This is a genomic window from Persicimonas caeni, assembly GCF_006517175.1.
Classification (GTDB): Bacteria; Myxococcota_A; Bradymonadia; order Bradymonadales; family Bradymonadaceae; genus Persicimonas; species Persicimonas caeni.
Genome location: NZ_CP041186.1, coordinates 2,012,401 through 2,069,794 on the forward strand (window position 1 = coordinate 2,012,401; position 57,394 = coordinate 2,069,794).

A 57,394-nucleotide genomic window follows, 5' to 3' on the forward strand; every position below is an offset into this window, starting at 1 on the left:
GCAGCCGCCAGTCGCACTTCGCTCGAATCGTCCGTCAGCGACGCTTTCGTGAGCGCGGCGAGCGAGTGCAGACGCGGCGCCGCCTTCCTGGCCAGACACGCTACGGCGTCCAAGCGCGAGCTGTCGGAAAGAAACCGTTCAAGGCGTCTCAACCGGAACTTCTTCCAAACGGTGCTCCCTTGTCCTCTTGCATCTCATACAGGTGGCACTAATTGAACGCATTTTCACTCAGGCTTGGCGCGATGCAGCTTCAGCATTTCGAATGGTAGCTGCATGAATTTCGCGTTTCCCGCTATCCAGTCTTTCTGGTCTAGGCTCAAGCTATCATTTGAAGATTTTACTTCAACGAACTTGTAATTGTGATCGGAGAAGACGAAGAGATCGGGCCAACCGCAATATCGGCCCCAATAGTCCTCGACAAGATACTTGAGGATAGAGATGAGCTGGGCGTTGGGCAGGACCGCTACCAGTTGACGAGCCGCCTCAACGTCATGGTCCGCGTACGCCCAAAGATACATCCTAAGTCTCGCGCTTACCTCCAACCAGTAATCGAAGAGCCAGAGGATGTCTTGGGCACTCTCGCGAATCTCATCAAAATGTCTATCCAGCCGCTCGCGTCGATTTTCCGCGAACTCCCGCGCGCCGAAATCTTGTGGCAGATACATCTCGATGTAGTGCCGTTCTTCGTCAGGAGCGTCCATCCGAACAGGACGGCTAAAGCCCGCCAGTTGCGCGAGCGGATCGGCCGCTGAGTCGATCTCTAGGCACATAAATGTGCCAAACAGCACATGTATCGGCCGACTTTCGCACAATATGACCTCGAATCCCTGCTCGCGATAGCAACGTGCTGCATACTGCTCGACACTCACTGGGCCATTCGGTGACTGAATCTTGGCACGGCCCCCGCTCTCAACGTACTCGACCTCGCGGTCTACGATCGTTACGTCATGCGCGTCGATGACCTCTTGCTGGGACGGTTCGTCAGAGTAGTCGTACTTCGGAAAGTGTTTGTGTGCGGCTCGATAGAAAGCTTTAACGTCCTCGTGAATCCACTTGTAGGCCGCCGACGTCACCGGATCATGCCGTGCAGCGATCCAGTCATCATAGCCATGCTGTTTGCACCAATATCCAAATCGCAGGACGGTTTGCTTGTATATCTCGCGCCAGTAGTACCGCTGATACTTGGAGGTGCTTCCGGGGAGTTCGGCTTTAGGGTGACCGACGGATTGTAATCCCCGACAGGTTCGACAGACTTCTGCCTGGAAACCGTGTGTGACCGGGACTTCCCGCTTCGTCGCATACTCCTGCCCTTGCGAAAGCTGATGAGGGAGATACTCCTCGCCGAACTCACGGTCGCACGCGCACATCATCACACCATCACAATCCCTGCAGCGGAATTTCCGTACGGGTTCGTACGGGTTCAGGCACTCAACATCGTCATGCGCGCAGCCATCATGCTCAGATTTCGAATTGCATACATTCATCGTAATTCAAGGTAACTGCTTTGGTGAACGCCGCTCCTAGTACAGCCGGCTCTAGTGACTCGCACCTTTAGGCCGCGGACGTCGTGGATACGCAACTCCGCCGCCGCCCGCTTGGAGAGCAATTCGGCGATGAGCCGCACCTGCATGATGCACGTGTTGACGCCACTGCCCAGAGCTAGTCGTGACGGTGCGTGGCAAAGCCCGGCCTCGAAGTGGTCGAGTTCGACCACATCCTCGCCCGCAAACGTACGGGCAATCCGCAACCCGTGGTCGCGGGTAGGGATACTGTCGAGATTATCAGTCAATTCCCTGTTTGACTCGCGTAGTTGCGCTTCGCCATTCCCGTCAGCGCGCGAAAGCCGAGCGGCTCGTAGAACGCCTCGAGTTCCGCGTCGCAGACGAGGTCGACCATGTAGAGGTCGTCGAGTTGCTCGCACAGCACCTCGATGAGGCGCGTGCCGATGCCCTGCCCTTGCCACTCGGGCAGCACCTCGAGCAGCGGGATGTAGGCGCTCAAGACCCCGTCGGAGATAGCGTTGGCGAAGCCGACGACGCGGCCGGTGTCGGCGTCGACGGCCACCGCCACCGCGTAGGCGTTCTCGAGCATGCGCAGGTGCGTGGCGCAGTCAGGGTGCGTCGGCCAGCCGACGAAGAAGCCATCGAGGTCGTCGGCGCTGACGCCGTCGAGGTCGGTGCGGTAGTCGATCATCTCGGTCTCTCCTGGGAGCTTCGACGTTGGGGAGTTCTGAGGGGGCGTCCATGACCCGAACCTACTGTTCGGGCTTCGCGTGCAAGTCAACCACCACCGGGGCGGCCACGAAACGCAGTTCTTGCTTCTCGTCGTTCTGGCAGGCCACCAGTGCGAAGCTGTTGGGTGGAACGTCGCGGCGCCGCTTGCGGGCGACTGACTCGCGCAAAGTCTCGGGGATCCAATCGTCGGGGACAAGTGGCCACTCGAGGAGATGCGCGCCTTCATCGCCGCGTTCCACCGTCACCTCGGCGCGGTGGTGGTCGGTCTCACCCGGTGCCCACAACCGCACCAGGTCGACGGTGCACGCGGTGATGGAGGGCGTTTGCACCGCGACGCTGCAGGTAGCCGACGCCACGTCCTCGCCGCGGCACCGAACCGTGGGCACACCTTCGGATTCGAGCGTGTCTTCTCGTAGGCGCACCGTGGCCCGAGCACTCTTATGCCAGTGTCCGCCGGTCAATATGCTGCCGGATTCGAAGCGTGAAACCGAATCGGTGCACGCCTGGGGGACTTGTGGATCCGTCGTCGGGTCGTAGTGCTCGTTGCGACTGGCGATCTGGGGGCAGATCAGTTGCCACTCGTATCCGGGTCGAAAGACCGCCACCGGATGTTGTGGAGCCTGGTTGAGCCCGGCGATGGTGCCGACGCGATAGAGCGCCTCGTCGTCGGGCTCGACTCGGTCGGACCAGGCGGGTATCCAGCGCGCCTCGTTTCCGTCGTAGTAGTTGAGTCGAGCGGGATACGGCGGCATCGGAACAGCCCACAGCCCTTTGTCCGATTCGACTACATAATCGTAGGACGTGGGGCCGTCGCATGCGGTCGAAAGAGAGAGGAGCGCGCACCCTAGGAGCAGGTACGGGCCGATTCGGCTGATGCGGTTCATCTCGAGCATTCGCGACTCCGCCAACAAGAAAGTATGCGAGCGATGTATCATAACGCACAAAGTCGGCAAGGGATCTAAGACTGCTCCGGAAGGGCACGAGATTCTCCGGCGCGCCCCTCCTAAATTGGTCATACCAGTTGACCTCCAGACGATTGTCGCCATAATGACTGGTGAATCAGTACAGGAGGAATGGATGTTCGAACCGGTTACAAAGAAGTCGTTGGCGGACGCTGTCTTCGAGCAACTCCGCGACCAGATTGTGCGCGGCAAGCTCGATCCGGGGAGCGCTCTGCCGGCCGAGCGGGTGCTCAGCGAGAAGCTCGAGGTCAATCGCGGTGCGGTGCGCGAGGCGCTCAAGCGCCTGGAGCAGGCGAGGCTCGTGTCGCGGCGGCACGGCGGGGCGACGCGGGTGCTCGACTATCGCGAGACGGCCGGCACCGACCTGCTCGCCGCGCTTCTGGTGCGCGCAGACGGCACCATCAACACCAAAGTGGCGCGCAGCGTCATGGAGATGCGCTCGGCGATCGCGGCCGATATGGCGAGGCTGTGCGCCAGGCGCGGCGACGGGCAGACGGTCGACGCCCTCGAAGAGGTGCTCGGCGAGATGGAGGCCGCGGGCGATGATGTGCAGGCGCTGAGCGAGCTCGACCTCGAGTTCTGGGCGACGCTCTTGGAAGGCGCCGACAATATCGCCTACCGACTCGCGTTCAACTCGCTGCGCGAGACCTACGACAAATTTCGCACCATCCTCGCCGGTTATCTGGCCGAGGAATTGAGCGACTTGAACGCGCGTCGAGCGATCGTCGAAGCCGTGCGACAGGGCCGTGAAGAAGAGGCCGAGGCTCGCACCAGAGAGCTGTTGACGATGGGCGAGAAGCTCATCGCAGACTTGATGAACTCGTTGAACGTCGAGGAGACAGGTGATGGCGAGTAGAACCGCAGCAAATCAATCGGCCGAAGACGACGCCCCACGGGGCACCGATGGGCGCCGACTGTTGGAGACCGGCACTCTTCGTGAAGCAGTCGCCAAGTTCTTCAGCTACCCGACGCCCTGGATCATCGGCCTGACCGCACTCGCCGCTTGGGTCGCCAGGCCATTCGTGGGCGGCTTCGGGTGGTGGGATCTGATCTTGCCGGCGGCCATCGTGGCGTTCTGGCCACTGCAGGAGTGGCTCATCCACGTGTTCATCCTGCACCTCAAGCCCGTCAAGATCTTCGGCAAACGCTTCGACCTGCACCTGGCCAAAAAACACCGCGATCACCACGGAGATCCGTGGCGCCTCGAGGACGTCTTCATCCCGCTGCGCTCCCTTCTGCTCGGCTTGCCCGTCGGCGTCGGCATCTGGCTTGTGGTCGCCCCCAACTGGGGCATCGCGCTCACCGGCGTGGGCTTCTACGCCTCGCTGGGGCTCGTCTACGAGTGGACCCACTACCTGGTGCACACGAATTACCGACCCAAGACGAAGCTGTATCGCAGGTTGTGGAAGAATCACCGCCTGCACCACTTCAAGAGCGAGCAACACTGGTACGGCGTGACCATGCTCGGCGGCGATCGGCTGCTCGGCACCGCGCCCGACGTCGGTGAGGTCGAGACCTCCGAGACCTGCAGGACGCTCGGGGTCGGCCAGGAGTAGTGCCATCGAAACTCGTGAAGAAAACCCAGGCTTTCTTTCGCGGTGTGACCAATGCTAAGTTGGCCGGCAACTAACCCCTTTGAAACGCTCTAGGGAGGGGAAAGAGGCTACGAAGCCTCCTTCGTCATGGGGCGTCCTTTGTTGTCAGCTTGCCCGCTGCCATCAAACCAATTTCGCGCGAGAGTGGCCGATGACGCGCTGGATCGAGCACCTGTACTGCATCCTCCTGATTGGTTGCGTTGTTGCGCTTTCGAGCAGTTGCTTTGAGGCGGACGCCCCGGAAGTCGCGCACTCGTCAACCGGAGATCAGCCCGCCGTACAACAACGGGGTCTCTCTGGCTGGACGGAGTCTGAGATACTCGCCGCTTCGGATGCGCGAGCTTATCAGCATTTTGGTCATTCCGTCGCGGCCGATAGAAACCTCGCGATCGTGGGGGCGTATTACGATGACACGAACGGTACTAAGGCCGGTGCCGCCTATATCTTTGAACAAGTAAGAGGGAGCCCCGACCACTGGGCCGAGGTCAAAAAGCTGCTCCCTTCCGATGGTGCGCCGAAAGATGCTTTTGGATTATCAGTCGCGATCGATGGTGATGTCGCGGTGGTCGGCGCCTATTACGTCAACTATGAAGGTGGCGACGACCGTGGGGCAGCGTATGTTTTCGAGCGAAACCATGGCGGCCCAGACAACTGGGGGGAGGTCAAGAAGCTTTTGCCTTCGGATGGCGCGCCTGACGATTATTTCGGCACGGCTCTTGCCGTGAGTGGTGACACCATCGCTGTCGGGGCCAGACGCCGTGATGGGAGCGACTACGACGTGGGCGCCGTCTATATGTTCCAGCGCGATCATGGCGGAGTCAACAACTGGGGAGAGTCCGCCAAACTGTTGGTCTCCGAACCTCAGGGAAGCGATGGGTTCGGTACGGCGGTATCCATCGACGAAGATGTGCTGGTAGTTGGTGCGTCATCGGTTTGGGCCGACTCGAGCGCGGCCTACATCTTCGAGAGAGACGGTGGTTCCAATCAATGGGTGGAGACGAAGAAGCTGACGTATTCGGGAACCAACTCCTATAGGTCGTTCGGCGGTTCAGTTTCGGTCAGCGACGATGTGGTGGTCGTGGGAGCCAACCGGGCATATTCAGGAGGTGCGGGCGCCGCAGTGATATATGAGCGCAATCATGGCGGAGTGGATAACTGGGGCGAGAGCCGCGAGCTCATTCCGTCCGACACCACCGCCGGCCAAAGCTTTGGTTACTCCGTATCAGTCAGCGGAGATGTCGTCGCCGTCGGGGCGGTCGGAGATGAAACTTACGGAAACGAAGCTGGCGCGGCCTATATATTCGAGCGGCATCAAGGAGGGGCCGATCAGTGGGGCGAGGTCATTAAGCTTCTGGCCGCCGGCGGTAAAGAGCGCGACTGGTATGGGGCCAACGTGGCCGCCAACGGCAACGTGGTGATGGTCGGGGCTTCTCGCGGTCGCCCCGAAAGTTGGGGCGCAGTCTATGTGCACACCGCACCGAACGTGGGTCCGGAGGCCCTCGACGATAGCGCCACGCTCGCCGAAGATGACCAGGTAACCGTCGATATCCTCTCCAATGATATCGACGGCGATGGCCATGGCCTCGACGCTCGAGTTTTGACGCAGCCCGAGCATGGCACCGCTTCGGTCAACCCCGATCAGACAATCACGTATCTGCCGAATGCCGATTTCTACGGCCGCGACCAATTGATCTACGAAGTTTGGGGAGGTTTTGGAGGGCTCGACACGGCGACAGTCTCCATCACCGTCGAGCCGGTCAACGACGCTCCGTTCTTCATCGAGCCCACGCCGGATGACGGCGAGCGGCTCTCGGCGGTCGAAGGCGAAGAGATACGTTTGCGACTCGCCGCAGAGGATTTCGATGATGACTCGCTAGCCTTCGATGTCTCCCCACTTCCGCAGGGGGCGAGCCGCGATGTGACGAGCGGAGAATTTACGTGGCCGCTCACTTTCCAAGATATCGGGTCTCACCAGCTTGCGCTCACAGTCAGTGATGGCACTGTCGAAGCGCGTCGCCGTTTGTCTGTCGTCGTAGACTTCCTCGACGAAGACGAAGACGGATTGCCCGACACCTGGGAGCACGAGAACGGTCTAGATCGCTCCACCGCAGATAGCGATGGCGACTTCATCTCCGACTCTGTCGAAGTTGGTGATCGGCTAGATCAACCGCGAGACACCGACGGTGACGGGTTGCTCGACGCACTCGACGAGGACAGCGATGAAGATGGTATGCCGGATGCCGAGGAAGCTGGCGATCAGCGCTTGGAAACACCGCCGATCGACACCAACGGCGACGGCGTGCCGAACTACCGTGACCGTGACAGCGACGGCGATGGAATCGATGACGCCAACGACAACTGCCCTCGCGTCGAGAATCCCGACCAGGCTGATTCGGATGAAGATGGGCAGGGAGACGCGTGTGATGAAGCTACGGTACAGAAGGACACGGGCGCATCTGCCGCCGAGGGCGGATGTACCATTCCGCGAGCCACCACGCCATTGAGCGCAACTCCCTTACTGATGGCAGTGCTGATGCTGTTCTCACTTCGAGTTACAAGCCGCGAACACCGCTGAAAAAGCCGCCGAAGTCCTCGGCGGCGAATCCGTTCGGGGCCACCTAGGCACCGCCAACTGCGCGGCAGGCGCTCGCTTGGAACACGCTACGGCGGAACCTCGCGGCAAGGCCAACAAACGCGAACCAAGCACAAAAAACCGACGTGGATGGGCATGGGGTTTCCAGACGACGCCAAATTCTTCAGCTACCCGACGCCCTGGATCATCGCCCTAACCGCACTCGCCGCCTGGGTGGCCAGGCCATTCGTAGGCGGCTTCGGATGGTGGGACTTGATCTTGCCGGTGGCCATCGTGGCGTTCTGGCCGCTGCAGGAGTGGCTCATCCACGTGTTCATCCTGCACCTCAAGCCCGTCGAGCTCTTCGGCAAACGCTTCGACCTGCACCTTGCCAAAAAACACCGCGATCACCACGGAGATCCGTGGCGCCTCGAAGACGTCTTCATCCCGTTGCGCTCCCTTCTGCTCGGCTTGCCCGTCGGCGTCGGCCTCTGGCTTCTGGTCGCCCCCGACTGGGGCATCGCGCTCACCGGCGTGGGCTTCTACGCCACGCTGGGGCTCGTCTACGAGTGGACCCACTATCTGGTGCACACGAACTACCGCCCCAAGACGAAGCTGTATCGCCGGCTGTGGAAGAACCACCGGCTGCACCACTTCAAGAGCGAGCAGCACTGGTACGGCGTGACCATGCTCGGCGGCGATCGCCTACTCGGCACCGCGCCCGATGTCGGCGAGGTCGAGACCTCTGAGACCTGCAGGACGCTTGGGGTCGGCCAAGACTAGCGGCGTCGAAGTTCGAAGAGGCTGTGTGCGGTGGCCGTGCAGGTCAGTCACCTCAACCCCTCCGCCTCGCTTCGCTTCGGCACCTCCCCTTCGGCGAACTGCGCCGTGGGGAGGGAATGGTTGCTCTTGTGGGAGTAGTCGGTGGTTGATCCCCCCTTCGGCTCGCCTCAACAAGCACTTGTGGTTGTCGAGGCAGCCATTCGCCCCCCACGGCCGCTGTCTCAGGCCGAAGGGGGCAGCCGCCGAGAGGGCTGGAGGCGTTAGCAGGCTATACGGGCGATACGACTTATAACACGCAGCTTTCAGCCGTCGTCGTCACTCGCGCCCTTGGCCTGAGCGACGTGGCTGAAGGTGACGAGGCCGACGCCGCCTACAAGATTGCCCGCGGTAACGAGCCCCATGATCCTAAAGAGGTCGCCGAAGTCGACTGCCGCGTCGAAGAGAATGCCAAAGAAGACGTGCAACACGGTGACGATGACATGATCGAAGGGACCAAACGCCAGAAGAAATCCGACGAGATACGCCATCAAGATGCGGCCAACGACGCTGTTGACCCCCTTCAACATGAAGGAAAGGAGCGACACGAGCGCGCCTCCCACAAAAGCCGACGCCAACACGGTCCACACGCCCCGACCTGCGATCTCCTCGGCCAACGTGGCCAATGCGCTCGCGGCTCCCTTTGGCAGAACGCCGGCCACCCCGAAGACGAGCGCAAAGAGACCGCCGCCGACCAGGTTGAGAAGAAAGGTCAGCCCCCAGAGACGCAAGATCGCGCCTGCCTTTAACTCCCCTTGTTCAAAAGCAGTTGCCACCGGGTCAAAGAAGTTCTCGTTGAACAGCTCGGCACGCCCCACAATCAGAAAAACGAGTCCCACTGCGAAAGCGAGCGCGCCGGCCAGTTGGGAGACCTGCCCCCACTGCGGTTTGACTAGGCTGTGGGCGATACCCAGGGCGACGAGGCCAAAGACGATGGTAAACCCGGCAATGAAGCTGGTCGACACAAGCTCGAGCATCGATTGCCCCAGCCGTCTGTCCCCCTCGTCGGCAGCGCGATGAAAGATCTCGGACGGCTTGGGAGCAACGGACATCGGTCCTCCTTAACTTACGTAGCGTCTTACTTTCGACCTGAGTGAGAAAATCTAGGAGCGAAGTTCGCCTTAGCAAAGGCTCCGCACTCTTCGAGAGATGGGGGCAAGACGTCGTGATCCTCAGATTTTGCGGGTGACGTACACTCCGAGGCCAAGTCCCGGCGCAGCAACCGCAGGCCGTCGCGTTTGGTGTGCGCGCACACAAACCGTCTCTCGGTATCCGTGAGACGTGCGCCGAGTATGCCTTGCCGACGCCGCGCCAATCCGCACGTTCAATGAGAGTCGGACAACTGAGGAGGGCTTCAACGAAGCGGCGCGACAGCGGGGAGACTGATGAACCATAAGATGGCATGCACGTAGGGGCATGGCATTCCCCCACGAAGCCCAGCCCACACGGTTCATCTTGCAGAAGAACCACCCTGCCCGTTAGAGTCGACATCTCGCGTTTCTAAATCGTATGTCGGCGACGAGCTGTCAGGGCAACTCCTGCCCGTAGGCCACGCTGCTCATTGGTGGAGTTGGAATGGAAGAGAGCGTACTGACCTCGGTGGTCTTACCCGCCGCCCTGTTTTTGATCATGCTGGGGATGGGCCTTTCGCTGGTCGTCGACGACTTTAAGCGGGTCGTGGCGTATCCCAAAGCCGCCATCACCGGCCTGTTTTGCCAGTTGATCTTGCTGCCTGCGTGCGGCTTCTTGCTGGCGAAAGCCTTCGGGCTGCGACCCGAGATGGCCGTAGGCCTGATGATCATCGCCGCGTGTCCCGGCGGAGTCACCTCCAACCTGATCACCCACGTCGCCCGCGCCGACACGGCGCTGTCAGTGACCCTGACCGCCATCAACAGCGTGGTCGCGATCTTTACCATCCCGCTCGTCGTGGGCTTCGGCCTCGAGTACTTCTTGGACGCATCGCGGGGTATCGAATTGCCGGTGCTCAAGACCATCGGCCAAGTCTTCGGAATCACGGCGGTGCCGGTGTCCATCGGCATGTTTATCCGGGCGCGCCGTCCTGACTTCGCCGACCGCATGGACCGACCGGCGCGCATCGGCTCGGCCGTGGTCTTCGTACTCATCGTCGCCGGCATCATCGCCGCCAACCTCGACATTCTGCGCGAGCACTTCGCCGCCCTGAGCGGCGTGACCTTCGCGCTGAACCTGCTCACGATGGCCCTGGGAGCGGTCGCCGGCAAGCTCGTGCGCCTGCCGGCGCGCCAGACCCTGACGGTCGCCATCGAAGCAGGCATCCAAAACGGCACGCTCGCCATCGTCATCGCCACATCGATCCTCAAGCAAGGCGACATGGCGCTGCCCGGCGGCTTCTATAGCCTGGTGATGTTCGTCTCCGGCGCGGCCGTGATGTTCTACGGCTCGCGAACGCACGAGGCCGGCGAGGACGAAGCTGCGCCCGCGGGGGCGTGATCGGGGATGGCGGCCTTGCAGGTGCGTGGCCTCACCCCCTCCGCCTCGCTTCGCTTCGGCACCTCCCCTTCGGCGGACTGCGCCGTGGGGAGGGAATGGTTGCTCTGGCATGCGTGGTCGATAGTTGGTGCCCCCTCCGACTCGCCCCAAAAATCACTTGTGGTTGTTAGACCGACCATTCGCCCCCCACGGCCGCAGTTTCAGGCTGAAGGGGGGCAGCTGCCGCAAGCAGCGGGGGGGTTGGGGTTGCTCGCCTGCAAGGCCTACAAAACCAAACTCAAACCAGCCCAAGATGGTCTGGCACCGAAAACAACCACGCAAACGCACCGGCGACGCGTTGCGCGTCCACCCTCGTGGGCCAATGGTGTGTGTCTCGCATCCACTTGTTTCCAGACTCCGACGAAGTCAGCAGGCCTCGGCCGCCCTGCAAATTTGCATGGCAACCATGCCGTCACAACCAATTCCCCAGTCACAGACGCATGGCTATCCTCGAATGGTGGGTGCGAGAGAGCATCACACCATCAATATTGATTTTCATTCGAGGAGAGAAACATGAAGGACATCACACCACGGGTTGCCGCGCTCACCGCCGGCCTTGGAATGCTGCTGATGGCAGTCATTGCCCCGCTCTGTATCTTCGGCGTCATCGAAAAGATGGCCGTCCCTGGCGATGCGTCGGCCACCGCGGCGAACCTCATCGAGTCGGCGAGTCTGGTCCGAAACGCCGGCGTCGGCTTGCTCGCGGTGGTGCTCTTGGACGTGATCGTCGCCTGGGGACTGTACGTGGTGCTGCGCCCGGTCAACGCGAGCCTCTCGTTGCTCGGCGCGTGGCTACGCGTGACCTACTCGGCCATCTTCGCCGTGGCGATCACCAACCTATTCGACGCCACGCGCGCCGCCACGGTGGACCCGGAGCAGGCCCTCTTTCTGTTGGGAGGCTTCGATCAAGCCTGGCAATTCGCCCTGGTGGTCTTCGGCGCGCATCTCGTCGTCGTGGGCTACCTCGCCTGGCGAGCCGACTACATCTCTCGGTGGCTCGGGGCGCTGCTGGTCATCGCGGGCGTCGGCTACGCCCTCGACGGCGTAGGCACCCTCATCGACCCGACCTATCTCCTCGACGTCGGCAGGTTCACGTTCGTCGGCGAGATTCTCTTCCTCTTTTGGCTGCTTATCCGGGGAGCGCGTAAGGGCATGGGGTTCTCGACGACGCCACACAGTAGCGAGGGTTGTTTTCGAGCAAATTGAATCCGGCGCCAGGCCTTCCTTGTCTGTAAATAGGATGCCACCAGAGGTCGGTGGCCCCATCACCTCCGGGTCTCGACCGGCCCGGGAGGAGGTATGGCAACGACATCCTTAAACCAAGAGGAGGTAAGGCGATGGCACTCTTAAACTACCATACTCTGCGGAGACGATTGGTTGTCGCTAGCAAGGTGGTCATGCGGTTCGGGTTGGCACTCGTGCTCATCTGGATCGGCGCCATGAAATACACCGAGTACGAGGCCAGCGGCATTAAGCCGCTAGTCGAAAACAGTCCATTGATGAGCTGGCTCTACGACATTTTCAGTGTAAGCGGCTTTGCTGCCCTTCTCGGGGCGTTCGAAATCACAATCGGGGTGCTCATCGCACTGGGTTTCGCGGCGGGGCGGCTCCCGGTCCTGGGGAAGCTCTCCGCCCTGGGCAGTGCATTGGCGGGGTTGATGTTCTTGGGGACCCTGTCCTTCATCTTCTCCACGCCTGGATGGGAGCCATCCCTGGGGGGATTTCCGGCACTATCGGTGGCGCCAGGCCAATTTCTCCTCAAAGACATCGTCCTGCTCGGAGCGTCGTTATGGACAGCGGCAGACTCGCTAGAGATGGCGCGCTGAGTAGGCCTTGCCGAAGCCGCGCAAATCCGCACGTTCGAAGGGAGTCGGATCACTGTGAAGGATTTCAACGAAGCAGCGCGGCGGCGGGGGAGTGATGGACCAAAAGATGGCAAGAGGCATGGCTTTGCTCGGCGAGTTGCCCGAAGTCCAGGCCGAGGACGCCCCCGGGCGAGTCGCCGAGATTTACGACGATATTCGCGCGACCCTGCGGGTTCCCTTCGTCAACTTCATCTTTCGAGCGCTGGCGAATTTCCCTGATTAACTCGATGCGTTGTGGACCGCCTATCGCCCCGTATTTCGAAGTATGGAGTTCGAGCGCGCGGCCGACGAGCTTCGCGACCGAGCAGCCCCCCAAGGAGATCTCGAGGCCGGCGGGCGCGATTGGAGCCAGCTCGGGGCTCTGGACCAGATTGGCCCCTACACCGATTCGATTCACTACGTTCTGCCCAAGCTGTTGCTCGTCGCGCAGGCGTTTGCGAGCCAACCCGACAATTCGGCCTCGACCGAGAAAAATGACGCCCCAAATGGGCAAGAGTTAGCCTATGGCATCGCCCCGGGGACGAAGCGAGTGGCGATGGTCGACCCGCAAGAGGCGCCTTCGCCGGTCGAGGAGCTCTTCGAGGATATCAAGCAGCACCACCAGCATCCCGGCGTGGCGAGTTATTTTCGCTCGTTGGGCAACTGGCCGGCGTTCCTCGAGGCGATCTGGCACGAGATTCGCCCTCAGGTGGGGACCGACACCTACAACGCCCGCAAGAGTTCTCTGACTGGACAGGCCGAGCAAGCCATCTCGCCTCTGCTGAGACGCGCTGTGGCGAGGCCGACGATCCCCGACGACATCACAGCAATCCTCTGGGTGTTCGAGCGCCGACTCATTCCCGACCTCTTACTCGACGTGACGATGATCGAGGCGCTCCTGGGTAGGACAACGGTAACGGGCGGCTCTTCCTTCAGCGTTGCAAAAGGCGTTTTGTAAGGGAACGGAAGGGCATGGGGTTCCCCGACGACGGGGTTCCCCGACGAAGCCCATTTGGTGCGGGTCTGCGCCACCAAGGCGACCATCGGGAGCCGCGCCGAAGCGTGCGTTGCGGTCGCCTTGCAGGTCAGTCACCTCAACCCCTCCGCCTTCGGCACCTCCCCTTCGGCGAACTGCGCCGTGGGGAGGGAATGGTTGCATCTCTGGGAGTGGTCGAGGGTTGGTGCCCCCTCCGGTTCGCGCTGTACGGCGCGCGAGCCACCTCCCCCACGGGGGAGGAGAACCTCGCCCCAATAACCACTTGTGGTTGTTGGGGCAGCTCTTCGCCTTCGACAAACACATGTGGCTGTTGGACCGACCATTCGCCCCCCACGGCCGCAGTACCAGGCCGAAGGGGGGCAGCCGCCGAGAGGCGGCGGGGGGTTGAGGTAACGAGCCGGCAAGGCGCACGCTTCGCATGCTCCAACCAGGCCAAGATGGCCTGCCTCCAAAAGCACGCCACAACACAAAAAACCCGCCCAGACCTAAGTCTGAGCGGGTATTTTGTTCTTCTCAGTCGGGGCGAGAGGATTTGAACCTCCGACCTCTTGCTCCCGAAGCAGGAAAACTCGCCTTGGCGAGGGCCTGCTTTGGGGGCTGGAGGGGGCTGTCGGTGGGTGGCGGTCGAGTTTAGGTTTCAGCACATTTCAGCGCGTTTGACCGATATTGCAGCGCGTTTCAGGGTGTTCACACCCAAAATCACACCCACGCATGAGCGGCGCAGCGTTGCTTTGGCGCATGGTACAGTTTGAGCGCGGGATTGACCCGACACCAGCTTGGTTATCCCAGCAGCGATCTTAGGATCGTGGCCCTGGAGTGGTGTTTGGAGTGGTTTGGGTGTACTCCAGCCCATTGCAAGTTGATCTTGCTGACGGTTTACTTCGGCTCGTACGGGCTCATCCTCAGCGGTAGCTTGCCGCTGTCGGTGACGTAGGCTTTGTGCCCGGTGATGGGTGTCGGTATGGCCGGCATCGGTTTTTGGATTTCCCACGATGCGCTGCACGGAGCCTGCTCGTAGTATGGCGGTCAACCGCATCCAGCGGTTGCCTTCGGCGCACAGACAGAGTAAGGCTTCATCTTCTACAACACTCCATTTGATGCGGCGTTTCCGATGAAACAGCGCGACTTCAAAGTGCTCGTTCTGGGCTCACTCCCCGAGGCAGACGACCTCTTCGAACGTGGCGTGTTCAAAGACGAATACCCGTGCGAGCCCGTACGCGTCGAAAATCCAGAGGAGTTCGGGAGGGCCGTTCGTGAACCCACCTTCGATCTGATCCTGATCGACGTCGAGCCGCACGGTATCAACGTGCTTCGAAGCGTCCTCGACGAGCGACCGATGCGCCCCATGATCATGGTCGCCGACGCCGCGCAGGGCGACGTCATCTTAGAGGCCAAACGCCTCGGGCTCGAGCGTTACGTGATGCGACTGAGCGACGATGTGCTCAACGCCGACCTGCTCGCCGAGGAGATGGTGTTCATCTTACAGCGCTTGTCCGAGCCGCCGTCGATGGAACACCCCACCGTCGAGGAGTTGTTTCGCTTCGCGCAGTACCACAACGTGCGCCAGCCGTTCTTCGTCATCGATCGAAATCATCGCCTCTTGTACACAAATGCCTCGGGAAAGGCACTCGTGAAGGCCGTTCACGACCACGATCTTCGTGAAGGAGACCAGTACGATCGCTTCCCGTTGACGGGCTCGACGCAGGAATCCACGTCGCATCTCAATGAAGCGCTGGGCGGTTCTGAAGTCGAAATCGAGCACACCTACGAGCGGCTTGTCAAAAACGATCGCCACCGCGAGGTGTTCTACCAACCGGTGCACGACACCACTGGCGCTGTGGTCGCGGTGTCGATCGCCTGCAAGAACATCGGCCTGAGGCTCCAAGCCCAGCAGAAGGTCGAACGCCAGGAACAAGCGCTCTGGTCGTTTTTCGAGCTGGTCCCCCTCCCGCTCAAGGTCGTCGGCCCCGACCTTCGAATTCACCGCGCCAACGCCGCTCTCGCCGACTTTCTGGGCTACGACGATCCCGATGAACTCCAAAGGGTGACCCTCGACAGCCTGCTCCACCCGGACGATCTCGGAGAAGCCCATCTTGCGCTGAATGGTTTGTTCGAAGAGACCTCCTCCTACGCTCACTTCGAGTGCCGCTACCAGCACCTGAATGGTGAGACGGTGTGGGTCAACCAAATTGACTTTCCGTTGCGCGGACTCGGAGACGAGGAGTCGGAGGGCCTGGTGTTGGCCTTGAGCGTCGACATCACTCGGCAAAAGCAGGCCGAGCAGCGCGCGGCGCAGTCGGAGCGCTTGCGGGCAATCGGAGAGCTCGCAGCCGGAGTCGCTCACGACTTCAACAACGTGTTGAGTATCGTAAAGACGTATAGCCAGCTCATCCACGCCAAGCTGGAACAAGAGGGCGACCATGAGTATGTGGGGTTCACCAACAAGATTGTGGGAGCCGTCGACCGTGCCATGGCGCTGACCGGCCAGTTGCTGACCTTCGGCCAGGAAGACGAGGGCGACAAGGCGCGGCTCGACCTCAATACTCGCATCCACGAGATAAGCGCGTTGCTCGAGCGAAACCTGGGCGAAGGCGTCGACCTGAAGCTCGAGCTGGCCGCCGACTTGCCGGCCATCGAGATCGATCCGTCGCAGCTCGATCAGGTGCTCACCAACCTCGTCATCAACGCCCGTGACGCCATGAACGCTGGAGGCTCGCTGGTGTTGAGGACACGGCAGGAGTCTAAGGGCGAAGACCTGCCACCGCATCCGGACCTGCCGACAGGCGACTACGCCCTGCTCGAGGTTGAGGATGAAGGTGAAGGCATGGATGAGCAGACCCAGCGCAAAATCTTCGAGCCGTTTTTCACCACCAAAGGCCGCTCTCGGGGCACAGGCTTGGGTCTGGCGACGGTCTACCGAATTGTCGACCGCAATGGCGGATACATCTACGTCGATAGCGAGCTCGGCTGTGGCACTACATTCACCATCTATTTTCCTGCGTCAGAGACGGGGCCTGACACCGGCAGCGATGATTTGCCCTCCAAAAAGGCGTAGATGCCGGCGCCCGTCATCAGCAACGAGCTCAGTCGTAGCGCAGCCCCCACCCGCTAGTGCACGAGGTGTCGACCGCAGACAGCCATGCCGACAAGCGATCTATAGCTGGTTGGTGCTGCGCTTCTGGAGTTGAGCGTAGGCTCCCCGAACCTACATTGTCACTGGTCGGTTGAGTGCCACGTGCCATGCACGCTTGCACAGGAGGAGACAATGCCTACGACTTCGCACGACCTCAAAACCCAATGGGGATGGATGGCGCTTCGCGGCGCTATCACCATCCTCTTCGGAATTCTCGCATTCATCTGGCCGCAGCAGGCGCTGATGACGCTGGTGATCCTCTTCGGCGTCTTCGCACTGCTCGATGGAGCAGCCACCTTCGCGTTCATGACCCGCGGCGGTCGCGCCAGTGGTGGCCGCGGCTGGCCGCTGTTCATCACCGGCATCGCCGGGTTGACCGCAGGCCTGCTGACACTTTTCTGGCCGGGCGTCACGGCGGTCACGCTGCTCTACATCATCGCCGCATGGGCCGTTGTTCGCGGTATCTTTGAAGTGGTCGCGGCCGTGCAGCTGCGAGAGGTCATGCGCTCCTCGGTGGTCCTGGGCATCGCCGGTGTCCTGTCGGTGGTTTTCGGCATCGCGCTATTCGCCTGGCCGGCCGAGGGACTGTTGGCCCTCGTCTGGCTGGTGGCGCTTTACGCCCTGGCTGCCGGAGCCGCCCTTCTGATCATGGCGTTCGGGCTGCGCGGGGTGACAGAGCAAGGGCGTCTGCGCCAGGAGCCGCCTCGCGACGGTGCCACGCCGGCTTGACCCGGACCGCTCGACAGACTTCGCTTCCGCCAGCCTGAGAGCCCAGGAGGCGTGATGCACGACCCGAACACATCGGCCAAAGAAGCGATTCAATATCTTTTTCCTGCCTTGGCTGCGGGTCTTGCGGGCTACGTGGGTGTGCACGGGCGACTGGCGGCGCTTTACGCGCGCTCACCTTACGCGCCGTTTCGGGTCTATGATCCTCACGGCCTGGTGGGTTCCCATCGCGATATTCTTCGTCAAAGCCGCGCGCCACTGCACAGACAAGCGCTTGCTCGGGAGGGTCTTCTGATCGGCCACGACAGCAAGCACGCGGCCGACTGCCCCTACATCGCCTGGCTTTACGAGCCTCCCGTCTGGCTGATCAGCGATCAGCCCATCAAAAAGTGGCTGGAGCTGGCCGCACAGGCTGCCATGCTGCGCCTCGAGCAGGGCCCCAAAGCCGGGCAGGCCCAGTGGACCCACCTCGACTGGGCGGGCTCACAAATCATCGCTCAATGCATCCGCGAGCACTTCGGGCCGGCCCGCGCGTCGGTCGTCTCGAACAACGCCTTCGAAGTGACCGCCCAGACGGTCGAGCAACTGGGACGCGTGGCCATGCGCGAAGAAGAAGGCCAACTGCCTCGGGCGAAACTGGTCGTGTCTGATTGCGCGCTCCTCGAGCCACACCTGCTCGTCTCGTTTGCCGACCGCCCCGACTTCTCCGATGTAACGCATGTGCGCAAGCTCTTGTCGACGGCTTCCATCGGCCCAAACGCGTTGGCCGCCGACGGCGAGCGCGTCCTGGGCATCGTCGGTCAGTGCCCGACGCCGGCGCTGGAGGTCGGATTTCACGGCGAACGCGGAGCTGAGATGCACGTCGTCGACACGAACGCGCAGCGCCACCCGTTGTGCACGCTTCGCCTGGGCAGCGTCAGCGGCGCGCCGATTCGACCCGACCGGCAAGTCATCGAGAGCGTGGCCTCGAGGCTGCTCGGCGACGCCGGACATCAGCAGCCCGTCGCGCACGCCTCCTGGCTGGCCGAGGTCATCTCCGAAGCCGCGGCTCACGGCTCCGGCTGCACCTTGGTCGTCGAAGATACGCCGTCACGTCTCATCGAAGTCGGCCATCGTCTCGAAGCCCCTTTACCCATTCGCGACAACCGCCAACTCGCTGCCGCCCTGAGCACCGTCGACGGAGCGCTGGTGATCGACTGGCAAGGCCACGTTCACGCATTCGGCGTCCTCCTCGACGGTCTGGCGCTCGAGCAGGCCGAAGATCGCTCCCGCGGCGCCCGGTACAATTCGGCCCTTCGCTACACCGCCATGAATCCGAAGGCCGTGGTCTTCATCGTCTCTGAGGACGGACCCATCGACGCCTTCCGCGACGGCGTCTGCTGGACGACGCCGCGTCGACTCGAGCATCCGACCGAGAAGCCGGTCGCGGACCTTGCGTTTCCCACGCTGCACGGCTACCTGGGCGCGGACCACCCGCAGGATTCAGCTCGTTGGTAACCTGCCTTAAGGACTCCGACGCAACCAGCACGTTGGACGCCTCCCGCCAGCGCTTTCGTGCTTCCACAATGTCTCACAGCTGAGCGCCGATCGCTCGGATTCGCTTGTGAACAGCAGGCGAGACATGGTGAGTGGCATGAGACTTACCAACTTGTTCTCGCAACTGCTCTGCAGCTCGTTCGAAGGCGGCCTCGGCACCGTCGAGCAACTTGTCCAACTGACGCAGCACCAGTCGCGGCTTGACACCGATGTCTGCTGCGAATTTCTCCCAGTTGTCGCGCCCTAAGCGGTCGGGGTTTCGCTCGCCGCCGACCGAGAATGCGAGTTTGTGGTCGAGTCTCGGATATGCGCGGGTGCAAACCAAATCGTAGGCCGGGGCAAGACGTGGCCCGTCGTCGGCATACAGCATGGCGAGGTTCTTGGCGTGTCCGTCGGCATTTCCTCCGATCGCGCAGAAGATGACCCCACGGATCAACTCCCACAGATCAGCAGCAGGTCTTGCCGACAACGCTCTTAACCTCTGTGCGACTTGAGACAGCGTCGGGCCTCCATCGGCCTCGTACTTGCGCGAGGGCAAGACGCCGAGAATCTGGCAAAAGTCCTCCTGGTGAAGCCGCCGTACCGACTCGCCGTCGACCTTTCGGTCGTAACGCTCGACGTCGACGAAGACGGCGAGGTGCGCGCATCGAGCCGAGACCTAACGACAGTCAGACCCAACTCGGCTGCGAAGCACGTGGTGAGGTATTCGTTTGCTGCAAGGTGAGCGAATCGCGGCGAGTCGAACGTGAGAATATGGGTAATCGCCTCGCTCCAAGCAGACAACGCGAGACCTGACGAAGTCACCACGACCGAAGCTTTGTGCTGTGCCCCTGCCAGTAACAGGCGTGGCGGGCGCTCTGAGTCGGCTAGAAACGCTGGAGCTTCGCTGGCCCATTCTTCTAATGGTTCCAACTCGATGGGCTGCCGCTGGCGTTCTTCACGCGCTGGCTGATGTGTCTGCGAGACAAATCGCAGCGCGCCGGCCGTATCGTCGCCGAGGGCGCGAAGCAGCGCCACGTCATTGTCGACGCTTACGCCCAAACGACTGCAGATCGCGCCTCGCGGGCCACGTCCTCCGGTAATAAATTGGAGCGCTGTAAGGGCATGGGGTTCCCCGACGAAGCCTCAACCCCTCCGCCTTCGGCACCGCCCCTTCGGCGAACTGCGCCGTGGGGAGGGAATGGTTGCTCTGGCAGACGTTGTCGGTTGTTGGTGCCCCCTCCGGTTTGCGCTTTACGGCGCGTAAACCACCTCCCCCACGGGGGAGGAGAACCTCGCCCCAATAACCACTTGTGGTTGATAGAGCAGCCCTTCGCCCTCGACAAACACATGTGGCTGTTGGGCCGACCATTCGCCCCCCACGGCCGCAGTACCGGGCCGAAGGGGGGCAGCCGCCGAGAGGCGGCGGGGGGTTGAGGTGACGAACCGGCAGGGCACACGCTTCGCATGCTCCAACTAGGCCAAGATGGCCTGCCTCCAAAAGCACGCCACAACACAAAAAACCCACCCAGACCAAAGTCTGAGCGGGTTTCTTTGTAGTCGGGGCGAGAGGATTTGAACCTCCGACCTCTTGCTCCCGAAGCAAGCGCGCTACCAGGCTGCGCTACGCCCCGAACTGTTGCAATCCCTGCGGGCATTTCGCCCAAGGGACGCGTTTTATATGTTGCCTCAACGTGGCTGTCAAGGCTTCTATTCCAAAAGTTTTGGGGCCTGGCAGGCGCCTCTTGTCAGCGCCGTCGAGGCCCCCACTTTTTTAGCAGGCTGAATGAAGGCCGTATACCCGCACGATGCACAGAACGTGAACCACAGGGGCACGATGACAGCCGAGACCACCGAAGAGTACGCCGGCGCCGACCGCGCGTTGCGCGACCTGGCGGTCGGGTTGCGTCGCGAGTTGCGGGGCGCGGATCTGCGCTCAGGCCGGTGGTTCTATCGGGTGCTGGCCAGCTACGTAAAGTGGCACGAGGAGCGCCGGCAGTCGATGGCGACGCGTGAGTCGAGCGAGTTGATCCGCCAGCGCCTGGCGCGGCGCACCATCACGCAAACCTGCGTGCAGGTCGCGCTGAGCGGGGCGGCCGCCGGGGCGTTGGTCACCGAGGCGACCATCGTGACCACCGAGAGCCAGGGAATGCTCGGGATCGTGGCCATCCCGGTGGCCGGGCTGACGGTGGCCGCCGACATGATCATGCGCACGCTCCTGCAGCTTCGGCTGACCTGCGATCTGGCCAACCTGTACGGGGTCGACGTGACCACCGCCGAGTTGACCGAGTTGATGCAGCTTTGCGCGTTGTCCTACCGCACCTACGAAGACGACGGCGACGCATCGACCCAGACCGCCATGATCGAGCGCATCGCCCATGTGGAGGCTGACACGACCTCCCGGGCCATCGGCACCCGGCTGACGAGCGAGAGCGTGGTGCGAAACGTCGTGCCTTTCTTCAGCGTGGTCACCTCGGCGACGTCGAGTTGGCGGCTGACCCGGCAGATGGGCGAGTTTTTGGTGCGTTATCTGTACTGGCGAGAGGCGCTCGACGAGGCGTGTGCGCAGGTGGAGGCCGAAGATCGCGCGGCCGTCGACCTGCTCATCGAGGGGTTCTGGCATATCTTCTCGGCCGACGGTGTGCTCGATCGCGCCGAGGTGGCCATTTTGGCGCGACTCCTCGGCACCCACGCGGTCGACCCGACGACGCTCTCCAAGGGGTTCAGCAGCGACGAGGCTGGCTGGCTCGAGCAGCTCGCCAGGCTCGACGACGCGCAGGTTGCGCTCCGGATTTTAGAGGGGCTGCAAAGGAGCAGGTGCGTCGACAGGCAGCCGACGGCGGCCGAGCAGCGTGTCGTCGAGCACGCCGCCGAGGCGCTCGGGTTGAACTGAATTTGACTAATGAGGCGGACGCGGCCTACTCGCCCGAGGAGCCTCGGGACTTGCGGAATTGCTCCAGGAGTTGCTGCTTGGTGGATTCGTCGGCCGTGGAGGACTCTTCGGTAGGGGTCTTGTCGCCAAGAGGCACGTCGTGCAGCAGGTCGACGACCTCCTTCATCTGCCTGAGGTAGCGGCGGCAGTGGTGGCATAGCATCAGGTGCAGCCACATCCCGATACGCTCTCCGCGGGGCACACTTCCCTCGAGATAAGCCGTCACCCGGTTTGTGAATTCTTCGCAGGTAATCACTGCTTCTCCTGATACGCTTCGACCGCCTTTCGCACGGCCACGCGGCCGCGGTGCAACAACACGCGTTGATTGGCCGCGCTGATGTCGAGCACGCGACAGACCTCGTCGGAGCTCAGCCCCTCGACGTCGCGCAGCCAAACGACGGTGCGCTGGCTGGTGGGCAACGCCTCGAGCGCCCCTTGGACGACCTCGAGCAGCTTCTGCTTGATGACCCGCTCTTCGGGGTCCAGCTTCCAGCGCGTCGGCGGCCGTTTCCAGTGGCCCGACCCATCAAAGCGTTCGGGCTCGGTGGACAATTCCTCGCCCATGTCGACCTCGAATATCGACGACCAGGCGCGGGTGCGTGCGTCTTGCTTGGCGCGGCGTCTGGCCTGGTTGGTCAGAATGCTGAAGATCCACGTCTTCAGCGACGAGCGCTCCTCGAAGCGATCGATGCCGTCGATGACCGCCAGCCACGTCTCCTGGACGATCTCCTCGGCGCTCGCCTCGCTATCGACGAATATCCTCGCCAGGCGAATCATCGACGCGTGGTACCGGTCGATGAGCTCGCCAAAGGCCTCTTCATCCCCGCCGCGAAGCCTCGCGACGAGGTCGCGCTCTGTAGGAGGCATCTCCGAAGACATCGGTGTCTTGTGTCTCTCACCGGGGGACGTCTCCTCACAGGCTTGTAACGCAGAGACGTCCGTCATCCGACCAAGGTTTCAATTTACGAACGCATGGATGCCATAAACCAGCCATATCTTGAAGCGCGCCGTTGACTCACTGGGCGCAAGCTTTGCCGACGCGCACTGCCCTTCCGCATATTCTGCAGCGCGCCGCCCCTCGCCGGGCAGGTCGCCGGGCAGGTCGCCGGCTCCACCTAACGTGGCATAAATGCTGCAGTCTTCGAGCGAGTTGACAGGCCCTCTGAATCGGAGACCCCAGTGAGCTCGAATTCTCCCGTACGTATCCAGTACTTCTCGGACGTGTTGTGTGTGTGGGCCTACGCCGCCCAGATTCGCCTCGACCACCTCATCGAACACTTCGGCGACCAGATCGAGGTGAGCTATCACTTCTTGCCCATCTTTGCGTACGCCGAGCAGAAGGTCAGCCGCTCGTGGAGTGAACGCGGCGGCTTCGAGGCCTACGGCGACCACGTGCGCGGGGTGTGCGAGCGCTTCGACCACGTCGAGCTGCATCCCGGCACGTGGGGCGAGGTCGCCCCTCGCTCGTCGTCGAGCGTCCATCACTTCCTCAAGGCGGTCCAGCTGCTCGAAGAGTGCGGCGAGGTCGACCCGACCCGCCACGCCGAGCTCGGCGGACGCACCGTGTTCGAGGAGACGATGTGGCGCACGCGCACGGCGTTCTTCGCCGAGGCGCGCGACATCTCCACGCTCGCCTGCCAGATGAACCTGGCCGCCGAGCTCGACCTTCCCGTCGACTCGCTGCGCAAGCTGATGAGCAACGGCGAGGCGATGGCCGCGCTCTTCTTGGACATCGAACTGCGCGACGAGTTCTACGTGCGCGGCAGCCCCACCTACGTGCTCAACGAGGGCCGACAGGTCTTGTACGGCAACCTCGGCTACCGGGTCATCGAGGCGAATATCGAGGAGATCTTGCACCGACCCGAGCACGGCGCAACGTGGTGCTGATTCGGAGCGACAATTAACTTGAGCCGCCCTCTTCCGGACTGTACCGTCACGACATCGATTCAGTGTGTCGTCACGGAGCAGTAAAGTGTCTGGAAAGTTCAAGTGGTCGAGTAGTTTAGTCGCCTTGATGTTGACGTTCCTCGTGTCGGCGTCGGCGAGCGCCCAGACGTGGTTCGACCCCGCGTGGGGGACCCGCGTGCAGGTCGATCTGACCGAGCCGGGCATCGCCGACCGCCCCGACGAGTACGTCGACGTGACCGTCGACTTCTCGTCGGCGCCGTTCACCGACCTGAGCACCGAGGTGCGCGTGGCCGACGCCGCGGGCACCGAGCTCCCCTCGCTGGTGCACTCCATCCAGGGGAGCACCGCCCACGTCGTCTTTCCCAAGACGATCGCCCAGGGCGCGACCGAAACCGTCTACATCTACTGGAACAACCCGCAGGCGACCGCGCCCAGCTACACCTTCCCGGCCGTCGAGGGCGCCTTCTACGGCAACCCGGGCTACAACTACGCCTCCGACGTCACCGCCGTCGCCGGGCTCAACGCGCTGCAGGCGTGGGGCAAAATCCCGCTGAACATGCCCGAGATCGACGCCACGGCGAGCTACGACCGCGCCGCCACCCTGCAGCGACGCCTCGCCGGGATCTCCGCGCTGTGCGTGGTCCACGACTTCCTCAAGACCACCACCATCTACGACGACATCGCCATGTGGGGCTTTACGCGAGCCAACTGCCTCGAGCAGCGCATGTTCGGGCTGACCAACGGCGGCGACGAGAGCGTGATGGTCAACGCGGTGGGCGGGACCTACATCACCCAGGACTTCAGCACGGACGAGCAGCTCAGCTTCGATTGCGACGAGGGCGTCATCCCCGACACCGGCTCGCATATCGAGGGCTACCCGTCGTCGAACGCCGCCCACGCCTGTCACCTTCGCTGGGAGCCGGGCCACACGCTGCCTAACGGCAAGACGCTGCGGTACCGGTCGTTCTTCTCGGGCGAAGAGGAGACCTGGAACGCCGACAATATCACCATCTACACGCGCACCTTCGAGCATATCCTGCAGGACAACCGCGTCACTTTGACCACCGGCCCGGTCGAGCAGAACCTGACGGCCGACGCCAAGAGCGTAACCACCGACGAGGACGTGGTCGTCAACGTGGCGCTGAGCGGCTCGACGTCGAACGGCCCGCTGAGCTACCGCGTGGTCGGCCTGCCCGCCAACGGCACGCTGGGCAACGTCGATTCGGCCACCGGCGACGTGCAGTCCAATCCCGTCACCTACACCCCCGACGCCGATTTCAACGGCACTGACACCTTCGAGTACGTCGCCATCGACGCGAACGGCGGCGTGTCGGACCCGGCCACCGTCACGGTGACGGTCACGCCGATCAACGACGCCCCCGTGGCGGCCGATGATACGCTCACGACCGACGAGGACACCGACGGCACGATCACCATCAACGGCCTGCTCGCCAACGACGACGACGTCGACGGCGACGCGCTGACCGTCAGCGGGGTGACGATGGGCACAAACGGCCAGGTCGCGCTCGACACGAATACGGGCCTCGTCACCTACACGCCCGACGCCGACTTCCACGGCGCCGACGCGTTCACCTACACCGTCCAGGACGGCAACGGCGAGAGCGCCACGGCCACCGTCGACGTGACCGTCGAGCCCATAAACGACGCGCCGGTCGCCCAGGACCTGACAGTGACCACCGACGAAGACACCTCGGTGGTGATCGCGCTGGCGGCGACCGACGTCGACGGCGACGCGCTCACCTACACGTACACGCTGCCCCAAAACGGCACGCTCACCGGCACGGGCTCGTCGCTGACCTACACCCCCGAGGCCGACTTTCACGGCGCGGACACCTTCGAGTACACCGTCGTCGACGGCAACGGCGGGGCGGACACCGCCTCGGTGACGATCACCGTCAACCCGGTCAACGACGCCCCCCTCTTTGTCGACCCGACGCCCGCCGACGCCACCGTCATCACGGTCACCGACGGCGCTCTGGTCACCTTCACCGTGGCCGCCGAGGACGCCGACGGCGACGCGGTCACCCTGTCGGTCACGCCCACGCCCGAAGGGGCGAGCTTCGACGCGTCGAGCGGTGCGTTCGACTGGACGCCGAGCTGGGAGCAGGCCGGGTCACACACGCTGACGCTCGAGGCCACCGACGGTCAGGCGACCGCCGCGCGCTCGCTGACCGTCGAGATTTCCATCGGTGATGCCGACGAAGACGGACTTCCGGACTCGTGGGAGGAATCGGTGGGCCTCGACCCGACGACGAAAGACTCCGACGGCGACACGATCGCCGACGCCGACGAGGTCGGCGACGACCTGAACGCGCCCGTCGACACTGACTCGGACGGCACCCTCGACGCGCTCGATGACGACTCGGACGACGACGGCGTCACCGACGCCGACGAAGCGGGCGACGACGACCTGGCCACCGAGCCGGTCGACACGAACGACGACGGCACGCCCGACTACCGCGACTCGGACAGCGACGACGACACCGTCGACGACGGCCAGGATAACTGCCGCCTGGTCAACAACCCCGAGCAGACCGACACCGACGAGGACGGCGTGGGCGACGCCTGCGTGGACGATATCGACGGCGACACGGTCGTCGACGCCGACGACAACTGCCCGTCGGTGGCCAACATGGAGCAACTCGACGTCGACGAAGACGGCGTGGGCGACGCCTGCGACGACACCGACGACCGCCCCAGCACGAGCTCGGGCGCGGCCGAAGACGGCTGCGGATGCCGCTCGGTGCACACGCACCAGCCGCTGGGCGCGCACCTGGCGATCGTGCTCGCCGGGCTGCTCGGCCTCGTCGCCGTACGCCGGCGGTGGAGCTGAATCAGCGCGCGGCTATCTTGCCCTCGTACTCTCGATGCGGGGGTATCTTGCCCTCGTACTCTCGGTGCGGGGGCATCTTGCCCTCGCCAACTCGGTGCGGGGGCATCTTGCCCTCGTTCACTCGGTGCGGGGGCATCTTGCCCTCGTTCGTATCAAGTTGACACGCACGCTCCGGCGCGGACCATCAAATGCATGAGGGTCCGCGCATCGACATGGCGCCGTATCGGCCTCGGGGTGGCCGTCGTCGGGTTGATCCTCGCGCTCACTGTCTCCGCACTGACGATCGCAATCATGTGGATGCCCGGGACATCCTACGACGGCCCGCTGCCCGAGCTCGACGAGCCGCAGCAACAACTCTCCACCAACCTGCGCACACACGTGACCGCCCTCGCCGCGAGCATCGGCCCGCGCTATGCCGGCCGCCCCGAAAGTTACGCCCGCGCCGCCGACTACCTGCGCCAGCAACTCACCTTCATGGGATACACCTCCCGGGTGCAGACCTACGAGCACCGCGGCCAAACGTTCGAGAATATCGAGGTCGAGCTAGCGGGGCGCACCGCCCCCGACGAGATCGTGGTCGTCGGCGCGCACTACGACACCGCCGGGCGCACACCGGGCGCCGACGACAACGCCAGCGGCGTGGCCGGCGTGCTCGAGCTCGCGCGCCTGATGGCCGACAGCCGGCCCGGACGCACCGTCAGGTTCGTGCTGTTCGCCAACGAAGAAGCGCCCTACTTCCACACCGAGGCGATGGGAAGCTGGGTCTATGCGCGCCGAGCCCGCGAGCGCGGCGAGGAGATCGTGGTGATGTTGTCGTTGGAGATGCTCGGCTACTACTCCACCGAGCCGGACAGCCAGGAGTACCCGCCGATGCTGAGCATGTTCTATCCCGACCGCGGCGACTTCATCGCCTTCGTGTCGTGCCTGCCGTACCGCGAGGCGGTGACCGACAGCATCGGGGCGTTTCGCGAACACGCCCAATTCCCCTCCGAGGGACTGGCCGCCCCGGCGTTCGTGCCCGGCGTGAGCCTGTCGGATCACTGGGCGTTTTGGCAGGAAGATTACCCGGCGGTCATGGTCACTGACACCGCGTTTTACCGCAATCCGCACTACCACATGGACACCGACACCCCCGACACCCTCGACTACACGCGCTTCGCGCTGGTCGTCGACGGCCTGCAGGCGGTGGTGGCGCGTTGGGCGGACGAATAGCCTGGGGCCTGCGGCCGGGTCTTGGGGTCTTGGGGTCTTGGGGTCTCGGGTCGTGCGTCTTGGGTTGTCGGGCGATACGGGAAACCAGAAAAATTCGCCCCGTACGGCCCGCCACGACCCGATCTTGGCAAAAAGTACGCAACGATTTTCGATTTTTGCCGAAAACCGTAATGAGGGGTGGATGTATCGTGGCCACGAATTTCCCCACAAATTTGAAACGGGCGGGTGGGTCGTAGTCAGCGTTAACCCACCGCCAGGTGGCTGAGCCGGTGGGCTTGGTCTGCGGCGGAACGGTTTCCCGATCCGCAAAACAGAGCTTTCGTAACGAGCGTATCTTCGAGGAGATGTCGGCCTGTACCTCTTCGACGCGCTCGGCGGAGGCCGAGCCGGCAGCTTCGTCTTCGTGCAGTGGCGGGGTTGTCGGATTTGCCCGGTGCGGGTTCGTAGGAGCGTCGAAGTTAGCGGTGGCGTGAAGATGGGCCTGTGCCATGGGAGTGCCGCAGCGACGTCGTTGTAGCTTGTAAGTCGTGGCGTCGGGTCAGGCATGCGTTCTGCGTGTGACCTGGCCGAGGTGGCTTCAAAACGGGGCGGGCTTTGCCCGTTAGCCGATCACAATCACAAGAAAATCCGCAGCGCCCATGCCGGCGAATTTCGTCGGTAGACGCATCGTTATGCCGTCATGGCGGGCGTGGGGAGGTCTAGTGGTGTCACCCCACTAGCTTCACAGGCTCATTCACCGGGCGGGATAAACCCGCCGGGGTCTTTCGGGCCGCCTGACCGACGCCGGGCGCCCCACTCGCAATGCCTGCGTTCGCGCCGTCCCGCTCGATCGACCCTCTCTCCAATTTCGCGACGCCGTTGCCCCGCTCGATCGATTGCCTTGCGAGGTCAGCAAGGCCATTGCCCCATTCGATCGACACCCTCGCAACTTTCGCGACACCGTTGCCCCGCCCGATCGACTGCCCTGCGAAGTCTGCAGGACCGTTGCCCCGCCCGATCGACTGCCCTGCGAAGTCTGCAGGACCGTTGCCCCGCCCGATCGACTGCCCTGCGAAGTCTGCAGGACCGTTGCCCCGCCCGATCGACTGCCCTGCGAAGTCTGCAGGACCGTTGCCCCGCTCGATCAACCCGCTCACAATTCTCGCGGTCGCCTCGCCCCGCTCGATCGACACCCTCGCAAAAACTGCAAGTGCATTGCCCCACTCGATCGACTGCCCTGCGAAGTCTGCAGGACCGTTGCCCCGTTCGATCGACCCGCTCACAATTTTCGCGAGCACGTTGCTCTAGCCCGAACCCAATGAATGACTGGACAGAGATGAGCACGAATGGGGGTGATGACGGGCGGATGCGGTCGGCATGGCAATGGAGGCATCCGCGATTAGCGCCATCCGCGCCATCACCTCATCAGCACATCCGCGCCATCCACCACTAGCCCAAGATCATCCGCGTAACGCGCTTGCGCACGTTATCGACCTCGTCGAGCACGTCGAGCACGCGGTCGCCGTAGCGGCCGACGAGCTGCAGCATCCAGTCGGAGTCCTCGTCGCCGGTGATGGAGCCCAGGTCAGGCTCGGCGGCGTTCTTGCCGTACATCTCTTCCATGACCTTGCGCACGCTCATCTTGACCGCCGAGCGCACCGGGATCTTGGCCATCATGCCGTACATCGCCGCGTCGCCCTCGCTGGAGAGTTCGGGGTGGGCGCGCACGTGCTCGACGGCCTCTTCGAGGTCGGCCAGAAACTCGCCGATGACCGAGGCGTTGTGGGCGTTGACCGTGCAGTGCAGACTGGCCGGCTTTTGTTGGCGGTCGAACGCCCAGCCGCGCTCCTGGAGTTGGTCGGCCAAGGCGTAGGTGTCGACGCCCGGGTCCTTGGAGCGAAAGCAGACCACCGTGGCGTGCTTGCTGCCCAAGATCTCGAGGGCGTCGAGCGCCTCGATCCCTTCGACGAGCTCGCCTTTGGCGTCCATCGCGCCCTTGGCGAGTTCCATATAGCCGTCTTCGCCGAGCGAGCGCATCGCCGCCCAGGCCGCTGCGATGGCGCCGCCGGGGCGCGTGCCCGCCATTGTCGGCGAGGCGTAGATGCCGCCGGGGAACTCGGTTTCGACGAAGAATTGGTGCTTCAGGTAGCTCATGTCGCGGTACAACACGACCGAGGCGCCCTTGGCGGCGTAGCCGTATTTATGCACGTCGGCCGACATCGAGGTGACGCCGTCGATGCGAAAGTCGAAGACGGGCACGTCGTAGCCGAGCTTTTCGACCCACGGCAGCATGAACCCGCCGAAGCAGGCGTCGACGTGAAAGGGCACGCCTTTTTTGCGGGTGATCTGGGCGATCTCCTCGATGGGATCGACCATGCCGTGCGGGTATTGCGGGGCGCTGGCGGCCACGAGCATCGTGCGCGGGCCGATCGCCTTTTCGAGCGCGTCGACGTCGACGCGGTAGTCCTCGTCGAGCTCGACGTAGCGCATCTTGGCGCCAAAGTAGTGCGCCGCCTTGGAGAACGCCGGGTGGATCGTGCGCGGGGCGACGATCTCGGGGCGCATCGGCCACTTTTGCAAAAAGCCCGCGCGCTCGCGCGCCGCCTTGACGGCCATCAGGATCGACTCGGTGCCCCCCGAGGTCATCGTGCCCACGACCTCCTCGTCGCCGTGGAGCATGCCCGCGGTCATGCGTACGACCTCGGCCTCCATGCGCTTGAGGCTCTTGAACGCCATCGGGTTGAGCCCATTGGCGCTCATGAACATCGTGTACGCCTCTTTGAGCAGGTCGTAATGCTCCTCGCCGGCGTAATAGACCAGGCTCCAGGTCCGCCCCGCCTTCCAGTCGGCGTCGCCTTCACGGTATCCGCGCATCGCCTCGAGAATGTCGTCCTTGGCGATGCCCTCTTCTGGGATGTTCACCGAGTCGCTCATGAGTTCTCCTCGTAAGTTGTAGTCTCTGTACGCCCCCAATCTCGTACGTCTCCCTTCGCTTTGCAACCATCGTTTGACCGAGCGGTTAAACACGTGCGTTGTAGCGTCATTCGAAGCTGGCGTGTAAAGCTTGCGTGCAGTAAGCTGGCCGCATCGCCAGACTCCAACGATCAATCGAGGTGCCCCATGCGCTCTTTTTCCCCGGCAGCACGCACCGTGCTCCTGACCGCTTCGCTACTGCTCGCCAGTCTATCGTTCGCCGCCACGGCCGCCGCTCAAGAGAAGGTGCCCGAAAAGGCGCCCACCCCCGAGGTGGTCGAGGAGAAGCCGGACAAAGAGGGCAATCACCTGCACGTCCATTCGGCGTTCGCGCTGCGCGCCATCCCCATCGGCACCCAGCTCGCGCTCGACGCCGGCTACCACATCAAGCTGTTCGACTCCGAGTCGCTGCTGCTCAAGAACACCTACGTCGAGCTGGGCGCGGCCACCAACTCGAGCCCGTCGAACTTCTGGGGCGGCGCGTATGTCGAGGCGGTGCCGCTGGCGGTGCTCAAGCTTCGGCTGCAGGCGCAGTCGCTGCACTATTTCGGCACCTTCGGCTACCTGCACTACCCCGACGATCCGACCAACCCCGATTGGTCGACCGACGTCATCGGCGGCGACCCCGGCGAGGGCAACCCCGCCTCGGGCCTGCTATTGGACGCGACCGCACAGCTGCAGGCCAAGGTGGGCAACGTCGTGGCGATGGTGCCGTTCAAGTACCGCTACATCGACATGGACGTCGAGCAGGACTATTACGAGTCGACCTTCGACTTTCTGCTCGCCCCCACCGATCAGATGTGGATGATCCAGCCGATGCTCGCCTACGTCTTCACCTTCGACGACTCCTGGCTGCTGACCGGCCTTCGCTGGGAGCACGCCGAGACGATCGAGACCGACCTGTCGCGCGATATGCCCACCCTGCTGGGCATGTGGAAGCTTCCGGGCATGCTCGCCGGCGGCGAGATGAAGCTCGTGGGACTGGGCGGCTACTGGTTCAGCCATCCCAACCGCGAGGGCACGATCTACCTGGCCAGCCAATTCGCCGTCGACTGGAAGTACTGAGTCCCCATGCTCTCGATTGCCCTACAGATCCTCTACTTCGTGGCCATCCCGTTGGTGGCCATCGAATTGGCCAAGCGCTACCGGCTCTTCGAGGTCTTGAATCCGGTGGTGTTCTGCTACCTCGCCGGCATCGCGCTGGTGAATAGCCCGGTCTTCGAGGTGCACGCCGAGACGGCCAAGATCGCCACCGAGGCGTCCATCCCGCTGGCCATCCCCCTGGTGCTCTTCTCGAGTGACTTCCGTGCTTGGCTCTCCCAGAGCCGCCCGGCGGTGATCTCGTTTGTCTGCACGGTCGTCGCGGTGCTCGCCTCGTCGTTTCTGACGGCGCAGTTTTTCAGTGATTTGGTCGCAGAGTCTTGGAAGGTTTCGGGTATGCTCATGGGCGTCTACTCCGGCGGCACACCCAACCTGATGAGCATCGGCATGGCGCTCGACGCCAAGCCGGAGACCTTCGCGCTGCTGAACGCGGCCGACCTGGTCGTGGGCGGCGTCTATCTGCTCTTCTTGCTCACCGTCGCCAAGCCGATCCTCAAGCACGTCTTTCCGGCCTACAAGCCGACCGACGAGCAACAGCAGGCCGAGCCGATTGCTCCCGAAGACGACGCGCCGCTGGACCTGAAGGCAGCCTGGCCGCAGATGCTCGCCGGATTGGGTCTGAGCGTTTTGGCGCTAGCAATCAGCGCCGGCGCCACGTTGCTCGTCGCCGGCGAGCTCGCCGTCGCCGGCATCTTCCTTGGCATCACCACCGCGGGCATCCTGGGCTCGATGTGGCCGAAGGTGCGCAACCTCGAGGGGAGCTACGAGCTCGGCAACTACCTCATCCTGGTCTTCTGCGTAGCCATGGGCGCGCGAACCGACATCGGCGCGCTGATGTCCTCGGGCTCGTCGATGCTCGTCTACACGGTGGTCGTCATCTCCGGCGCCATTGCCCTGCACTTCGTGCTCGCCCGCCTCTTCCGCGTCGACGTCGACACCCTGCTCATCACCTCGACCGCCGCGGTCTACGGCCCGGCGTTCGTCGGCCCTATCGCCGAGGCGATCGACAACCGGCAAGTCATCTTGTCGGGGCTCACGGCCGGCATCGTCGGCTACGCGGTGGGGAATTATCTGGGGTTGGCGTTGGCGTATATGTTGGCGCCGTAGCTTCATTTTCGGTGCGGGGGCCTCTTGCCCTCGATTCGACCTCACTTGCGAATCACCCCCAACACCGCCGGCACCAAACTCGCCCCCACCACAATCGCCCACTGCTCGAGCGTGGGCGGCACGACGTCGAGCACCTCGGCGAGCGGCGGGATGTAGACCGCCGCCAGCGTCAACACGATGCACAACGCGATCGCGCCCCACACCCACCGGTTCTTGGTGATGTCGTTCTTCAGGCGACTCGAGCCCGCCCCGCGCATGTTGAACACGTGCCATAGCTGCGCCAACGCCAGCGTCAAAAACGACATCGTCACGGCCATCTCCGGGCCGAGGTCGAGCTGGTAGAGCGCCGAGGCGTACACGCCCAACACCACAAGCGTGATGACCGAGCCCCAGCCGAAGATGCGCAGCCAGTGCTCGCGCGTGAGCACCGACTCGGCAGGGTCTCGGGGGGGCCGCGAGAGAATCCCGCGCTCGCCCTCCCCCAGCCCGAGCGCGAGCGCCGGGAAGACGTCGGTGACGAGGTTGAGAAACAAGATCTGCAGCGGGGTGATCGGCAGGGGCAAGTCGGCGAAGAAGAGCGAGGCGACGGCGATGACGAACAGCTCGCTGATATTGCACGACAGCAGGTAGACGACGAATTTGCGGATATTGTCGAAGATGATCCGCCCCTGCTCGACGGCGTGGACGATGGTCGAGAAGGCGTCGTCCTGCAGGACCATGTCGGAGGCCTCGCGGGCGACCTGGGTGCCGCGCTGGCCCATGGCGATGCCGATGTCGGCGCGGGTGAGCGCCGGGGCGTCGTTGACGCCGTCGCCGGTCATGGCGACGACCGCCCCCTGGCGCTTGTGCAGCTCGACCAGGTCGAGCTTCTGCTCGGGGCTCACCCGCGCGAAGACCGGCGCGTCGACCAGACGAGCCGGCGAGGCGGTCGCGGTCTTGTCCCAGCGGCGAAGCTCGGCGCCGGTGACCGCCTCGGAGGTCTCGTCGGCCATCTGCAGTTGCTGGGCGATGTGCAGCGCCGTGGCCGGGTGGTCGCCGGTGACCATCACCACGCGGATGCCCGCGCCGTGACACTCGGCGATCGCGTCGCGCACGTCGTCTCGGGGCGGGTCGATGAACGCGACCAGCCCCACGAAGACGAGCCCCTCGTAGGGCGCCACCGCGTCGTCGTCGACCCACTTTTCGGCGAGCGCGAGCACACGAAGGCCCCGCTGGGCCAAGTCGTCGGCGCGGACGAGCCAGTCGGCGCGCCCGTCGTCGGAGAGCGCCTCGACCTGCCCGCCGGGGGTCATCACCTGCGTGCAGCTCCGCAGCACCGCCTCGGGGGCGCCTTTGACGGCGACGCGATACCGGCCGTCGACCTTGTGGAAGGTCCCCATCATCTTGACGGTGGCGTCGAACGACTCCTCGCGCGTCTCCGGATACGCCCGGCGAAGCTCCTCGCGGTTGAAGCCGGCGGCAGTGGCGACCTGCAACAAGCCGATCTCGACCGGATCGCCAACCAGCGGCGAGTCCGGGTCGCCCTCGGTGGCGTGTTCGGCGCCGTTGCACAACATGCCGATCTCGAGGGCGGCCTTCAGCGGCGGGTTTTGCTCGATGTCGACGGGCGTGGAGTCTTGCGCGAAGGTCGCCGCGCCCTGCGCAAACGTCGCCCTGGGGGCGCCGGCGGGCGTAACGTACCCGTCGACGGTCATCCGGTTCTCGGTCAGCGTGCCGGTCTTGTCGGTCAACACGATGCTCGTCGAGCCCAGGGTCTCGACCGCGGCGAGGTTTCGAACGAGCGCGTTGCGCCTCGCCATGCGGAACATGCCGCGGGCCAGCGCGATCGTCGCCACGATGGGAAGGCCCTCGGGGATGGTGGCCACGGCGAGCGCGATGGCCGTCCCGATGACCTGCAGGGTAGGTCTTTGCTGGAGAAACCCGATGAGCGCGATGAGCCCGGCGAGCACCAGGCAGACCCACACGAGCTTTCGGGCCAGCGTGTCGATGCGCTCCTCGAGCGGGGTCTCGTGTTTCTGGGCGTGCTGGACGAGCTCGGTGATGCGCCCCAATTCGGTGGCCATGCCCGTGGCGGTGACCACCGCCTGGGCCTGCCCGCGGGTGATCGCGGTGCCCTTGAAGAGCATGTTGGTGCGGTCGCCGAGCACCGCATCGGCTGCGATGGGCGCGTCTTGCTTCTCGACGGGCACCGACTCACCGGTGAGCACCGACTCGTCGACCTGCAGGTTCTGGGAGCCGACGAGGCGCATGTCGGCGCTGACCACGTCACCGGCCTGCAGCTCGACGATGTCGCCGGGGACCAGCTCGCGCGCCGGAAGCATGCCCGCCTCGGCGTCGCGGCGCACCCGCGACGAGGTCTGGGCCATCGTGCGCAGCGCCTCCATCGAGCGCACCGCGCGCAGCTCCATGAAGAAGCCGATGGCGGTGTTGATGAAGATCACCACCCCGATGGCCACGCCCTCGACGTACTCGCCGAAGGCAAACGCGGCGACCGCCGCGCCCAAAAGCAGCAGGACGACCAGGCTCTCGAACTGATTGTAGAGGACGCGCCAAACGCTCTTGGGGCGCGCCGTCTCGAGGACGTTCGCGCCGAACGCGTCGTGCCGACGCATGGCTTCCTTCGACGAAAGGCCTCGCTCGGCGACGACGTCGAGGTTCTCCAAGACATCGTCGCTCGATTGCGACCAGGGCTGTTTCGGTAGCTGCACGCGCGGCTCTCCCATCGTTGCATACAATCTGGCGGTGCTTTGCTACGTTATGCACGTCAATCGCAGAACGGACAACCAACGCTGGAGGTTTTCGATGAGTTCGACCCTCAATAACGCCCACAGTTTTCTCGTCTCGGTCGCCCGCGGAGGCCGCGGCTTGATGGTCACCCCGCACGCGCTGGCCAACCCGCCGCGGCCCGAAGAGCCGATCGAGCTGTACCACTTCGAGGCGTGCCCGTTTTGCCGCAAGGTGCGCGAGGTCTTGAGCGAGCTCGACCTGGAGTACGTCTCGCGCCCCTGTACCAAGGGTGAGGGCGAAAACCGCGCCTTCGTGCGCTCGAAGGGCGGCAAAGAGCAGTTCCCGTTTCTGGTCGACCCGAATACCGGCGCCGAGATGTTCGAGTCGGAGGACATCATCGACTACCTCGCCCAGACCTACGGCGGCGGGCGCAGCACGCTGGGCAAGCTCGCCTCGCCCATCAACACGGCCACGGCGGTCGCCGCCGGGCTGTTGCGCCACCGCGGCGCGCGCCTTCGCCGCGGGGCCAACGATCAGCCCAAGCCCGACGAGATGCTCGTCCTCTACAACTTCGAGGCCTCCCCGTATTGCCGCAAGGTGCGCGAGACGCTCGACGAGCTCGGCCTGGACGCGCTGGTCAAGAACGTCGCCAAGAAAAGCAAGCGCCGCCCCGAACTCGTCGAACGGGGCGGCAAAATGCTTGTTCCTTACCTGGCCGATCCTAACACCGGCCAAGAGATGTACGAGTCAGACGACATCGTCGCCTACCTCGAAGAGACGTACGGCTGAGCGATCGGAGGCAGGGTTGGAAGCCCTGCCTCCGATGGGCTGCAGTTTAGACCTCCTCGAGCTCCGTCTCGCCTTCGTCGCGCTGGGGCTTGAAGACGTTGATGGGGATGCGCAGGTAGCGCACCTCGTTGGCGTGCGGCTCGGGGAGCTTACCGGCGTCGACGTTGACCTGCACGCTCTGGAAGAGAAGCTTGGGCGCGTCGAGCGTGGCGTCACGCTCGGTGCGGAACTTGACGAACTCCTCTTTGGAGCGGCCTTCGGGCAGTTGGACGTTGTTGGCCTTCTGCTCGGCGATGGTCGACTCCCACTTCACCTCGCGACCGCCGGGCTGGTAGTCGTGGCCCACGAACACGCGGGTGTCGTCGGGAAGCTCGTACAGCTTCTGGATCGAGTCGTACAGATCTTCGGCGCTGCCGCCCGGGAAGTCGCAGCGACCGGTGCCCATGTCGGGCATAAACATCGCGTCGCCGGTGAAGACGGCGTCGTCGATCTTGTAGGTCGCGCACGCCGGGGTGTGGCCCGGGGTGTAGATCGTGTCGATCTCGATGGTACCGGCCTTCAGCGTCTCGCCCTCTTCGAGGAGCAGGTCGAACTGACGGCCGTCGGTGGCGAAGTCTTCGGGCAGGTCGAACACGCCCTTGAAGACTTCTTGGACGTCGGTGATGCGCTTGCCGATGCCGATCTTGGCCTCGGGGAAGGCATCCTTGATGATCTGGGAGCCGGAGAGGTGATCGGCGTGAGCGTGGGTCTCCAGGATATAGTGGAGGTTGAGCTCTTTGCCTTTGACAAAGTCAATCACTTCTTCAGCGGACTCGGTCCAGGTCTTGGATGCCTGCGGCTCGTAGTCGAGCACGGGGTCGATGACCACGGCGTCGCGCGTCTCGGCGTCCCAAACAACGTAGGTGAAGGTCCAGGTGCGATCGTCAAAGAAAGATTTGATTTCCATGGTTGGTTCTCCGATTCCTTAAGTTGGAATGAGTGCTTTCAGTTCAAAGACAGCACGATGTTAACGTTATTGGCTGTTCCTTTTCGACTCTTCGTCGAGCGGTCGACTACAGGTTCCGGACGACCGGACGCCCCTCGTCGTTCCACTTGAGCATGCCGCCGGCCATCGAGGCCACGCGGGTAAATCCATTGGTCTCGAGCGAGCGCGCTGCGCGGCCCGAGCGACCACCACTTCGGCAAAGTACGACAATCTTATCGCCCAAGTTCCATTTTTTCGAGGCCTCCCACACGTCGCCCAGGGGCACGTGCTCGATGCCTGCGATATGTCCCAAGGAGCCTTCGAGCTCGTCGCGCTCACGCACGTCGATGACGCGCACCTCGTCGAAATGATCGGCGACCCAATCGGTCTCGACTTCGGGGATGCCGGCGCGGTTGGTGATGTCGGCCCACTGGGCCTCTTTGGTATTGCTTTGTGCCATCGTCTTTCTCCTGGTCACCGAGTTCTTAGTAACGTCCTTCAACTGTTAATGTTTTAGTCTTCGGGGACGCGCCTCACTCGGAGGAGTCATCCGTGTTCGTTTATGAGTACTGCATGGGGCGTGCCAACTTTTCGACCCCGTCCAGAAGGCCTTCTGGAGGCCTTGTTACGCGGGTTGTGGCAGCGGCGTCACACTTTGTTTCGACACGTTGCACTGTCTCGAAACAGGGAAATAACGGGGTGCACGGTCGCCCGTGCACCCCGCCGGGCCAGGCCCCACCCGACCATCGGGCAGGGCACACTCGGTAACCTTAGTTCTCCGAAGGCACCTGCACGCGGGCGCCGACCAAATCAGGGTTCTGCTCGGGCTCCTGAGGCTTGGAGCGCTTGTTGAGCACCACCTTATCGAAGGCGCCGAACAGGAACATCCCACCGATCATGGCGATGACGAAGACCACCGCCGGGGTGCTCAGGGTCGCCGCGGCCGTCAGGCCCGGACCCGGGCAGTAGCCGGCCAGACCCCAGCCGACGCCGAAGGTGGCGCCGCCGGCGATCAACCTCCAGTCGAGGTCGGTACGCGTGGGCAGGTGAAACTTCGCCTCCATGAGCGGGCGCTTCTTCTTGACGATCAGGCGGTACAGCACCGAGTAGGCGACGACCGCCCCGCCCATCACGAAGGCCAGGCTCGGGTCCCAGTCGCCGGCGAAGTCGAGGAAGCCCACGACTTTGCCAGGTTGAGTCATGCCCCCGACGACAAGGCCGAGCGCGAAGAGCAGTCCAGATCCAAAAGACACGAGGTATTTCATACCGCACCTCCAAGCAGGTGATTCACAATGAAGACGGTGATAGCGCCAGCGGTCATGAACGAAGCAGTGGCGACAAACGAGCGGGCCGACAGGCGGCTCATACCGCACACGCCGTGGCCGCTGGTGCAGCCGTTACCCAGCCGGGTACCGAAGCCGACCAACAAGCCGGCGGCGGCCACGGCGACAAGCGAGCGGTCGATGCTGACCGCGAACAATTCAGGCGTCATGAACACCAGGGCGGCGCCGCCGGCGAGCAGTCCGCCGATGAAGGCGGCGCGCCAGGCGAATTCGCCCTTTTTGGGCTGCAGCACCCCGCGAAAGATGCCGCTGATGCCGGCGATGCGGCCGTGAAAGAGCAGCATCAGGGCTGCCGACAGGCCGATAAGCAAGCCTCCGATAGTCGAGGCGATGGGTGTGAAGTTTTCCATTTCTATCTTCCTCCTATGCCGAAATCGGGCACAAACAGTGAAGTGTCTTATGTCGAGTTAGAGTTGAGCGTATTGCTGCCGGGCCACGTGAATCAACCGTTCGAAGGCCTCGAGGCTGCATTCGTATTCCAGGGCCAGCAAAGCGCCGTCGCATACCGCGCCCATGGCGGGCATATCTTTGATGCCGAACCAGCGCGTGGTCTCCGAGGCGGCCTCGGGGTCGACCAGCGCGAAGCTCCACTGCTCCGGAACGTCGAGCTCTGCGGAGAGCTCGCGAGCCTTTTTGACAACCGGGGCGTCGGCACCGCAGAAGATGACCAGGGTCATCGGGCTTTGCTGGCCGGGCATCAGAAACGAGGCGTCCTCGTCACTGGAGATGCGTTTGAATTGAAGTTGTCTCGTACTCATCGTTCTCTCCTCGTGTGCATCGCTCGGGATGCGAACCTGCGCGCGTGGCGCTTTTCAAGTCTTCTTCGAGCCTTCAGGCCGGCGATTTGACCGGCTCGGCGAAGGGAGAGGACTCGAGGTCCTCATCTTTGGCCGCGCGCTGGACCCGCTCGGCGCCGGTGCGCCGGACGGGCTCGCCGTCGATATAGTCCTCGACGGCGTTCTCGACCGCCTCGTGGACCGTGTAGGTGATATGATCTTCGCCTAGAGCCTTCCACAGCGAGGCGCGCTTCATGATGTCACGCACCGGGCCTTTGGGGGCGGCGAAGTAGAAGCCGATGCCGCGCTCCTGGTACTCCTCGACGATGTGGTGCAGGGCCGTCTCGGCCGACGAGTCGAGCTGGTTGATGCCCGCGCCGTCCAGAATCACCGCGCGAAGCGGCTTGTTCATCTGCTTTTCCAGGTTACGCAGCGTGTCTTTGAGGAACGTGACGTTGCCGTAGTAGAACTGCGAGTCGATGCGCACCGTCAGCAGCCCGTCGACCGTCTCGACCTCGGGGTAGCGCTCCACGTTGCGGTACACGGTCGTGTCGGGAAGGCGTCCCATCACGGCCACGTGCGGCTTGGTGGTGCGGTAGAGGAACCACAGCATCGAGGCGCCCACGCCGACCAAGATACCCTCTTCGATGCCCACGCTCAGGGTAGCCACGAACGTGATGCCCATCAGGGCGAGCTCGCTGCGGTTGACCTTCCACAGGTGCTTGGCCTCTTTGACATCGATGAGCCCGAAGACGGCGGTCATGATGATGGCGGCGAGCACGGACTTGGGAAGATAGTAGAACATGCCGGTCAAAAACATCAGCGTCAGGCCGATGACCACTGCGGTGATGATGGCGGCCATGCCCGTCTTGGCGCCCGCCTGGTCGTTGACCGCGGTACGCGAGAACCCACCGGTGACCGTGTACGAGCCGAACATCGAGCCGAAGATATTGGCCGCGCCCAGGCCGATGAGCTCCTGGTTGGAGTCAATCTCGTAGCCGTGACGCTGGGCCACCTTCTTGGCGACTGCGATCGATTCCATGAAGCTGACCAGGGCGATCGTCAGGGCGATGGGGAACAACTCGCCCATGGCGTCCCAAGAGATCTCGGGCATGGCGAAGCTGGGCAGCCCGGCGGGCACGTCGCCCACGATGGCCACGCCCTGCTCGTGCAGGCCAAAGCCCCACACCGTCAGGGTACCGAGCACGACCACGGCCAGCGCACGCGGCCACATCGGCTTGTACTTTTTGAGCACCACCAACAGCGCCACGCTGATCACACCGATGATGAGGGCGTAGATCTGGGTGTCGCCGATCTGGGCGAACGCCTGCATCAAGATCTGGTGGATGTGGTTGCTGCGCTCGAGATCGAGGCCCAAGATGTGCTTGAGCTGGCTAAAGCCGATGATCAACGCCGCTGCCGAGGTAAAGCCGGCCAGCACCGGGTGCGACAGCAGGTTGGTGAGCATGCCCATGCGGGCCAAGCCCATTCCGAATTGCATCACGCCGACCATCAGGGCCAGCAAAATGGCGTACATGATATACGCCTCGGTGCCGCCCTGGGCGATCGCGCCCACGCCGGCCGCGGTCAGCAGCGAGACCATCGCCACCGGACCCACCGCCAACTGGCGAGACGTACCGAAGAGCGCGTACACGATCAGGGGTACGGTCGAAGCATAAAGGCCAATGATCGGCGGAAGACCCGCCAACATGGCGTAGGCCATGCCCTGAGGGATGAGCATTACGGCCGTGGTCAGACCTGCGACCAGGTCACCACGGAAGTCCTTTTGGTTATAGGAACTCAGCCACTGCAGGGCGGGAATGTATTTCGCGAGTTTTTTATTCACGGCGAACTCCCGACAAAGGTTTCGATCAACGCGTTCTAATAAATCGGTTTGTGTTATGGGCGACGCGGCTTGTCGCAATCGGCGAGTCCGTCGCGGCGCTCACCGGGTACAACTGCACACCGCGTGCCAACTTGAAAATCAGGGCCCCGAACAGGCTTTCGCAGGGTTGCCCCGGGCCGTGCAGCAGGCCGTGTAGCAGGCGGTTTCGCTGCGTTTGAACAAATTGAAACGAGGCGTCGAAGCACCCGAGAAACACGCACGGATTCGAGCGGTGGGAGGGCTTGGCACGACCTTTGAAAACACGATACTAAAGAAGGGGGCGGATGCCGCCTTCGAGTAGCCCCGACCCATCGCGAAGAGGACCACTATGTCAAATAAACGCACCAAACCGTCGTTCGACGATTTCAACCTGACCCTGCATTGGGTGTCTGTGGCGGAGTTGACCGCCAATGCCGAGCTGTCGTGCATCGACGGGCGTCATAACGGCTGCGTGCTGGGAGCCCCTGGCGGCGACGCCGGCGAGTTCATCCTGATGCTGGGTGGCCTCGAAAAGGTGTGTGACGCGCGCTTCGACGCCGAACGCGTCGAGGCCATCCTCAGCCACTATATGGACCGCTACGGCCGGTTTTACTTGCACACCGACCGCCACGCGCTCGACGCGCTCACCGAGACGGTGGGCGAACATGACGCCCTTCGCGAAGCGCTCGACGCCGCCGAGAGCATCGACGCGTTGCTCCTCGAGCCGCCCGAGGGGGTGCGCGAGGTCCTCGCCGACCTGCTCGTCGACCCCAAGCACGTCGGCTGCGGCCACCTCAAGACGATGCTGTCGCATATCGACGAGTATGACGTGCGCAAAGAACTCGTCGAAGACACCATCCGCGCCTTCCATCACATGTTGTGGCGTGGACGCCCGGAGGCCGACCTGACGATCTTGGAGGGAGATCACCAAGAATCGGCGATCATCAACTTCGAGACGCCCGACGAGCTCGAGGCCGACGCGGAGGTCCCCGCGGTGTGCTCCAGCCCCGACGGGCCGCATATCTTCGCCAACCACGAGGCCGCCCGACGCTACAAGCGCATGCGCGACCTCGAGATGCTCGCCGATATGCCCGGCGTGGTCCCCGAGGATCCGGAGACGCGCAAGGAGCTCTTGGCCGAAATCAACACGCTGGCCAAGAAGCAAGCCGCCGCCACCGTGTCGTATCTGGCGCCCGACCTGCCCAACTACGCGGTCACCTTCAAGGGAAGCGACATCGACACCGAGATGATGTAGATTGAGTCGACCAAGCGCCCGGCAGATAAAGTGCCGGGCGTCGACAGCTATCTGCAGCATCGAGGACTTGACGATGGCGAAGACCAAAGGCCAACTCGAAGCGGCGATCACCGCCGCTTTGAGCCAATTCGAGCGTGATCACCTGGGTCGCGGACCCAAGCAGGCCCGCACCTTCATCCTCCAAGACGTGATCTTGGTGCGACTGACCGGCATCCTCAGCCCCGCCGAGCACCAACTGAGCCAAGAGACCGGCGGCGTCGGCCTCATCAAGCAGATGCGCTCGCGGTTGATCGAAAACGCCAGCCACACCCTGGCCGGGCTCGTCGAAGAGAACGTCGACGCCGAAGTCGTCAGCATCCACACCGATATCAGCACGCGCACCGGCGAGCGGATCTTTGTGTTCAGCCTCGACCGCGACCTGGAGGCGACGTTGCCGACGTCTTGATCGACCTCGGCGATCAATTTTGTCGTGATTAGGTTTGTTTTTAAGACGGCTATTGCGCCGACGAACCGATTGCGCTAAGGCTTGGAGGAGCCTCGGGGAGAATGCACCGCAAAAATTGCGGGGCCGATTCACGAGCACATAGACAAGGCAGACGAGCCAAGCACACGCTCCCGTAGGGGGAGTGGGTGTAGCGAAAGTAAGCCGATTTGGGACGCATCATTGCGTCGCAGATCGGCTTTTTTTATTTCACATGACGATATGAGGTTCTTATGACTCAGCTCTATGACGGAATGGTCAAAAACCCGACCCTCGACAACGATAAGCAGTCTTCGGCAACCGAGTCGAAGGTCAAAACCACCATCACCGTGGCTCGCGGCGACGGCATCGGTCCCGAGATCATGGATGCGACCCTGCGCATCCTGGAAGCAGCCGGCGCTCCGCTCGACTACGAGTACATCAGCATCGGAAAGCAGGTCTACGAGCAAGGCCACACCTCGGGCATCGCCCCGGAGGCGTGGGACACGATCCGACGCAACCCGGTCTTCCTCAAGGCCCCGATCACCACGCCGCTGGGCGGCGGGTACAAGAGCCTGAACGTGACCATCCGCAAGTCGCTCAACCTGTTCGCCAACGTGCGCCCGTCGAAGGCCTACACGCCGTTCGTCGACTCGGCGCACCCGGACATGGACCTGGTGATCGTGCGGGAGAACGAAGAAGACCTGTACGCCGGCATCGAGCACCAGCAGACCCCGGAGGTCACCCAGGTCCTCAAGCTCATCACCCGCCCGGGCACCGAGCGCATCGTCCGGTTTGCCTTTGAATATGCGCGTGCCCACGGCCGCCGCCGGGTCACCTGCATGACCAAAGACAACATCATGAAACATACCGACGGTCTGTTTCATCGGGTGTTCGAGGAGATCGCCGAGGAGTACACGGACATCGAGAGTGACCACCAGATCATCGACATCGGCGCGGCGCGCGTGGCCGCCCAGCCCGAGCAGTTCGACGTCATCGTCACCGAGAACCTGTACGGCGACATCTTGTCGGATATCGCCTCGCAGGTCGCCGGCTCGGTGGGCTTGGCCGGCTCCGCCAACGTCGGCGAGAATATCGCCATGTTCGAAGCCGTCCACGGCTCGGCGCCCGACATCGCCGGCCAAGACGTTGCCAACCCCTCCGGCCTGCTCAACGGCGCCATCCAGATGCTCGTGCACCTGGGCGAAGCCGAGATCGCCGAGACGATCGCCAACGCCTGGCTGACCACGCTCGAGAGCGGCATCCACACCGCCGACATCTACCACCCCGACACGAGCACCCATCAGGCGGGTACGCTGGCGTTCACCCAGGCGATCATCGATCGGCTCGGCGAGCGCCCCTCGAAGCTCCCGGCGGCCAAGTACCGCAAGGGTGGCGTCTCGGTGCCCCACACCCCGACCCCGCGCACCGAAAAGGCGCTCATGGGCATCGACGTCTTTATCGATTGGGACGAGCAGGGCCGCGACGCGCAGGTCATCGGCCGCGGGCTGCAAGAGGCCGCCGCGGACAACTGGAAGCTCAAGATGATCACCAACCGCGGCGTCAAGGTCTACCCGGGCGGCTTCCCGGAGACGTTCCACACCGACCACTGGCGCTGCCGCTTCCTACCCATCGAAGGCGAGACGACCACCTTCGATCATATCCTCGAGCTGCTCTCCAGCCTGCACGCAGCCGGCTGGGATGTGATCAAGACCGAGCACCTCTACACCTTCGACGGACGGCGCGCCTACTCACTCGGCCAAGGCGAGTAAGGCTTGGCGCCTGCGGCGCGGTCGTACGCCGCAGGCGCCCCTCTCAAGCCTCCATCAACTCCGCGTCGGAGACGACGCACATCCCACCAAAACGATCGAGCAGCGGGCGGATCGCGGCGAGCACGGTGTCGAGGTTGTCGCTCTCGCAGATGGTCATCACGTAGATATTCTCGAGGGCGCCGGTGATCTCGTCGCCCGAGCGTACCCCGCGCCGTCCGCGCCCTCGCGCGTTGGGCAGCACCGTGTAGCCGGAGACGCCTGCGTCGTCGAGCAGCTCGACCATCCGGTCGATTTGTAGGGAGTCGATGACGATTTCGATTCGTTTGACCGCGCGCATGCTCACCTCCAGAAGAAGTCGATGACCTGATAGTACAGCGGAATCCCGACGATGATATTAAAGGGAAAGGTCACCGCCAGCGAAGCGGCGATATAGAAGCTCGGGTTGGCCTCGGGCACGCTCAGGCGCATGGCCGCCGGAACCGCGATGTACGAGGCGCTGGCGGTGAGCAGCGTGAACAGCAGCGCATCGCCCGCGCCGAAGCCCAACAGGCGCGCCAGGCCGATGCCGATGGCGGCGTTGAGCAGGGCCATGCCGATGGCGAAGCCGACGAGGAAGAGACCTGCCTTCTTGAGGTCGCCCATATGACGCGCGGCCACCAGGCCCATGTCGAGCAGGAAGAAGGCGAGCACGCCTTTGAACAGGTCGCCGGTCAGCGGCTCCATCGCCTTCCAGCCCGGCTCCCCGGTGATGAAGCCGATGACCAAGCTGCCCACCAACAGGAAGACCGAGCCGTTGAGGAACGCCTCGCGGAGCAACTCGGACCAATCGAGGGGCTCGTCGCTGTCTTTGCCGGCGCCCATGCGCACCAGCAGCACGCCGATGATGATCGCCGGAGACTCCATGAGCGCCATCGCCGCGACCATATGCCCGCCGAAGGCGACGTCGAGTTGGTTCAAAAAGGAGACGCCCGTAATGAAGGTGACCGCGCTGATCGACCCGTAGGCCGCCGCCAGCGCCGCGGCGTTATACAGGTCGAACCGAATACGCAGAATCCAAAACGAGTAGATGGGCACCACGATGGCCATGAGCATCGCCGCGCCCAACGCCAGGGCGATATCGGCGGTGATGCCGCTCTTGCTCAGCTCGTAGCCGCCGTGCATGCCGATGGACAGCAGCAAGTAGAGCGCCAGCGACTTGGAGAGTTGCTGCGGGATGGTCAGGTCGGAGCGGCTAAACGCCGCCAGACAGCCCAGCAGAAAGAACAAAATGGGCGGATTGAGCAGATTGTCTGCGATCAGTCCAAAGTCCATGGTCGTCGTCTCCACGTACAGGTCAGCAAACAAAAAAGGCCGGCATACCACGCAATCTATGCGCGGGATGCCGGCCTCCATTCATTTCACCCGCTCCCAGAACAGGAGCGTGTAATCAGCTTGTGTGGCCGCTCGATTTTTAGGGGCGCTCTGTAGCTCGGAACCGCGTGCGGCGCCGATCTCCAGATGCCGCGGGCCGTTTAGCATTGGACGTGTGACCGTGCAAGCGGCAAACTGCCCCAAGCTTCGCCGAGACGCTACCGGTCGAGACACGAGCGACATGGATCTATCCCCACCGACCACAGAACAAGAACTCCTCGAGCGGGCCGACCGCATCGCCGGGCGCACACTCGGTGAGCTCGCCGCGATGCACGATATCGAGGTGCCCGATGATTTTCGCCGCGCCAAGGGCTGGGTCGGACGGCTCATCGAGACGTGCCTGGGGGCGAGCGCGGGCAACCGCCCTGCCCCCGACTTCGAGAAGGTGGGCGTCGAGCTCAAGACCCTGCCCATCGGCGCCGACGGCCTGCCGCGCGAGACCACCTACGTGTGTCGGGTGCCGCTGGCCGACATCGAAGAGCTCACCTGGGAGACCTCCCGGGTGCTCAAGAAGCTTCGGCGGGTGTTGTGGGTGCCTGTGGCGCTCGTCGAGGAGATGCCCATCCCCCAGCGTCCGGTGGGTCAGGCGATCCTGTGGTCCCCCGAAGGACATCTTGGCGAGGCGTTGCGGCAGGACTGGGAGGCTCATACCGAGACGATTCGCCTCGGGTTTATCGAAGATCTGACCGCTGCGGACGGCCAGTACCTACAGATTCGCCCCAAAGCAGCCCACTCGGGTAAGTTGACGTGGGCGCCGGGGCGCGATGGTGGGTCGATCCTGACGCTTCCGCGCGGCTATTACCTGCGCCGCGACTTCACGTCGGCAATTCTTGAAGCGAATTACGCATGGTGAGCGGGTCGTGGAAGGCCCACGACCCGCTCTACGCATGTGTTGAACCTACATGTGTGCAATCTACTGGTTGCACTACTCGGCCGAACGATACTCCGGCTCGTGGCGATACGTGCGATACTCGCCGCCGCGGTGCTCGCCGCGCTTTCGATCACCGTAGAGCGCGGTGATCATCTTGGCCCCGATGGCCAGCCCGCTGATCAGCAGACCGCCACCCAGGGCGATGACTGCGACCAGGTTGAGCGTGACCTGCTCACCGATGCCCACCAGGGTCAAAATACCGAGGGCGACTGCGCCCAGGCCAGCCACGGTCTGCATGGCAGCGGCGCCTTTGACCGACTCGCTGGCCACGCGTTGCTTGTGCATCGCCGCACCCGAGGTCTCGATGACCAAGTGCGACAGCCGTCTGGTGGCTCCGGCGCCGAACATCATCGCCCCACCGAGCACGATGATGGCGACCGAAGTCAAGATTGCGGGCTCCACGCCCACCAGGGCGAGAATGCCCAGCGCGACGCCGGCGGCGCCGCCGATGGTCTCGGCGGAGATGCCTCCGCCCGTCTCGGCGAGGTTGGCCGACGAGTGACGGTCGCCGGTCGAGTGAAGGATGTCGCGGTATTTCGCGCCAATGCTCGCCCCGGCGAACATCAAGCCGCCACCAATGGCGATGATGGCGATGGTCACAAAGAGGATTGGCAGCACGTCAGCCAAGCCCAGAATACCCAGGGTAATGGCGCCGGCGCCGGCGATCACCTCCAGGGTCGAGCCTCCGGCGACAACCTCGGCGGTCTCCTTCTCGACGCCTTCGTCGCGGTGTCGATACGTGCGTTCGTATGCTTCCTCGCGATGCTCCCCCCTCTCGGAAGGAACCATTCCTTCTCCCATTCCTGCGGTACTCATGGCTTCCTCCTGCGCGTGAGATTGTATATTCAATCTCGCACTGTCGAGATTGTACGCTCAATCTCGGTGCGTCGTGGTCGTGCGATCACAAAGTTCGCATTTCCGGAAAGATCTCAAGACCTTCCGCCACTCCTACGTTGAGCATAGACGCACGGAAGAAGTGGGCAAACCGAGGCGACGGCACCGCCTCCGGGCGCTCAATTCTCACTATTGGCAGCTCCCAAAGGGAGCCAAGGCAGGCGAGGCCGAGGTGAAAGTCTTTACCTGACCGGCTCAGTCACGTAGGCTCACAGTTCGAAACTCGAACCTGTAGTTGGCAGCACATGGCAAACGACATCGATCGCATTCTCGAGCACGAGTGGACCAAGGAGGGGGTCGAACACTTCATCGCACATTGCTGGGACCGGCAGGCATTGATGGCCGCCCTGATCGGTTTTGCGCGTGAATACATGACCCACCGCATCTTGATGCGGCTTCGCAAAGGCGCGTTTCACCCGTTCGTGCTGCAAGGCTGGCCCGCCCACGTCGACGAGGAAGCCAAGACCCCGCGACTTCGCAAGCTGCAGCTTCCGGCGGCGACCACCCCGCGCGTCAAAAAGGCGCTGGCCGAGGGTCACCCGCTGGCGGCGCCCCCCGCAGAGTTCGGCCTGCAGCGTGTGCTGCAGTTTTTGGGCGAGGAGATCGACGAGGAGATCCTGTGCGAGCCGGTGACCGTCGGCCCGGGCACCGAATGGGTGCTCATCGGCAAGCCCATTCGCATCGACCCGAACTCGCAGTCCTTCTCCAGCGATGCGATCACGCTGAAGTTCTGGGAGCTCGAGGAAGTCTGCGACCAGGTCGGCGCCCAGTACCAGCGCATCCGACGCCTCGGCAAGCGCGACAAACTTCCGCCGGTCGACGAGCGCATCCCCCCGCTGACAAAGCCGCCCAGCGACGACGACGTCCCTGACAACGTCGACAACGACGACGAGCTCGCCTTCGGCATGAGCGCGGGCTTCGAGCCCGTCGAGGTCAACAAACGCACCCAGCAGCGAATCAACGCCGACGCCGGCGGGTTCTCGGCCGAGCGCTTTTTGGCCGGCGAGGATGCGTTCTCGGGCAAGGCTCGCCCGTCGACGGGCGATTTCCCGGCCGTCGAGCAAGACCACTCGAACGTCAGCGAAGAGACCGAGATCAGCGACCTGTACGACGCCCCTGAAGAGGAGGACGTCGGGGTGACCACCGGTGTCTTCAAGCTCAGCGTCGATCCGCGCTCGATGGCCGAGGTCAACTACGGCCAGAGCTCGCACTCCGACGAGGCCCCTGCCCTGGCCGACATCGAGCACACCAACGCCCTGCAGCTCGACACCTCGGTGCTCAGCGAGGCCAAAAAGGCCTACCATCGCACCCTCGAGCGTGAAGAGAAGCAGCGCCAGGCGCGCGTCGAGCGCGAGCGTCAGGCCGAGGCCCAGCCGCCGCGTCGCCCCGCCGACCGACCGATCACGGCCGAAGAGAAGGCGCGCGTGCGCAAAGCGATCGCGCTGATGGACTCGTCGAACCGCGACCAGGCCTTCAAAGCGGCGCGCTACGTGGCCAGCTTCGGCGAACGTGCGGTCAAGACGCTGGGACGCCTCTTTCCGGGGCGGCTCTTCGTGGACCGCTACCAGTTCCAGACACGCAATCTGCCGCCGGTCGAGCAGCACAGCCCGGTGTTGTACGCCTTGGCCGCCCTGGGCGAGCCGGGGCTCAAGGTGACCCGTCACTATATCGACGACGCCAGCATCGACCTGCGCTTTTACGCGACTTATCTGTACACGCGCTTGCCGGCTGAAGACGACGTCGAGCGCATCTTCGAGCGCCTCTTCGACCGCGATCGACAGACTCGCCAGATCGCCCAGCGCGTGATCGCCGGGCTACGCGACGTGCGCGCCTTCGAGTACATGGTGCTCGAGCCGCTGCGCCGCGAGCTCGCCGACCCCAAAGACGAGTTTCGCCAGTCCATCGCCATCGAGACGCTGGGCCACTGCCGCGACATCCCGTCCATCGAGCCGCTCATCGACGTGCTCAAGTTCAAGTCCGGACGCACCGCGCAACTGGCGCACAAAGCGCTGCGCCGCATCACCCTGCAAGACTTCTCGGCCTCCGCGTCGAGTTGGGACCAGTGGTGGAAGAACCAGCGTCCCGACTACAGCGACCAGTGGCTCGTCGCCGCGCTCGACTCGAGCTCCGACGAGATCCGCCGCATCGCCTGGCAAGAGGTCAATCAGCTCGACGACGTCGACATCGACTATAACCCCAACTACCCGAGCCACCTGCGCCAACAGGCCCAACAGGACCTCGCGGTATGGCTCGGCGTCAAGCAATTCTGAAAGGTAGAAAACAAGCCGAGCCCGTAGGGCGGATCCCGCCCTTTTGATAGCCCCCGGCGTAGCGCAGCGAAGCCGGGTCACTGAGTAAGCGAACCACCACAGCATAAGCTGGAGAATCCATGCTCGAATTGAACGGCTACGGAACGCGCATCGTCCTTCACCACCCCGTGCAGCTCGGCCGGCTGGCGCCCCAGCAGGCCCCGGCGCCCGACACCATCATCGTCGCTCGCCCCGGCGGCGAGGGTCAGAAGGTCTTGGTCGCCCCCGGCGACGAATCGGGCTCGGGCGACTTCCAGAAGGTCAAGCTCGAAGAAGACGGCATGGAAGGCTGGGTGCTCCAGCAGGCGGACAACGCCACCCGCGTGGTGCTCGGTGAGTCGGAAGATCTAGGCGAGATGGCCGACATTTCGGCCGGCTCGAGCACGCGCCACTGGGAGCTGAAGAGCTCGAAGGGCTATCGAGCGCGCTGGGTCACCGGCTACAACCTGCTGACCACCGACAAAGAGACGACCTGGCCGTTCGAGCTCATCGGCCACGACGGCTCGATGATCTACGTGCGCGGGCCGATGCCCTCGGAAAACGTGCCCGACGCCGAGGCGCTGGCCGTGGGCGACCAAACCCTGCTACGCGACGAGACCGGCTCGAGCTCCCCGTGGGTCGAACTCTCCTACGAGCTCGACGGCGAAGAGTGGCGGCTGAGCTACCACTTCAAGAAGCTCAGCCAGCAGGCCACCGTCGCCGTGTGCTGCCAGGTACGCGCCTCGGGCGCCGAGCAGGCGCAGAAGAAGGCGCAGGAGTTTGCTGATTCGATGAAGTTGGCGCAATAAGAAGTCTGCGCAATAGTAAGTCGGCGCAATAAACCGACATCTTCCTCTCCGCCCGAAGGGAAGGAGAGGACCGAGGAGAGGCCTCCCTTTCCACGAAACGAAGTGAAGTGGAGAGGGACCGAGGGAGAGGCCTCACCGACGCGCGTTTTTCCTCCTCCTCGGTCCTCCTCCACTTCGCCTTCGGCTACGTGGAAGAGGAGGCCTCTCCTTAATCCTCTCCTTCCCTTCGCTGCGCGAAGGGTGGAGAGGAGACCTTGCCCTGCTACACGTCTTCAATCCCCGCCCGTTTCAATCCCCCACGTTCCGCGCCCCACAGATCTCCGCCCCCGCCTCGACCATCTCGACGACCGCCTCTTCGATGTCGCCGGGGTACATCGCCACGCCGCGGCACGCGTCGAGCACCACGTAGGTGGTGAAGTCGTCGCGACACCCGTCGAGCACGGTGTACTTGACGCAATAATCGGTCGCCACGCCGGCCACGTACACCCGCTCGACGCCCTGCTCGCGCAGAAAAGTCCCCAGCCCGGTCGCCCGTTTGTGGCCGTTGTCGTAGAAGCCGCTGTAGCTGTCGTAGTGCGTGTCGACGCCCTTCTGGAAGACCTGGTCGATGCGCTCGATGTCGAGCTTGTCGACGAACTCGGCGCCGCGGGTGCCCTGCACGCAGTGGTCGGGCCACAGGAGCTGGTCGAGCCCCTCGAGCTCGACGACGTCGCCGACCTCTTGGTCCTCGTGATTCGACGCGAAGCTTCGATGCTCGGCGGGGTGCCAGTCCTGGGTGGCGACCACCAGGTCGAAATGGGTCATCAATTCATTGATCGTCGAGACGAGCTCGTAGCCGCCTTCGACCGGCAGCGCGCCGTCGGGCATGAAATCGTATTGCATGTCGACGACGATGAGTGCGCGGTTGGGCATTTTGGAACTCCTTTATAAATAGCGTCAGCTGTCGAACCGGAGCGCTCCCCAAGCTAAACTCGTGGGGCAAAAAACAAGCAAAGTCGCTCTTGTCCACGCTTCAAATCCCCGGCAGTATAACGGGGTTTGATTTCCAGTCACACCCTGGGGGCGACACCCATGAAGTACACCGATTTGCTGGCTCTTCTCGCGCTCGCGGCGCTCTGCGCCGGATGTCCCGAAGACGACCCGACTCCTCCGCTCGCCGACGCCGACATCGATGCCACCGGCGAGGACGCCGGCGTCGACGCAGCCGATACCGACACTGAGGCCGACGCGGAGGACCCCGTCGAGCTTCGCATTCGCCCCGACACGATCAGACTGGCCGAGGGGAACGACCTGTCGATTCGGGTCTACGACGGCTTCGACAAGCTCGAGCTCGCCGAGGTCGAACTGACGACCTCCGATGCGGCGATCGCCGAGGTCGACGCCGAGGGCCTCGTACACGCCGTGTCGGCCGGCACTTTCGAGGTCATCGCCCGCTACGAGGGCGCCGAAGCCCGAGTCGACGGCGAGGTCGTGGCGCCTCGGTGGGTCGACGTCGACGTGAGCACTCGGCATACCTGCGCACTCGACGCGACCGGACAGCTCTTTTGCGCCGGCGGCTTCCAGGCCGACGGCGAATTCGAGATGAGCCCGCGACGCACGGAGGGCAAGCTCGTCGCCCTCGACCACGAGGAGGCCTTCACCGACATCGCGCTCGCCTTTCGCACCGTCTGCGCGCTCGACACCTCGGGGCGTCCCTGGTGTCGCGGGCGACGCCTGCGCACCGCCGACGACGACGGCCCCACCGTCTACTCGAATAGCTTCGCGCTCGTCGGCACTCCCAGCGAGGTCGCGTTCACCCAATTGGTCGCCGGCGAAGGCCATTTTTGCGCCCTGAGCGACGCCGGCGCGGTGTGGTGTTGGGGCGCCAACTTCTACAACCAGCTCGGCGATTCGCGCCTGAGTGAGCTGCCCAGCCCCGTGGCTCTTCCCGGAACCATGGCCTCGGTGACCGCCGGGGGCTGGCATACTTGCGCGCTGGCGACCACCGGACGCACCTTTTGCTGGGGCGCCAACCGCGGCGCCCAACTCGGCCGCGGGCACCAATACGGCCCCAAAAGCCCCGGCCTGATCGCCTTCGACTACCGCTTCGACAAACTCGCCGCCGGGCGCATGCACACCTGCGGGCTGCAGGGCACGGACGTGTACTGTTGGGGCTATAACGGCAGCTATCAGGTCGGCACCGACCGCGGGACCATCTGGTGGGAGCCGACCCACGCGGGCACGACCAACGTGACTTCTGTCTTCGCCGCCCACCAGTCGACGTGTGCGCTGCGCGCGGACGGCCAGGCGATTTGCTGGGGCCAGAACGACCAGGGCCAACTCGGCGACGACGAGTTCCTCGACAGGCAGACGGCTCGCCCCATCGAGGGCGCCGCCTTTAGCCACCTAGCCATGTCGGCGACCCACTCGTGTGGGCTCACCCTCGACGGCGAGCTTCGCTGCTGGGGCTTCGACGCGGCCGGCTCGCTGGCGGTGGGGCGTCAGACGATCTTCGAGGAGCCGCAGCGCGTCGACGCTCGCGGCGGCTCGGTCGACGCCGGCAGTCTGCACACCTGTCGGGTCGTCGACGAGACCGTGGAGTGCTGGGGGAGCAACCTGCAGGCCCAATTCGGCAACGGCCGCTACAACTCGAGCAGCCGCCCCACCGCAATGACCAGCGGCTGGCGAGACGTCGCCGCCGGCTCGAGCACCTCCTGCGGCGTCAAAGACGACGAGTTGTTCTGCTGGGGCGTCGAGTACGACCGCGAGCTGGGCATGGACGATGACTTCAACGTGGTGATCGCCCCGACGCGCAACAACTTCACGCAGGTGCCCGACCGGCTCGAGATGACCTACAGCAGTGTCATGGTCCAGAGCGGTGACGAGACCTACTGGTGGGGCGCCGGCCATACGATCAACGACGTGCAGGCCGTCGTCGAGGGCGCGTCCGCCTCCGAGCACCAGTACTTCGGCCTCGACGCCCCCACCGTGGGCGGCGAGCACGGCTGCGGCCTGCGCCGCGGCTCCGACGGCGTGGTCCATTGCTGGGGCGAGCAGACCCTGCGCGGCGACCCGCAACAAGACTCGAGCTACTCACACGTCGCCTATCCCGTCGACTCCCAGGCGCGCTTCGACGCGCTCGCCGCGGGACGCAATCACACCTGCGGGCTGACGACCGACGACAAGCTGATGTGCTGGGGCCGAGTCATCCCGGGCGCGGGACTGGTGGAGACGCCCACCGAGGTGAGCTCGGCGGTCACCCTCGAGACGTTGTACGGCGGCGGAACCTACTTTGGTTGCGGGCTGGACGCGGCCGGCAAGGCGTATTGCTGGGGCAAGAACTTCTCCGGGGCGCTCGGCGACGGGACCTCCCAAGATCGCGCCGAGCCCACCCCGGTCGCCGGCGACCTCACCTTCCGCGAGCTGACGCTGGGCGGCAACCACGCCTGCGGGGTGACGACCGACGACGAGGTCTACTGCTGGGGTGACAACGGCTACGGCCAGTTGGGCATCGGCGGAAGGCTCTTTTACGCCGAGCCGCAGCCGGTCGTCACCGCGCCGTAAACCCATCGACGAGCGCGACCAAGCGCTCGGTCTGCTCGATCTGGCGGGCGTTGCCGCGCTCGCGGCGAAGGGCGAGGGCCTCGTCGAGGTCGGCGCGGGCGTCGTCGACGCGCGCGCAGCGTGCCAGACACCGTGCGCGCAGCTCGAGGACGAAGTCGCGATACACCCCGAACGGCTCGTCCTCGGACGCCTCGACCAGCCGCTCGAGCTCGGCGAGCGCCTCGTCGTGGCGGCCCAGCTCGAAGACGATCTCGGCGGCGTCGAGCTCGGCCAAAAAGCGCGCCTTGGGGCGGTCGAGCTTGCGCCACACCCCGATGGCCTCCTCTTTGAGGCGCAACGCCTCGTCGAATTCGTCTGCCAAAAGCAAGTGGTCGGCCAGCCGGCTCGCCTCGCGGCCCAGGTGACTCACGTTGAGCTCGCTGGGGTCGTCGAGGGCGAGTTCGCGCATCGTCTCGACCGTCTTTCGCTCCTTGGGGAGCGCGGCGGCGAGCTTTTTGGGCGAGGTGGCCCGGCGGCGAAGGTCGTCTGCGATGTGGGATTTGATCTGCATAGGCGGCTCGTGGGTCGAAATCGCTCGAATGGTGTTTTTAGCCCCACAGTGCGTCCCAAACAAGCGCTCCCTTCCAGAAGGGCTTCTGAGGGTTGTGAGCTGGGTTCCGGCGCGACTCACGTCATTTTTTGTGGGGTCTCTGTCAGGTCGGGCCGCGACTCGGGTCGCGTCGCGAGGGTTCTCGGTAGGGGGGGAGACGCAGGTCGAGTCGCGTGTGGGGGGTTCTCGGTAGGGGGGGAGACGCAGGTCGAGTCGCGTCGTGAGGGTTCTCGGTAGGGGGGTGATTCGAGGTGGAGTCGCGTTTGGAAGGTTCTCGGTTGGGGGGTGGTTCGAGGTGGAGTCTCGTTTGGAGGGTTCTCGGTTGCCTCCAAAAATGACTTAAGTCGCGCCCGAACCCTACGTCGAACCCTTTCGGCGCGACGCGTGTCGCGCCACAAACTTGACTTCCCCTCGCGATATGCCACAAAAATCCCACCGCGACGCGAAGCTCGAGCCGATCGGACGAGGTCGGAATAAATCGGCGAGGCGTCGAAATAGAAGAACCAAGAACAGACACCCCAGCTCGTGGAGGTATCGATGAGCACGGATCAGTCGGCCATTCCAGCCGAGTACAGTATCGTGGTCGACGGGCTGACAAAGACCTACGGCGACTTCAAGGCCCTCGACCGAGTGAGCTTCGAGGTCCAGCCCGGTGAGATCGTCGGCTTCCTGGGCCCCAACGGGGCGGGCAAGTCGACGACGATGAAGATTCTGACCTGCTTTATGGCGGCCACCGAGGGCACCGCCAAGGTCGCAGGCTACGACGTGCACGCCGAGTCGGCCGAGGTGCGAAAGCGCGTGGGCTATCTGCCCGAGAACGTGCCGCTATACGACGAGATGCTCGTCTGGGATTATCTGAAGTTCATCGCGGAGGTGCGCGGGGTGGCCAAGCCGGCGCGCGAAGAGCGCATCGAGGAGGTCATCGAGCGCACGGGCCTGCACAACGTCGTCCACAAAGAGATCTCGGAGCTCTCCAAGGGCTACCGCCAGCGCGTCGGCCTGGCCCAGGCGATCATCCACAAGCCCGAGGTGCTCATCCTCGACGAGCCCACCACCGGGCTCGACCCCAATCAGATCATCGAAATCCGCGACGTGATCTCCGAGATCGGCGAGGAGAAGACGGTCATCTTCTCGACCCATATCCTCCAGGAGATCGCGGCGGTGTGCGACCGCATCGTCATCATCAACCGCGGCCAGCTCGTCGCCGACGGCACGCTCGACGCACTGCAAGACGCCGTGGGCGCCGACGGCCTCGAGGACGTCTTCCGCCACTACACCGCCGGCGAGACCGAGGAGGGCCGATCGGCCATCTCGTGATCGTGATCGTGATCGATCGACGCCCTCCCAAAACCGATCACGATCACGATCACGACTACGATCACGGCTATGATCACGGCTCGGGTTGGACGGACATGATGGCTGGAAGTGGACGACTTTTGAGAGTGAACGACTTATGAAAAACATCGGATTCATCCTCAAACGCGAACTAGGCACCTACTTCAACTCGGTGGTCGCCTATATCGTCGTCATCTTGTTTCTGATCATCACAGGCGCCCTGTTCTGGCTGAACTTCTTCCAGGACATCAACATCCTGTCGATGCGAAGCTTCTTCGGCCAGGCGCCGCTCTTTTTGGCGTTCTTCGCCCCGGCGATCACCATGGGGCTCTTCGCCGAGGAGAAGCGCTCGGGCACGCTCGAGCTGTTGATGACGATGCCGGTGAGCGACTTCGAGATCGTCATGGGCAAATTCTTGGCGGCGGTGGGCCTACTCACCGTCGTCTTCGCGATGACGCTGGTCTACCCGTTCAGCCTGTCGCGGCTGGGCGACATCGACTGGGGCGCGGTGTGGGCGGGCTACGCCGGGCTGATGCTCCTGGGCGCGTCGTACTCGGCCATCGGGCTGATGGCGTCGAGCTGGACCAAGGACCAGGTCGTCGCCATCCTGGTCGCCTTTTCGATCTGCTTTTTCCTCTATCTCATCGACCAACTCGTCGGTCAGCCCACGGGCA

49 protein-coding genes, 1 tRNA gene and 1 pseudogene (2 of these 51 running past the window's edge) are annotated in these 57,394 nt (G+C 63.7%); 28 read left to right on the forward strand and 23 right to left on the reverse strand.

All coding sequences use genetic code 11. From position 1 onward, the window contains the following. The 4 genes from FIV42_RS07490 to FIV42_RS07505 form a co-directional block, all read right to left on the reverse strand. Positions 1 to 152, reverse strand: the 5' portion of a protein-coding gene (locus tag FIV42_RS07490; protein ID WP_141197074.1) for a hypothetical protein. It extends 814 nt beyond the left edge of the window; only the first 152 of its 966 coding nucleotides appear in the window; it begins with the start codon at positions 150 to 152; its stop codon lies off the left edge, out of view. A gap of 72 nt (positions 153 to 224) precedes the next feature. Further along, positions 225 to 1,484: a VRR-NUC domain-containing protein gene (locus tag FIV42_RS07495; RefSeq protein WP_141197075.1), complete on the reverse strand. Its 1,260-nt coding sequence runs from the start codon at positions 1,482 to 1,484 to the stop codon at positions 225 to 227. A 301-nt stretch (positions 1,485 to 1,785) separates the two neighbouring features. Next, positions 1,786 to 2,193 (reverse strand): GNAT family N-acetyltransferase, encoded by a 408-nt coding sequence (locus FIV42_RS07500; RefSeq protein ID WP_141197076.1) that lies wholly within the window; start codon positions 2,191 to 2,193, stop codon positions 1,786 to 1,788. A gap of 61 nt (positions 2,194 to 2,254) precedes the next feature. Then, complete coding sequence (locus tag FIV42_RS07505) at positions 2,255 to 3,127, reverse strand: hypothetical protein (RefSeq protein WP_141197077.1); 873 nt, start codon at positions 3,125 to 3,127, stop codon at positions 2,255 to 2,257. 184 nt (positions 3,128 to 3,311) lie between these two features. Between FIV42_RS07505 and FIV42_RS07510 the strand changes: the two genes are divergently transcribed. The 4 genes from FIV42_RS07510 to FIV42_RS07525 all read left to right on the forward strand — a co-directional run bounded on the left by FIV42_RS07510 (position 3,312) and on the right by FIV42_RS07525 (position 8,146). Further along, positions 3,312 to 4,052: a FadR/GntR family transcriptional regulator gene (locus FIV42_RS07510; RefSeq protein ID WP_168210487.1), complete on the forward strand. Its 741-nt coding sequence runs from the start codon at positions 3,312 to 3,314 to the stop codon at positions 4,050 to 4,052. Next, complete coding sequence (locus tag FIV42_RS07515; RefSeq protein WP_141197079.1) at positions 4,042 to 4,752, forward strand: sterol desaturase family protein; 711 nt, start codon at positions 4,042 to 4,044, stop codon at positions 4,750 to 4,752. Before FIV42_RS07510 ends, FIV42_RS07515 begins: the two co-directional genes overlap by 11 nt. Before the next feature lie 190 nt (positions 4,753 to 4,942). Next, complete coding sequence (locus FIV42_RS07520) at positions 4,943 to 7,366, forward strand: Ig-like domain-containing protein (protein ID WP_141197080.1); 2,424 nt, start codon at positions 4,943 to 4,945, stop codon at positions 7,364 to 7,366. 153 nt (positions 7,367 to 7,519) lie between these two features. After that, positions 7,520 to 8,146 (forward strand): sterol desaturase family protein, encoded by a 627-nt coding sequence (locus tag FIV42_RS07525; protein ID WP_222615404.1) that lies wholly within the window; start codon positions 7,520 to 7,522, stop codon positions 8,144 to 8,146. A 302-nt stretch (positions 8,147 to 8,448) separates the two neighbouring features. Here FIV42_RS07525 and FIV42_RS07530 read toward each other — a convergent pair whose 3' ends face one another. Next, positions 8,449 to 9,234 (reverse strand): formate/nitrite transporter family protein, encoded by a 786-nt coding sequence (locus FIV42_RS07530; protein WP_141197082.1) that lies wholly within the window; start codon positions 9,232 to 9,234, stop codon positions 8,449 to 8,451. 523 nt (positions 9,235 to 9,757) lie between these two features. Between FIV42_RS07530 and FIV42_RS07535 the strand changes: the two genes are divergently transcribed. The 8 genes from FIV42_RS07535 (at position 9,758) to FIV42_RS07570 (ending at position 18,887) form a co-directional block, all read left to right on the forward strand. After that, complete coding sequence (locus FIV42_RS07535; RefSeq protein ID WP_141197083.1) at positions 9,758 to 10,651, forward strand: bile acid:sodium symporter family protein; 894 nt, start codon at positions 9,758 to 9,760, stop codon at positions 10,649 to 10,651. 552 nt (positions 10,652 to 11,203) lie between these two features. Beyond that, on the forward strand, positions 11,204 to 11,896 hold the full coding sequence (locus tag FIV42_RS07540) for a DUF4386 domain-containing protein (protein WP_141197084.1): 693 nt from the start codon (positions 11,204 to 11,206) through the stop codon (positions 11,894 to 11,896). A gap of 131 nt (positions 11,897 to 12,027) precedes the next feature. Beyond that, entirely contained in the window at positions 12,028 to 12,516 is a 489-nt protein-coding gene (locus FIV42_RS07545; protein ID WP_141197085.1) for a YkgB family protein, read from the forward strand. Positions 12,517 to 12,622: 106 nt separating this feature from the next. Next, positions 12,623 to 12,778, forward strand: coding sequence for a hypothetical protein (locus FIV42_RS30050; RefSeq protein ID WP_168210488.1), 156 nt, complete (start codon positions 12,623 to 12,625; stop codon positions 12,776 to 12,778). 42 nt (positions 12,779 to 12,820) lie between these two features. After that, positions 12,821 to 13,492 (forward strand): hypothetical protein, encoded by a 672-nt coding sequence (locus FIV42_RS07550; protein WP_141197086.1) that lies wholly within the window; start codon positions 12,821 to 12,823, stop codon positions 13,490 to 13,492. Positions 13,493 to 14,642: 1,150 nt separating this feature from the next. Continuing rightward, positions 14,643 to 16,586 carry an ATP-binding protein gene (locus FIV42_RS07560; RefSeq protein WP_141197087.1) on the forward strand — a complete coding sequence of 648 codons (1,944 nt, stop codon included), beginning with the start codon at positions 14,643 to 14,645 and terminating at the stop codon, positions 16,584 to 16,586. A gap of 210 nt (positions 16,587 to 16,796) precedes the next feature. Beyond that, a complete protein-coding gene (locus FIV42_RS07565; protein ID WP_222615405.1) occupies positions 16,797 to 17,393 on the forward strand; it encodes an HdeD family acid-resistance protein in 597 nt (198 codons plus the stop codon). Positions 17,394 to 17,447: 54 nt separating this feature from the next. Continuing rightward, positions 17,448 to 18,887, forward strand: a complete 1,440-nt coding sequence (locus tag FIV42_RS07570) for a DNA integrity scanning protein DisA nucleotide-binding domain protein (protein WP_141197088.1) — start codon at positions 17,448 to 17,450, stop codon at positions 18,885 to 18,887. A gap of 73 nt (positions 18,888 to 18,960) precedes the next feature. Here FIV42_RS07570 and FIV42_RS07575 read toward each other — a convergent pair. Then, a pseudogene (locus FIV42_RS07575) lies at positions 18,961 to 19,533 on the reverse strand (HipA domain-containing protein); the annotation flags it as partial. A 932-nt stretch (positions 19,534 to 20,465) separates the two neighbouring features. After that, positions 20,466 to 20,539 (reverse strand) — tRNA-Pro (locus FIV42_RS07585). Between the two features lie 203 nt (positions 20,540 to 20,742). On the opposite strand from FIV42_RS07585, the gene FIV42_RS07590 reads away from it, so the two are divergent. Beyond that, the gene (locus FIV42_RS07590) at positions 20,743 to 21,798 is read left to right on the forward strand and encodes a hypothetical protein (RefSeq protein ID WP_141197090.1); all 1,056 of its coding nucleotides are present in this window, start codon (positions 20,743 to 20,745) and stop codon (positions 21,796 to 21,798) included. Positions 21,799 to 21,823: 25 nt separating this feature from the next. On the opposite strand, the gene FIV42_RS07595 is transcribed toward FIV42_RS07590, so the two are convergent. Together FIV42_RS07595 and FIV42_RS07600 are read right to left on the reverse strand one after the other, a co-directional pair. Continuing rightward, entirely contained in the window at positions 21,824 to 22,093 is a 270-nt protein-coding gene (locus tag FIV42_RS07595; protein WP_141197091.1) for an anti-sigma factor family protein, read from the reverse strand. Further along, positions 22,090 to 22,716 carry an RNA polymerase sigma factor gene (locus FIV42_RS07600; RefSeq protein WP_141197092.1) on the reverse strand — a complete coding sequence of 209 codons (627 nt, stop codon included), beginning with the start codon at positions 22,714 to 22,716 and terminating at the stop codon, positions 22,090 to 22,092. Before FIV42_RS07600 ends, FIV42_RS07595 begins: the two co-directional genes overlap by 4 nt. Positions 22,717 to 23,016: 300 nt before the next feature. Here FIV42_RS07600 and FIV42_RS07605 point away from each other — a divergent pair, with 300 nt between their 5' ends. Further along, positions 23,017 to 23,724 carry a DsbA family oxidoreductase gene (locus FIV42_RS07605; protein ID WP_141197093.1) on the forward strand — a complete coding sequence of 236 codons (708 nt, stop codon included), beginning with the start codon at positions 23,017 to 23,019 and terminating at the stop codon, positions 23,722 to 23,724. A gap of 85 nt (positions 23,725 to 23,809) precedes the next feature. Further along, entirely contained in the window at positions 23,810 to 26,599 is a 2,790-nt protein-coding gene (locus FIV42_RS07610) for a tandem-95 repeat protein (RefSeq protein ID WP_141197094.1), read from the forward strand. Between the two features lies 1 nt (position 26,600). On the opposite strand, the gene FIV42_RS31110 is transcribed toward FIV42_RS07610, so the two are convergent. Next, entirely contained in the window at positions 26,601 to 26,735 is a 135-nt protein-coding gene (locus FIV42_RS31110; RefSeq protein WP_281285802.1) for a hypothetical protein, read from the reverse strand. 161 nt (positions 26,736 to 26,896) lie between these two features. On the opposite strand from FIV42_RS31110, the gene FIV42_RS07615 reads away from it, so the two are divergent. After that, complete coding sequence (locus tag FIV42_RS07615; RefSeq protein WP_222615406.1) at positions 26,897 to 27,811, forward strand: M28 family peptidase; 915 nt, start codon at positions 26,897 to 26,899, stop codon at positions 27,809 to 27,811. A gap of 1,428 nt (positions 27,812 to 29,239) precedes the next feature. On the opposite strand, the gene FIV42_RS07620 is transcribed toward FIV42_RS07615, so the two are convergent. After that, the gene (locus FIV42_RS07620; protein ID WP_141197096.1) at positions 29,240 to 30,724 is read right to left on the reverse strand and encodes a pyridoxal phosphate-dependent decarboxylase family protein; all 1,485 of its coding nucleotides are present in this window, start codon (positions 30,722 to 30,724) and stop codon (positions 29,240 to 29,242) included. A gap of 186 nt (positions 30,725 to 30,910) precedes the next feature. On the opposite strand from FIV42_RS07620, the gene FIV42_RS07625 reads away from it, so the two are divergent. Both FIV42_RS07625 and FIV42_RS07630 read left to right on the forward strand, forming a co-directional pair. Then, positions 30,911 to 31,828, forward strand: a complete 918-nt coding sequence (locus tag FIV42_RS07625; protein WP_141197097.1) for a hypothetical protein — start codon at positions 30,911 to 30,913, stop codon at positions 31,826 to 31,828. Positions 31,829 to 31,834: 6 nt separating this feature from the next. Next, positions 31,835 to 32,971, forward strand: a complete 1,137-nt coding sequence (locus FIV42_RS07630) for a DUF819 family protein (RefSeq protein WP_141197098.1) — start codon at positions 31,835 to 31,837, stop codon at positions 32,969 to 32,971. Between the two features lie 41 nt (positions 32,972 to 33,012). Here the strand turns inward: FIV42_RS07630 and FIV42_RS07635 are convergent, their stop codons facing one another. Then, entirely contained in the window at positions 33,013 to 35,679 is a 2,667-nt protein-coding gene (locus FIV42_RS07635; protein WP_222615407.1) for a cation-translocating P-type ATPase, read from the reverse strand. Between the two features lie 94 nt (positions 35,680 to 35,773). Between FIV42_RS07635 and FIV42_RS07640 the strand changes: the two genes are divergently transcribed. After that, positions 35,774 to 36,487 (forward strand): glutathione S-transferase N-terminal domain-containing protein, encoded by a 714-nt coding sequence (locus tag FIV42_RS07640; protein WP_168210489.1) that lies wholly within the window; start codon positions 35,774 to 35,776, stop codon positions 36,485 to 36,487. Positions 36,488 to 36,533: 46 nt separating this feature from the next. On the opposite strand, the gene FIV42_RS07645 is transcribed toward FIV42_RS07640, so the two are convergent. From FIV42_RS07645 to FIV42_RS07670, 6 genes are all read right to left on the reverse strand, one after another. Next, positions 36,534 to 37,433, reverse strand: a complete 900-nt coding sequence (locus tag FIV42_RS07645) for an MBL fold metallo-hydrolase (RefSeq protein ID WP_141197101.1) — start codon at positions 37,431 to 37,433, stop codon at positions 36,534 to 36,536. Between the two features lie 106 nt (positions 37,434 to 37,539). Next, positions 37,540 to 37,911, reverse strand: coding sequence for a rhodanese-like domain-containing protein (locus tag FIV42_RS07650; RefSeq protein WP_141197102.1), 372 nt, complete (start codon positions 37,909 to 37,911; stop codon positions 37,540 to 37,542). Positions 37,912 to 38,221: 310 nt separating this feature from the next. Beyond that, complete coding sequence (locus FIV42_RS07655; protein ID WP_222615408.1) at positions 38,222 to 38,716, reverse strand: DUF6691 family protein; 495 nt, start codon at positions 38,714 to 38,716, stop codon at positions 38,222 to 38,224. Beyond that, complete coding sequence (locus FIV42_RS07660; protein ID WP_141197103.1) at positions 38,713 to 39,144, reverse strand: YeeE/YedE family protein; 432 nt, start codon at positions 39,142 to 39,144, stop codon at positions 38,713 to 38,715. Before FIV42_RS07660 ends, FIV42_RS07655 begins: the two co-directional genes overlap by 4 nt. A gap of 57 nt (positions 39,145 to 39,201) precedes the next feature. Further along, the gene (locus FIV42_RS07665) at positions 39,202 to 39,552 is read right to left on the reverse strand and encodes a hypothetical protein (RefSeq protein ID WP_141197104.1); all 351 of its coding nucleotides are present in this window, start codon (positions 39,550 to 39,552) and stop codon (positions 39,202 to 39,204) included. 73 nt (positions 39,553 to 39,625) lie between these two features. Next, positions 39,626 to 41,416 (reverse strand): SulP family inorganic anion transporter, encoded by a 1,791-nt coding sequence (locus FIV42_RS07670; protein ID WP_141197105.1) that lies wholly within the window; start codon positions 41,414 to 41,416, stop codon positions 39,626 to 39,628. Positions 41,417 to 41,783: 367 nt separating this feature from the next. Between FIV42_RS07670 and FIV42_RS07675 the strand changes: the two genes are divergently transcribed. The 3 genes from FIV42_RS07675 to FIV42_RS07685 all read left to right on the forward strand — a co-directional run bounded on the left by FIV42_RS07675 (position 41,784) and on the right by FIV42_RS07685 (position 44,921). Continuing rightward, positions 41,784 to 42,689, forward strand: coding sequence for a hypothetical protein (locus FIV42_RS07675; RefSeq protein WP_141197106.1), 906 nt, complete (start codon positions 41,784 to 41,786; stop codon positions 42,687 to 42,689). A gap of 73 nt (positions 42,690 to 42,762) precedes the next feature. After that, on the forward strand, positions 42,763 to 43,134 hold the full coding sequence (locus FIV42_RS07680; RefSeq protein ID WP_141197107.1) for a DUF2294 domain-containing protein: 372 nt from the start codon (positions 42,763 to 42,765) through the stop codon (positions 43,132 to 43,134). Between the two features lie 290 nt (positions 43,135 to 43,424). After that, positions 43,425 to 44,921, forward strand: coding sequence for an NADP-dependent isocitrate dehydrogenase (locus FIV42_RS07685; protein ID WP_141201298.1), 1,497 nt, complete (start codon positions 43,425 to 43,427; stop codon positions 44,919 to 44,921). A 43-nt stretch (positions 44,922 to 44,964) separates the two neighbouring features. Here FIV42_RS07685 and FIV42_RS07690 read toward each other — a convergent pair whose 3' ends face one another. Together FIV42_RS07690 and FIV42_RS07695 are read right to left on the reverse strand one after the other, a co-directional pair. Further along, positions 44,965 to 45,258 (reverse strand): P-II family nitrogen regulator, encoded by a 294-nt coding sequence (locus FIV42_RS07690; RefSeq protein ID WP_141197108.1) that lies wholly within the window; start codon positions 45,256 to 45,258, stop codon positions 44,965 to 44,967. A gap of 2 nt (positions 45,259 to 45,260) precedes the next feature. Continuing rightward, positions 45,261 to 46,232 (reverse strand): sodium-dependent bicarbonate transport family permease, encoded by a 972-nt coding sequence (locus tag FIV42_RS07695; RefSeq protein WP_141197109.1) that lies wholly within the window; start codon positions 46,230 to 46,232, stop codon positions 45,261 to 45,263. Between the two features lie 280 nt (positions 46,233 to 46,512). Between FIV42_RS07695 and mutH the strand changes: the two genes are divergently transcribed. Then, positions 46,513 to 47,184 carry a DNA mismatch repair endonuclease MutH gene (gene mutH / locus FIV42_RS07700; protein ID WP_141197110.1) on the forward strand — a complete coding sequence of 224 codons (672 nt, stop codon included), beginning with the start codon at positions 46,513 to 46,515 and terminating at the stop codon, positions 47,182 to 47,184. A gap of 72 nt (positions 47,185 to 47,256) precedes the next feature. Here mutH and FIV42_RS07705 read toward each other — a convergent pair whose 3' ends face one another. Then, positions 47,257 to 48,078, reverse strand: a complete 822-nt coding sequence (locus FIV42_RS07705) for a hypothetical protein (protein WP_141197111.1) — start codon at positions 48,076 to 48,078, stop codon at positions 47,257 to 47,259. 323 nt (positions 48,079 to 48,401) lie between these two features. Here FIV42_RS07705 and FIV42_RS07710 point away from each other — a divergent pair, with 323 nt between their 5' ends. Continuing rightward, positions 48,402 to 50,426 (forward strand): HEAT repeat domain-containing protein, encoded by a 2,025-nt coding sequence (locus FIV42_RS07710; RefSeq protein WP_141197112.1) that lies wholly within the window; start codon positions 48,402 to 48,404, stop codon positions 50,424 to 50,426. Positions 50,427 to 50,545: 119 nt separating this feature from the next. Then, on the forward strand, positions 50,546 to 51,253 hold the full coding sequence (locus FIV42_RS07715) for a hypothetical protein (protein ID WP_141197113.1): 708 nt from the start codon (positions 50,546 to 50,548) through the stop codon (positions 51,251 to 51,253). A 288-nt stretch (positions 51,254 to 51,541) separates the two neighbouring features. Here the strand turns inward: FIV42_RS07715 and pncA are convergent, their stop codons facing one another. Continuing rightward, positions 51,542 to 52,165: a bifunctional nicotinamidase/pyrazinamidase gene (pncA, locus tag FIV42_RS07720; protein WP_141197114.1), complete on the reverse strand. Its 624-nt coding sequence runs from the start codon at positions 52,163 to 52,165 to the stop codon at positions 51,542 to 51,544. A 159-nt stretch (positions 52,166 to 52,324) separates the two neighbouring features. Here pncA and FIV42_RS07725 point away from each other — a divergent pair, with 159 nt between their 5' ends. Then, entirely contained in the window at positions 52,325 to 54,796 is a 2,472-nt protein-coding gene (locus FIV42_RS07725; RefSeq protein WP_141197115.1) for a hypothetical protein, read from the forward strand. Here the strand turns inward: FIV42_RS07725 and FIV42_RS07730 are convergent. Next, positions 54,783 to 55,346, reverse strand: coding sequence for a tetratricopeptide repeat protein (locus FIV42_RS07730; RefSeq protein WP_141197116.1), 564 nt, complete (start codon positions 55,344 to 55,346; stop codon positions 54,783 to 54,785). The two genes, FIV42_RS07725 and FIV42_RS07730, sit on opposite strands and share 14 nt — an antisense overlap. 576 nt (positions 55,347 to 55,922) lie before the next feature. Here FIV42_RS07730 and FIV42_RS07735 point away from each other — a divergent pair. After that, entirely contained in the window at positions 55,923 to 56,702 is a 780-nt protein-coding gene (locus FIV42_RS07735; protein WP_141197117.1) for an ABC transporter ATP-binding protein, read from the forward strand. Between the two features lie 136 nt (positions 56,703 to 56,838). Beyond that, on the forward strand, positions 56,839 to 57,394 hold the 5' portion of the coding sequence (locus tag FIV42_RS07740; protein ID WP_141197118.1) for an ABC transporter permease. 155 nt of this gene lie beyond the right edge of the window; the window shows 556 of its 711 coding nt (coding positions 1-556); its start codon is at positions 56,839 to 56,841; its stop codon lies off the right edge, out of view.

Bases quoted from the DNA above. Each gene is read 5' to 3' on its own strand.
- FIV42_RS07505 (WP_141197077.1), bottom strand. From the start codon at position 3,127: ATGCTCGAGATGAACCGCATCAGCCGAATCGGCCCGTACCTGCTCCTA.
- FIV42_RS07620 (WP_141197096.1), bottom strand. From the start codon at position 30,724: ATGAGCGACTCGGTGAACATCCCAGAAGAGGGCATCGCCAAGGACGAC.
- FIV42_RS07640 (WP_168210489.1), top strand. From the start codon at position 35,774: ATGAGTTCGACCCTCAATAACGCCCACAGTTTTCTCGTCTCGGTCGCC.
- pncA (WP_141197114.1), bottom strand. From the start codon at position 52,165: ATGCCCAACCGCGCACTCATCGTCGTCGACATGCAATACGATTTCATG.
- FIV42_RS07515 (WP_141197079.1), top strand. From the start codon at position 4,042: ATGGCGAGTAGAACCGCAGCAAATCAATCGGCCGAAGACGACGCCCCA.
- FIV42_RS07530 (WP_141197082.1), bottom strand. From the start codon at position 9,234: ATGTCCGTTGCTCCCAAGCCGTCCGAGATCTTTCATCGCGCTGCCGAC.
- FIV42_RS07660 (WP_141197103.1), bottom strand. From the start codon at position 39,144: ATGGAAAACTTCACACCCATCGCCTCGACTATCGGAGGCTTGCTTATC.
- FIV42_RS07545 (WP_141197085.1), top strand. From the start codon at position 12,028: ATGGCACTCTTAAACTACCATACTCTGCGGAGACGATTGGTTGTCGCT.
- FIV42_RS07665 (WP_141197104.1), bottom strand. From the start codon at position 39,552: ATGAGTACGAGACAACTTCAATTCAAACGCATCTCCAGTGACGAGGAC.
- FIV42_RS07525 (WP_222615404.1), top strand. From the start codon at position 7,520: ATGGGGTTTCCAGACGACGCCAAATTCTTCAGCTACCCGACGCCCTGG.
- FIV42_RS07680 (WP_141197107.1), top strand. From the start codon at position 42,763: ATGGCGAAGACCAAAGGCCAACTCGAAGCGGCGATCACCGCCGCTTTG.
- mutH (WP_141197110.1), top strand. From the start codon at position 46,513: ATGGATCTATCCCCACCGACCACAGAACAAGAACTCCTCGAGCGGGCC.
- FIV42_RS07520 (WP_141197080.1), top strand. From the start codon at position 4,943: ATGACGCGCTGGATCGAGCACCTGTACTGCATCCTCCTGATTGGTTGC.
- FIV42_RS07535 (WP_141197083.1), top strand. From the start codon at position 9,758: ATGGAAGAGAGCGTACTGACCTCGGTGGTCTTACCCGCCGCCCTGTTT.
- FIV42_RS07565 (WP_222615405.1), top strand. From the start codon at position 16,797: ATGCCTACGACTTCGCACGACCTCAAAACCCAATGGGGATGGATGGCG.
- FIV42_RS07695 (WP_141197109.1), bottom strand. From the start codon at position 46,232: ATGGACTTTGGACTGATCGCAGACAATCTGCTCAATCCGCCCATTTTG.
- FIV42_RS07550 (WP_141197086.1), top strand. From the start codon at position 12,821: ATGGAGTTCGAGCGCGCGGCCGACGAGCTTCGCGACCGAGCAGCCCCC.
- FIV42_RS07510 (WP_168210487.1), top strand. From the start codon at position 3,312: ATGTTCGAACCGGTTACAAAGAAGTCGTTGGCGGACGCTGTCTTCGAG.
- FIV42_RS07730 (WP_141197116.1), bottom strand. From the start codon at position 55,346: ATGCAGATCAAATCCCACATCGCAGACGACCTTCGCCGCCGGGCCACC.
- FIV42_RS07570 (WP_141197088.1), top strand. From the start codon at position 17,448: ATGCACGACCCGAACACATCGGCCAAAGAAGCGATTCAATATCTTTTT.
- FIV42_RS07495 (WP_141197075.1), bottom strand. From the start codon at position 1,484: ATGAATGTATGCAATTCGAAATCTGAGCATGATGGCTGCGCGCATGAC.
- FIV42_RS07715 (WP_141197113.1), top strand. From the start codon at position 50,546: ATGCTCGAATTGAACGGCTACGGAACGCGCATCGTCCTTCACCACCCC.
- FIV42_RS07675 (WP_141197106.1), top strand. From the start codon at position 41,784: ATGTCAAATAAACGCACCAAACCGTCGTTCGACGATTTCAACCTGACC.
- FIV42_RS07560 (WP_141197087.1), top strand. From the start codon at position 14,643: ATGAAACAGCGCGACTTCAAAGTGCTCGTTCTGGGCTCACTCCCCGAG.
- FIV42_RS31110 (WP_281285802.1), bottom strand. From the start codon at position 26,735: ATGCCCCCGCACCGAGTGAACGAGGGCAAGATGCCCCCGCACCGAGTT.
- FIV42_RS07650 (WP_141197102.1), bottom strand. From the start codon at position 37,911: ATGGCACAAAGCAATACCAAAGAGGCCCAGTGGGCCGACATCACCAAC.
- FIV42_RS07600 (WP_141197092.1), bottom strand. From the start codon at position 22,716: ATGTCTTCGGAGATGCCTCCTACAGAGCGCGACCTCGTCGCGAGGCTT.
- FIV42_RS07685 (WP_141201298.1), top strand. From the start codon at position 43,425: ATGGTCAAAAACCCGACCCTCGACAACGATAAGCAGTCTTCGGCAACC.
- FIV42_RS07540 (WP_141197084.1), top strand. From the start codon at position 11,204: ATGAAGGACATCACACCACGGGTTGCCGCGCTCACCGCCGGCCTTGGA.
- FIV42_RS07625 (WP_141197097.1), top strand. From the start codon at position 30,911: ATGCGCTCTTTTTCCCCGGCAGCACGCACCGTGCTCCTGACCGCTTCG.
- FIV42_RS07500 (WP_141197076.1), bottom strand. From the start codon at position 2,193: ATGATCGACTACCGCACCGACCTCGACGGCGTCAGCGCCGACGACCTC.
- FIV42_RS07630 (WP_141197098.1), top strand. From the start codon at position 31,835: ATGCTCTCGATTGCCCTACAGATCCTCTACTTCGTGGCCATCCCGTTG.
- FIV42_RS07735 (WP_141197117.1), top strand. From the start codon at position 55,923: ATGAGCACGGATCAGTCGGCCATTCCAGCCGAGTACAGTATCGTGGTC.
- FIV42_RS30050 (WP_168210488.1), top strand. From the start codon at position 12,623: ATGGCAAGAGGCATGGCTTTGCTCGGCGAGTTGCCCGAAGTCCAGGCC.
- FIV42_RS07725 (WP_141197115.1), top strand. From the start codon at position 52,325: ATGAAGTACACCGATTTGCTGGCTCTTCTCGCGCTCGCGGCGCTCTGC.
- FIV42_RS07655 (WP_222615408.1), bottom strand. From the start codon at position 38,716: ATGAAATACCTCGTGTCTTTTGGATCTGGACTGCTCTTCGCGCTCGGC.
- FIV42_RS07690 (WP_141197108.1), bottom strand. From the start codon at position 45,258: ATGCGCGCGGTCAAACGAATCGAAATCGTCATCGACTCCCTACAAATC.
- FIV42_RS07590 (WP_141197090.1), top strand. From the start codon at position 20,743: ATGACAGCCGAGACCACCGAAGAGTACGCCGGCGCCGACCGCGCGTTG.
- FIV42_RS07710 (WP_141197112.1), top strand. From the start codon at position 48,402: ATGGCAAACGACATCGATCGCATTCTCGAGCACGAGTGGACCAAGGAG.
- FIV42_RS07645 (WP_141197101.1), bottom strand. From the start codon at position 37,433: ATGGAAATCAAATCTTTCTTTGACGATCGCACCTGGACCTTCACCTAC.
- FIV42_RS07705 (WP_141197111.1), bottom strand. From the start codon at position 48,078: ATGAGTACCGCAGGAATGGGAGAAGGAATGGTTCCTTCCGAGAGGGGG.
- FIV42_RS07615 (WP_222615406.1), top strand. From the start codon at position 26,897: ATGCCCGGGACATCCTACGACGGCCCGCTGCCCGAGCTCGACGAGCCG.